Raw genomic sequence first — 57,671 nt, forward strand, 5'->3', positions numbered from 1 at the left:
TCGGGTTGTTTTTCTTTCTTCTACTTAGAACCTGAGCCACACGCTCAATTTCTTTTTCTCTCCCAATGATTGGATCGAGTTTATCTTCTTCAGCAAGTTTCGTCAAATCCCTTCCGAAATTATCAAGAACAGGAGTTCGTGATTTTTCATTTCCTTTTTCTTTGCCTGGTGTAGACCTACCGGAACCTCTTGGACTGGAGTACAACTCCTCTCCTTCATCATTTGGGTCATCTGTATCGGCTGATGACATTGGGTTTTCGGTTTGATATTCGAGCATCTCTTTTACCAAGTCGTAATTCACCTCAAATTTCTCGAGTATCTGAGTAGCAAGATTATCCTCGTCTCTTAATATTGAAAGCAACAAATGCTCAGTGCCGATAAGTGCACTTTTAAAGATTTTAGCCTCCAAATATGTGATCTTAAGTACTTTTTCGGATTGACGCGTAAGCGGAATGTTTGCCAGATTCTTCACATTACTGGTTGCTGTTCCTTTTGTAGCCTGCTCGATAGCAGAGCGTAGTTCCTTCATGGACAAGCCAAGTTTTTTCATTACGCTCACAGCCACACCTTCTCCTTCTCTGATCATTCCCAGTAAGAGATGTTCTGTGCCAATGTAGTCATGGCCCAATCGTAGCGCTTCTTCTCTACTAAGTGAGATGACTTCTTTGACTCTGTTTGAAAATTTTGCCTCTTTTGACATGCGTTTCGCCTTTCGCTTTTAAGTAAAAATATAGGATATACGAAGAAATATCCTTTAAAGTAGATGAAAAAACGTGAGCAGTTTCAGATTTGTTCATTATCTCATCGAAATACTTAAAGTACTTCTGTTTTGCCTCAGTTTGATCAATTTCTTACGTATGAGTTGCTCAAAATTTGTGCCGAGTTAGGGCCTTCGCATATGATCAAATCCACAATGCTCAGATTTGGGACAAAGGTATTACCAAAAAGCTGCGAATATGGTGATGGTTTGTATATTTTTCGATCAGAAAAAGGTTTCTTGGGATTGATCGTGTTCCTAAAATCATTCTCCTGCTTTTTTACAAATTCTGCTGTAAACGTAAGTTTAATGTTTACTTGAAGGATCTTAAAGCACATTTTTATGAGTTCTAGGTTTAGATCAATCAAGTGCTTTGGCTTTTTGTCCCAAATTGACTTGAAATCATCATTGAAATATTCAAAGAAAGGAGCTTTACCATAAGCTGAATAAAAAGCACCCCAATGATCTTTAATCCACCGCTGCGAATAATTTATTAGAACATCTTTAGTCTTTGTGCCATTTGAATATGTAACTGGTACAATTAAGGGTTGAATTTTATTGGACGTCAAAAAATAGGCTCGATTGCGATAAGTCTGTTTCGGGAATGAATCATGAATCTCAAGGCAGATTTCATCATATCGGGATAAAAGAGCAAAGTATTCAAGGCTGCCCAGGTAATGGGGTTCAATAACAATTCTACTCATTATAAAAAATTCACTTCACCCATGCCTTCTCTAATCACCACAGGAATATCACCTGTACAATCAATGACTGTACTTGGGTGGACTTGTCCAAATCCTCCATCAATTACTACGTCCACCAGGTTTTTGAAATCGTCATAAATAATCTCAGGGTCTGTGGCATGATCGTGAATTTCATCATCATGTATTGACGTGGTGATAATTGGATTGCCTAGTTCATTTACAATTTCGCGAGATATGTTGTTATCCGGTATTCGTATCCCGACAGTCTTCTTTTTTACGTTAAGAATTTTTGGGACTTTAGATGATGACTCTAATATGAAGGTATATGGGCCTGGAAGTGTCTTCTTCATCAACTTAAAAGTAGGTGTATCGAGATGCTTTGTATATTCTGAAATATGACTAAGATCATAGCAAATAAAAGATAGATTCAGATGTCTTCCTTTTATCCCTTTTATGAGCCTTATTCTTTCGATTGCTTTCTGATTGAAAATATCACAACCAAGACCATACACGGTATCCGTTGGATAAATGATAACCCCACCTTCTCTCAAAACCTTCACGATCTCAACAATTTTTCGTCGCTCAGGATTTTCGGGATACAGCTTTATAAACTCAGCAGTCATAAATATTTGATTCTCTAAGGGTTACAATTTACTAAAAGAGCCAAAAAAGGCGATTTCAAAATCAAATTATCAAAATGTTAAGCTTATCCAGTGTGGATTAATTTATTTTGCGGAAAATTTAAATGTCTTCTTTGGGGATATGCTTCCAATATTATGACATTAAGTTTTACAAGAACGACTTAATAAGAACAAACTGCAATGTCAGAAAATACTACGATCCAAAAGCCAAATGGCAAACTAGGAATTTTAACGCCAGGTATGGGAGCTGTTGCCACCACTTTTATGGCTGGTGTCCTAAGTATCCGAAAAGGACTTTCCGATCCGATCGGATCTCTTACCCAAATGGGCACAATAAGATTAGGGAAACGTACAGAAAAAAGAAATCCATTGATTAAAGATTTCGTGCCTTTAGCAGCCCTTGAGGATGTTGCTCTTGGTGGTTGGGATCTTTTTGAGGACAATGCATATGAAGCCGCTATGCATGCCAAGGTTTTAGATAAGGATCTCCTTAATGACCTGAAGGATGAGCTTGAACAAATCAAGCCTATGAAAGCTGTTTTCGACAAGAACTATGTGAAGAGGCTTGAAGGCAGCCATGTAAAAAAAGGCGCCAACAAAATGGAGTTAGCGAAGATGTTGATGGAAGACATCAAAAACTTCAAAGAACAAAACAATTGTGAGCGAGTAGTAATGGTATGGTGTGGATCCACTGAGATTTACATAGAAGAAAGTGAAGTTCACTCTACTATTGAGAAATTTGAGGAAGGTCTTAGAAATAACGACCCAAATATCCCTCCAAGCATGATTTATGCGTACGCAGCTATCAGTATGGGTGTCCCTTATGCGAATGGCGCTCCTAACCTTTCATGCGATGTAGATTGTCTGGTAGAATTAGCTAAACAAACAGGAGCTCCAATTGCCGGAAAAGATTTTAAAACTGGTCAGACGCTGATGAAAACAATTCTTGCTCCAGGTTTAAAAGCAAGATCATTAGGTATTGATGGTTGGTTCTCAACTAATATTCTTGGGAATAGAGATGGCGAAGTATTGGATGATCCAGATAACTTCAAAACGAAAGAAGTATCGAAATTAGGCGTACTTGAACAAGTGCTTGAACCAGAATTACACCCCAAACTTTATGGGAATCTATATCATAAGGTTAGAATCAACTACTATCCACCAAGAGGTGATGATAAAGAAGGTTGGGATAATATAGACATCAAAGGATGGTTGGGTTACAAGATGCAGATCAAGGTAGATTTTCTCTGCAAGGATTCAATTCTAGCTGCTCCACTTGTACTTGACTTGGCCCTATTCCTGGATTTAGCTAAGCGGTCTAATATGAAAGGAATTCAAGAATGGCTTTCTTTCTACCTTAAGTCGCCACAGGCATTAAAAGGATTGAAGCCACAGCATGACATCTTCGTGCAGTTAATGAAGCTTAAAAATACGCTTCGTCATCTTGCCGGTGAAGATTTAATCACAAATTTAGGATTGGATTATTACGATTGATCAGAGTCGATTTTCATCCATCAACTTAATGGTACTTTGAAGGTCATCTGGATTGTCTACATCATTCCAGGTGTACCCTTCTACCAGTACTGACTTAGCCTCACGACTGGCCATCAGCTTGGATACAGATTCTGAAATCGTGTATTCCTCACGATCAAACGATTGCTGAAATACTTCAAATACTTCTGATTTCAATCTAAAAAGGCCGGTATCATACCTGTTAAATTTTGGTATCATTTTTCCAATTGAATCAATAAAGCCTTGATCGTCAACCTGTACTTTGGTAACATCTTCGATATCTATGTGTTTATTCGATTCTCCAGGCATATCCACTGCTAATTGAAGGGTTGTTTCAAGGCCATCAGATTTTTTAATAAACTCTTCAACAAACTCCGGATCAAATACATGATCTCCCATCGTCAGGAAGAAATCACCCATATTATTCTCTTCCACCCATTCTTTGGCTCTGAAAACAGAAAAACCATTTTCAAGATCAAACCTCTCGTTATGTAAAATAGTTATATCCACATCGTGAGATTTCTCAAAGCCAGGTAACGCCGCCTGAAGTTTTTCCGCACCATAGCCGCTAATGATACAGAACTTTTCTACGCCATAACGTTTAAAAATTCTGATGTGGCGAGCCATTAAAGTTTCATCATTTAAAGTGACTAGACTTTTTGGGATGCCTGTATCTAATCTGGTATTTTTACCTGCAGCTAATATTACAAGATTCAAATTGCGAGCTTTTTATTATAAATATGTCAAAATTGACTTGGGATTCGATTCAAATCTCAATGTTACGAAAATGTTTCCAAGTGATATAACTAAATTTGCGGAATGGGGAAATTTTTGAGAGAACGATTTTCAAGTTTTAAGCTTGCGGAAGATGCAAAAAAGAACGGATATTATGCGTTTTTCCGAACGTTCCAGTCTAAGCAGGAGACTCAAGTAAAGGTCAACGGCAAAGAGGATGTCTTAATGTTTGGATCCAATAGTTATTTGGGACTAACTACACATCCAAAAGTGATCGAAGCTGCCCAAGCTGCAGTGCGTAAATATGGATCCAGCTGTTCAGGTTCCAGATTTTTGAATGGAACTACGGATATGCATGAGTTGCTTGAAAACAACCTTGCAAAGTTCCTCAATAAAGAAGAAGCACTTGTATTCAGCACAGGTTTTCAAGTGAACCTCGGAGTACTTCCTACTATCGCTAAGCAAGGAGATGTATTGCTTCTGGATCGACTAAATCACGCATCGCTGTATGAAGGTGCAAAGTTAAGCGATGCTTCTTCTGTTGTGTTTAGACACAACGATATGCAAGCACTTGAAAAAAAATTATCCCAACTTCAGGATGCCAATCATAGAATTATCGCAGTTGATGGCATCTTCAGCATGGAGGGAAACATTGCGAAGCTTCCGGAAATTGTGGAGCTCGCAAAAAAATATAATGCCTCGGTTATGAGTGATTGCGCACATGCGGTAGGTGTTCTTGGTGATCACGGAAGAGGCACGCCAGACCATTTTGGCATTTCAGACGATGTAGAGCTAATTGGAGGAACATTTAGTAAGTCATTAGCATCTCTTGGAGGATTCGTTGCCGGTGATAAAGAAACTATTCAATACATTAGACATGTGGCTCGTTCGCTGATATTTAGTGCTAGCATGACTCCTTCTTCTACTGCTGCTACCATTGCGGCATTGGAAATCATGCAATCAGATGACTCAAGAAGACTAAAACTTTGGGAGAATACAAACTATTCATTGAAGCGTCTAAAAGAGCTTGGCTTTGATACAGGACATGCAGAAACACCAATTATTCCGATTTATATCAGAGATAATGAAAAAGCATACAAGATGACCATGCGACTCTTTGAAGAGGGTGTGTTTGTGAATCCTGTGGTAGCTCCTGCAGTAGCTCCTGCCGACACCCTTATACGATTCTCATTGATGGCTACACACTCCATTGAGCAAATCGATATCGCCATTGACAAGATATTGAAGGTAGCTAATGAGCTTGATGTAAAACGTCAAACTGAAGTGGCTTAAGTTGAAAGCTGTAATCACTGGAGCCAATGGTTTTCTAGGATCCTATTTAGTAAAAGAATGCCTCCGTCAAAAAATGGAGGTTTGTGCTTTCATACGTGCCAACGCAAACACGACCCTACTTCCTGAAGATCCTAATTTGACATTGCATCATGTCAACTACAGCGAAAATCTATCTGAGCAATTCTCAAAGATTAAGGATAAAATAGGAGACATTGATTTCTTCATTCATAATGCCGGCATGACGGTCAGCCTGAAAAATGAAGAGTACTATGAAGTCAATGTTGGCATCACTACCTCAATAACCATTGCTCTTTTAAGCTCGAAACTCCTAAAATCGACAGGGAGATTTGTATACACTTCATCTTATGCCGCTCAAGGTCCGGCCACCATCAATCAGCCGGTATCTCATTACGGCAGAAGCAAACTACAAGCTGAGAAGGTCATTCAAGAAAAGATGGCCGATTATTTATTCGTTCGGCCAACAGCAATCTATGGCGCCGGAGATGAGGCTTTTCTACCTCTGTTTAAAGGAGCCAAAATGGGCATTTATCCCGTAACAGACAGCAAGCAGCGGATGAGTATGATACATGCCGGAGATCTGGCAAGAATGCTTGTGGAAGATATGCAAACGGCACCTGGGATACTCCATTACAATGATGGAAATACGTATTTACATAAAGACTTTATCAATATCTTTCAAGAGCTCTTTAAGAAGAAAGTAAGAAAATTTCCATTACCAAAATGGCTGGCCAAGCTATTCATGGGATCTTCAGATATTTGGCACAAGATCATCAATAAGCGCCCGGGAATAACACTAGAAAAATTCGATGAAATCTCACAGCATTGGGATCTTCACACAACAGATTTAAGACATTCAGCTGTTAAACCAGAGATATCATTGAAAGAAGGATTTAAAGATGCGCTGAAATATTATCAGGAAAATAACCTCATCTAATGTCACTTGAAATAAAGGAAGTAAATACCAAAAAGGAGCTTAAGAAATTCATCACGTTCCCTTTTAGACTTTATAAAGGGAATCCATACTATGTCACCCCGTTGGTTGAGTTCGAAATGAGTACGTTACTCAAAGAAAAAAACCCAGCCTTCGATCATGCTGAAGCTCAATATTGGATAGTCGAAAAAGATGGAAAAATTGTAGGAAGAATCGCAGCGATAGTTTTAGAGCCAGAGTTAAAAGAAAAGTCCCTTGCTCGCTTTGGCTGGGTCGACTTCATTGATGATAAAGAGGTTTCAAGCCTCCTATTTGAAACCGCTAAAAAGTGGTCTGAATCTAAAGGAGCCACAGCTATCCATGGCCCGATGGGCTTTACTGATTTAGACTTTGAAGGTGCTCTTGTACAAGGATTTGAAGAATTGGCCACTCAAGCTACTATCTATAATCATGCGTACTATATTGACCATTTCAAGGATTGGAATTTAGAGGTTGCCGCCACATGGGTAGAGCTTAGAGGCAAGGCCCCATCTAAAAATCCAGAAAAGGTAAACCGAGCTGTTCGTATTATTAAAGAACGCTTTAAAGTCAATGTTAAAGAATTCAAAAACACGAAAGAGATTCTTAAGTATGCCCCAGGAGTTTTTGAGGTATTAAATGAGGCATATTCAGATCTTTATGGATACATCCCCCTGACACAAAAACAGATTGACTACTACGTAGAACAATATTTTGGTTTTATCCGCAAAGAATTCGTCTGCATTATTGTCAACGAATCTGATGAGGTCGTTGGCTTTGCTTTGACATTACCATCACTATCAAAAGCATTTCAGAAAGCCAAAGGCTCTTTGTATCCTTTGGGATTCATTCATGTGCTGAAATCTTTCTATTTCAATGATCTCGCTGATCTGTTCCTTATTGGTGTAAAACCTGAATATCAAAAACTAGGTATTCATGCGTTGATCTATGATTACCTTCAAAAAATTTACGAGCAGAAAGGAATCAAATACATGGCGTCCGGACCCATGCTTGAAAGTAACAAGAATGTGTTAAACACCTGGAGTGAGTTTGATTTAGATGTTGGGAAAATAAAGCGAAGTTGTTTCATAAAGCATTTTTAGACTGAGTTTAGTAGTTTCACAACATGGAAATGAAAGGTAAGCATGCGCTGATAATTGGCGGCTCCAGCGGTATTGGTTTAGCTGCAGTGAAAAAGCTAGCATCTCATGGTTGCAACATCACGATTATCCATAGAGACAGAAAGCAAGGCGTGATAGCACTTGAAGAAATCGGGGCAGCTCTCAGTAAAGAATTTGATATTTCTATTTCCAATCACAACATTGATGCGACCAATCCTGAGAAAATTGAGGAATGTCTACAGTCAATAAAAGCATTAGGTATTTCTTCATTCAATACGGCACTACATGCAGTATCCAGAGGAAACCTGAAGCCATTCGTATCGGATGGTCCAAAACTTTCATCTCAGGATTTAGCTTTGACCATTGAGGCTATGGGTACAAATCTTAAGCTGTGGCTAGATGGATTACTAAGCCATGATCTTATTTCAAAAGGAAGTAAAATTTTAACGCTGACCTCAGAAGGGAACGATAAATTTTGGGAAGGCTATGGTGCCGTAGCGCTAGCTAAATCAACTTTAGAAACACTTTCAAAATACCTAGCTATTGAGCTAGCACCGAAAGGAATCACAGTCAATATTATTCAAGCTGGTGTCACAGATACGCCATCTTTGCGTCTTATCCCAGGATCGGACAAACTTATCGAGGAATCAAAACAACGTAATCCATACAAGCGATTGACTACTCCAGAAGACGTAGCAAATACTATTTTTCTATTGTCCCAACCAGAAGCTAATTGGATCAATGGAGCACTTATACACGTAGATGGGGGTGAACATTTGATATGAGTTCGCACAAAAACATACTACGTCTTCTCCCTTACAAACGGCCTTTTTTGTTCGTTGATGAGATAGAATCCCTGTCTGAAGAAGGTGCAATTGGAAGCTATACTATTCGCAAAGATGAATCCTTCCTTGAAGGACATTTTCCGGGAAATCCTATTGTACCCGGTGTTATTTTAACTGAAATCATGTGTCAAATCGGCTTGGTTACCCTGGCGTTGCATTTGATGCAACTTGACGAGCATTCGAAAGTATTACCTGCTTTTACCAGCGCCAATGTCGAGTTCCTTTCCAAGGTCATCCCAGAAGACAAACTCATTGTTGAATCAAAAAAAGTCTATTTTCGCTTCGGAAAATTAAAATGCACTGTTTCCTGCAAAAAAGAAGATGGAACTGTTGTGGCAAAAGGTGAGTTAGCAGGAATGGTGGTCAAATCGGAGACATAATTTTGGAAAAACATAGAGTAGTAATAACCGGATTGGGCGTAGTAGCTGCTAACGCTATTGGTGTTGATAATTACGAGAAAGCGTTACGAGAAGGTAAGTCGGGCATCAAACATTGGGAGGAGCTAGATAAAATTAATCTCAAGTGTCAAATAGGAGGAGCTCCAGATTTATCCTCTATCACTTTAGGCGATCACCTCCCGCGTCTACTCGCTGAAAAAATAACAAACAAGGGAATTTTGTATGCGATGCTCTCCGGAGTAGAAGCGTGGAAAGATGCCGGGCTAGCATTTAATACTGAAGAAAGAGATTTCAATACCGGAATGATTTTCGGTGCAGGTGACCTAAGCTTTGATAGCTTCATTAATCGTGAATTCCCTGCCTATCCCATTGATAATGGTGAAAGCCGCAGACTCGGGTCTCGAACCATTTCTGAGTGTATGAATAGCGGTGCAGCGGCATACCTCAACTCTATACTGGGTGTCGGCAATCGAGTTCAATCAAACTCGTCTGCCTGCATTACAGGATCTGAGGCTGTCCTGATGGGATACGAATACTTATCTCAAGGTAGAGCAGACCGAATGATCTGCGGAAGCACCGAAGGTGATGGACGTTACATCTGGGCAGCTTTCGATGCTATGAGGGTATTGTGTTCAAATTCCAATGACAACCCTGAATTTGGATCAAGACCAATGAGCGACTCTTCTTCAGGGTTTGTACCGTCTGGAGGTTCTGGTGCCCTGATATTGGAAACTTTGGAAAGTGCAAAGGCAAGAGGAGCAAAAATCTATGGCGAAATATTAGGAGGTCATGTGAATTCAGGTGGCCAAAGAAGTGGTGGAACGATGACCGCAGCAAATCCGGAAGCAGTAGTGGATTGTATCACTCGTGCAATGGATTCAGCTGGAATTTCATCCGATGAGATTGATCTGATCAATGGCCACCTCACTTCAACCAAAGGAGATCCAGCGGAAATACGAAATTGGGTAAAAGCACTTGGAAGATCTGGCGAAGATTTTCCGTACATCAATACTCCAAAGTCTATGATTGGCCATGCGGTAGCAGGAGCTGGTTCCGTGGAGCTGGTAGCTAGTGTTTTACAGCTACATAAAGACTTTGTTCATGCAAATTTGAATGTTGAAAACATTCATCCCGAAATTTTATCAGAAATTTTTGGGGGTTGTATTCCTACGAGTTGCCAAAGCAAGGAAGTAAACACTGTAATCAAGGCTAATTTTGGTTTTGGTGACTTAAATTGCGCGCTCGTTTTAAGGAAATACAAAGAAAGATGACAAGAGAAACTGTAAAAACCGACCTAATCAACATCATTAAGCCTTATTTGCCTGAAAACATCATGGAAAATGAAGTTTCAGAAGATAAGCACCTTATCAATGATTTGATGATCAACTCTGCACATATCGTAGATATAGTGTTGGATATTGAAGATAAATTCGACATCATGATAGATGATGACGTGATTGGTGAAATGAACACTGTTCAGGATTCAATCGACGTAGTTTTGCAAAAAACTGCCTAATTAATTGGTCAACTCCTTTAGCAATTTTTGATCGTATTTCTTCTGTACCTGAACCAGAGGCCAGTATCCTATTGTCCAAAAAAGGCTCAGAGCCAGAAATAGATCAAAGCGTCCAAATATTGCAAATAGTATAGCTGCATTACGGTGGGTATTACTGCCGCCAAGCCAGGCCCACCAAAACAGCAACTTATAATTCAACTTCGCGTACATCGGATCAAATGCCTCAGCTTTTATCGAAGCTAGTTCACGCATCGTTTTCCTTTCTTCTGGCGTCCGTGAGGTAAACCGTATTTGCTTTCCGGTATAATCTCGATTGATTCCATCGATGATCTTGTGATACCACTTGGCTCCTGTTGGCTTTATTTCATTAACAGAAAGTGGGATATAACCAGCCTGAGATTTTCCAACCAACAATAAATATTCTGATTTATAAAATTCGTAAAGAGCAGCTTTGTAACTGTGGGCATATCCTGTAGCAGCGGTGAGTCCAAAAATCCACCATCCGTATTCGGGAACAAAGTATAACGAACCTCCAATGTAGCATGCGATGAAAACCAAATTATCTATTAGTCCATCAATAACCCGCCCCATATCGGAAGACTGACCTGTCATTCGTGCTAGCTGTCCATCGGCACTATCTAATACACCAGCCCAAACAATCAATAATCCACCAAGAATTACTATTTCTATCCGATTTTGATAATATAGAAGAGAACCTCCTGTAACGCCAATAAACAAGCTAATTAACGAAACGTTGGTAGGAGTTAACTTCAGCCATCTCGCGATTTTCGCAAAATAAAGGCCATAAAACCGACTGAAATAAATATCGTAGCGTTCTTCGATATCGATTAGTTTGATGGTAGAAAGAACCTCATCGAGATGCTTCTGATACCTTCTCTTTAAGTATCCGAGCATTATTAGTTATCGCGCTTTACTCGTGAGAATAATGAAATCTTATTGTCGAACAGGAATTGCCAAATAACCTTGGCATAGCTCTTATGGGCATATAAGTCATCGTAGTACTCACCAGCTATTTTCTTAAGTTTAGGAAGTTTTGAGCCCGGTATGGTTGGAAAATCATGATGTTCATTGTGATAACCAACATTCCAAATAAGTTTGTTCCACCATCCATAATAAGAATAGGTTTCTTGTCCTTCCTTGTAGATAAAGTGCTCTGCTACAAAGTGACCGGAGATGGGATGCAAGCCAGTAGCTAAGGCTGTTGACAACCCTAAATATAATAGCCCAGACCATCCGGCGATATAATAGAATCCAACCATTCCTCCCACCTGAAATAATGCATTGATAATCTGCCATTTATCTGGAATTAATGGATGTACAAATATTGGCCTGACTGCATAAACGGGTATTTGGATAATGAGCCAAATGAATTTCCCTATTGGCCCCCTGAAGAACTTAGCTTCCCATCTCACTGCCAGATCTGTATCTACACCTTCTTTGCCCTGATGCCAGTGGTGTTTGGCGTGGTAGGCTTTAAAGGCCATAGCAAATGGAACAACAAGTGGTAGGTTAACAACAATGGCTAACCAATTATTCAATTCTTTCTTTTTAAACGCCAGATCATGTGTGATTTCATGAACCGCTAAGACAATGATATGCGTAAGAGTAGTACCAATAAGAATGACCAGCAAGGCAAATAGCCATGGATTTTCCGGCAAGAAAAAAATTGGAATCGAAAGCTGCAAAGCTGACACAATAATGGTCTTAAAAATAAGTGATGGATCATTTCCGAATAACTTCTTCACTTCCGGATGAGACTCCATGATCACTTTTCTTCTTTGAAAGTGGGGTTCCTTTTCTTCGCTCCAGGTAAAATCTTTTTGCTCCATATCTACTGCAAATTTAACTAATGGGGTCGTAAAAAAGTTCTTGATGCAAATCCACCAACTTTATTGAGAAGATTCATGATAGTAGATGCTTTTTTGGTTTGAAACCATGAGAATACTTCTGTATCTGAAACTTCGCTAACCTTTGTCATCACTTTCGAGATAAAATCTTTAATCAAGTGTTGATCTTCAGAAACAAAAACCACCTCCTGTTCGAAATAATAGCTCACCAAGTCGTAATTACTACTCCCAAAAATCAACTTGATATCATCTATCAAAATAGCTTTCATATGCGACATCCCAGGATACTCCTTTAGCTGGAAATATCCTTTTTGCTGCTCTGACAAAATGATATTTTTAAAAATTGACTTATTGTTTTCTTGTGGAGATACAATAGTAATCTCCACACCATTGGCAGCAACCGATCGCAATACCCCCAATAGAGGTTCAGAAATGTATGGAGAAATAATTTGCACGGATTTTTTAGCAGATTTTATGTGCTGAAATAAGTGCTGATAAATTGATTGGCTCTTAGCACCATTGAAAAGGTAAAGCATCCCTTCATTCGTTTCGACAGCAATTGATTGATTGACTCCCTTCCAGGTAAAATCAAAATCAGAAACAAGGTTGTTGCCCAGTTTTTCATCATAAAGCTCCACCATCATATCGTGCCACTCAAAATTGTGATCGCTAAAATTGATGCCTCCCAGGAAACTGATCTTACCATCCGCTATGACCATCTTTTTGTGGTTGCGCAGTGGATATTTCTGGCCGAATAGCCCGATTGGATTTGTAAACTTGACATCAATGCCTGCTGATTTCGCTTCATCGATGAGATTTGCAGTCTCTTTCACCTCGTTTCGAAAAGCAGCATCATTTAAGTACTTGAGAGATTTTACAAAGTGATCATTGATGACAACTTTTGAGTAGCTATCTACAAGTAGACGCTTATCTTTCGCGGGGCTGGCCTTCATGATATCAATCAACCACTTTCCGGCATCATCGCCTTCAAAAGTCATGGCTTGCGCAAGAAGCGATACTTTAGCCTCACCTGCGATCTTTTCCAACCTTTCCATAAAGGCTTTCGAACCCAGTAAAATTTTAGATTGTGTCAACGATTGATTTTTTACAAAATTAACGGGCTTATTCGTTAATCCATGTATTCTACCTTGTCCAAATCAAAAATGAATGAACCGACAGTCATGTCAATTTCCAAACGGAGTGGGAATCTGTTGATATCATCGCTCATGATTACCCGACCTGATTTTCCTGACTCGAAATACTCGCCCTCTGGAAAATCCAGTCCGAACTCTAATGCTCTTACCTTCCTTCCAGAATATTTATGAGTTGTGCTTTTCCCTGGGAGCATTCGAAATTCGTATAAGTCATTGGAAAAAAAGGTCCTTACCTCAACAGTATTGGTAAATTGTGATTTATCCCTACTTCTGAGCCACATATATGTGCTAAGTGCATCTCTTATCGGCACCTGACCGGCAGGGAATTTATGATATCTCCATTGATCCAAATCTTCTATATAGGCTTTTACAGAAACAGAGTCCGCGTAAGAGAAGTAATCGTGTCGTATATCAATCGAACCTTTGCCCTCCATGTCGCGATCAGACCTATGCGGCTGAAGTTTATCAACTTCTATCAAGGATTCCATGCATACACTTAATTTAGAAAAAACCCTAAACCAGCTTGCGGTAGTGACTGTAAACTGTACTTTGTAATGTGGTTTTTTACTATCGTTCGGGTACTGAAGGTCAGGATCTAACCAAAGAATTGCTTCACCGATGTTAAACCACCCAAACTTCATGTTATAGGTAAGTTTCTCTCCTGGTTTGAAAGGATATGATTTATTTTGAGCTTCGGATTGAATTGCTGTCAGCAGCAAAATAAACAGGATTGAAATCCTGAACCAACCTCGAAAGATTGAACTGAATGAAAATCGCTCTTGTATGTCCGTATGATTTTTCACGACCTGGTGGTGTTAAGTCTCATATTGTGAGTTTGTCCAAACATCTTGCAATGATAGGACATCAAGTCAAAATCATTGCACCCAATATTAATGCCAATTTGGTTGAAGAAAAAAATGTTCATTTTTTTGGACGTAATAGGTCTGTCAATATTGGAGGTACGAAGATTGACGTCAATATCGCTTTGGGCGATGAAAAAAAATCATTAAAATCATTTCTTAAAGAAGAGGCTTTCGACATCATCCACTACCATACCATATGGAATCCTTTGCTACCCTTTCAAGTACTCAAACACTCCAAAACCAAACAGATAGCTACTTTTCACGACACTCCTAAAAGTGAATTTGTTGGTGATTGGATCATGCCAACAGTGGCTCGAGGTATTTTCACGTTTTTAGATCAAATTATTTCTGTCTCGAAAAGTCAGTCCGGATATATCTCCAGATTCTCAAAAAGAAAAATTCACATCATTCCCAATGGGATTGACCTGGAGGAAATCGCATCCATTGCTCCAAAGAAGAATGATAGGGACGATGACTTCTTTCAACTATTCTTTATGGGAAGGCTGGAGCCTCGAAAGGGCGTAATGCATGCGCTTCAGGCCTTTAATCAGTTAAAAAAGCGATTTCCTAAAATGAAACTAGTCATCGTTGGTGATGGTGATGGAAGGACAGAAGTTGAGAAATACATTGCTGATCATTCGCTTACTGATGTGGAATTATTAGGATTTGTGGATGAGGCAACTAAATACAGGTTGCTTAAAGAATCAGAAATTTATGTTGCACCGGCGCTCTATGGAGAGAGTTTCGGTATTGTGCTCCTAGAATCAATGGCAGTAGGTACACCAATTGCTGGATATGCCAATTCTGGCTATAAAAATGTAATTACTGATCAAATGATGGAAGGATTTGCAGAACCTGGAAACTTAGACCAGCTCGTGTCCTGCATTGAAAAACTGATTCCTTCTGTCAAACGTGAATCCTTATCTAAGCATGGCTTACAGGAAGTGAAAAAATATGACTGGGCAGAGGTATCGAAGGAGGTTAATGAGGTTTACTCGAAGTGATTCTCTTCAAAAGTAAGTGTAAGATGGCCATGTCAAAGCACGCCATGACTTGATTATTGAAAATAAGCCCTCACCTTATCCATCACATAATCCATATCCTCCTCATACAATTCACCAATTACCGCTACCCGAAAGGTTTTGCTTTCTGGAATGACTCCAGGATATATCGTGATCCCATTTTCATATAAGTAATCATGAAAATCGTTAAAATTTAAACCAGGCCTGTCCAGATTTATTGCAAGCAAAATTTTAGACTGCTGCTCTTCTGGTAGGAAGAATGTGAATCCAAGATGTTTGAATCCGTCGTAAAGCTTCTGCCAGTTTGACTGATAGCGATTCCATCGGTTTTCTATTCCTTCTTCCTCGTGTTCTTTGATGGCCTCAAGAAAGGCATAGCTCGTTTGGACCGGTGGTGTGAAACGCAATTGATCTTTCTTTTGAAGGTTATCCCATTGCTTATACACATCAAAATAAAATCCAGTACCATTTGCTTTTAAGTCTTCTGTCCGATCCTTATGAAAGATTACAAAAGACAGACCGGCCATTCCATGAATGCACTTATTCGAACTGGAGAATAAATAATCTATATGAAGTGCCGCTAAATCAATTGGATAGGCCCCATAAGAGCTCATAGCATCCACGATAAACTTCACCCCGACTCCCTGACAGATTTGAGCAACCTCCTCTAGCGGGTCTAACATACCTGTAGAAGTCTCATGGTGAACCATTATCAGATGTGTGTATGCTCCCGAAGAAAGTGTTTCCTTGATTTTTGCTGGTTCTGGGTAATCTCCAAATTCAAACAAAGTAGAACTCTTCAAACCATATCCATCGCAAATAGACTTCATACGGATGCCATACGCACCATTTGTAATGATCAGCGCGTGATCCTCTTTACCTAAAGCGGAAACCAGGCATGCTTCCATTGCCCCCGTTCCACTGGCTCCAAACAGCGAGACTCTATGTGTTTCCTGTCCATTTCCCACCTTCAAGATGCCATCGCAGATGTCGTGCATTACTTGCCCAAATTCACCTTCTCGAGGACAAATATCTGATATTAGTTGAGCTTCTTTCACACGCTGTGAAGTGGTTGCTGGCCCTGGATTTAATAGGATTTTACGATCTAATTCTTTCTTATGTAGCATAAAAATCTTATTTATATCAATGGAGGTATGTTTGTTTTAGACTGACGGCTAAATAATTAGCGGTCATTACGGCTCAAATTTTTCATGAAAGCCTCCTTGTTTTGAACAGGAGTAGTCGTGGGTCTTCCCAAATCTGCTCTGGATGCCTCAGTCGTTCTTATTTCTATCAATACCGGCCCTTCCGTATTTTGAAACAGATCCCAGGCTTCAGGCAGCTCGTCCATGTTAGTAACTAACCAGGTTTGTTTGTAGCCGGACGCCTCAGCTATTTTTTGAAAATCAATAGCGAATCCGACGGTCGCTTGTCCACCTACCGATTCATGGCAGCCGTTGTTGATGAGAATATGTTTGTAATTCTTTGACGGCTGATTGCCAATGATAGCTCCAGCGCCCATATGCATGATCGTTGCTCCATCCCCATCCAGGCAATACACCGGACGGTTCTTTTTGCTCAATGCGATACCAAGAGCAATCTGAGATGCATGTCCCATTCCTCCCACGGTAAGAAAATCTTTACCATGGCCCATGTTGTGCTTCGCACGAATTTCAAATACCTCTCTCGAAGATTTACCTGTTGTAGAAACTACAACTGCCTCTTCCTCCATTTTTTGAAGCATCCAATCTATGACCTCCTCACGATTGATTGTATAGGGGTTTTCAACTTTTGTTTGAAGCTTATACTTGTCAAATATTCCTTTTTTAACCAATAGCGCATACGGGGCTTTCGATTGATTCATTGTTTCGAATGCGGATGCTAATTGATTCTGAGCCTCACTCTCATCATCTGAAAGTACTGCATAATTAATTTCCATCGTCTGAAGCAATTCTTCAGAAATCCTACCTTGCTTTACATGTTGAGGCTCATCTTTTACGCCAGGCTCTCCTCTCCATCCAATCATCAACAACATTGGGATTGAATACACATCACTATCAGCAAGAGAGGTAAGTGGGTTTACACAATTTCCAAAACCAGAATTTTGCATGTACACCAAAGGAATTTTACCAGTGGCCAAATGATGCCCCATGGCAAGTGCTATCGCTCCACCTTCATTGGCAGCGATGATGTCCGAACCTTCGTCGGTCATGACGGAGCAAAAATCCTTCAACAACGAATCAGGAACACCAGCAGTGAATTCCACTCCTTGATTGCGAATTGATTTTAAAAACTTCTGAGGATCTAGCATTACTGTGAAATTTTGATAGCAAGCTTGAAACAAGCAAGCCAATCATTTTTGTTTATGTCCCAAATATGTGTGCTATAAGGCACTAGTTCGGAAGAATAGTCAATATTTCTTTGATCGACATGCAGTATTTATCTGCTTCTAACGATCGTTTGTTTTCAAGAATGGTCTCTGCTGTTTTCTTCATAGCAGGGAATGCGGCTCTCAAAAGGTGGTTGGCATAAATAACTATGCTGAACCCAGCCTCATGTAATTCTTCCTCAGTAAACTGATTGTATGAAGATGGAACTGAAACAACCGGTACTTTATATTCAAAATCTTGATATCGTTTCATGAATTCCATAATCTCACTGCCATCTTTATGACGACTGTGAATCATGATGGCGTCCGCTCCTGCCTCAATGTATGCTTTGGCTCTGGTCAATGCGTCTTCCATGCCATGCTCAGCAATTAAGCTTTCGAGTCTGGCAATGATCATGAAGTCTTCAGTAACCTGGGATTTCTTTCCAGTATTAATTTTCTCACTGAAACCTTCAACTGTATCGAGCTCTTGCTTTACTTCAGTTCCGAAAAGTGAATTTCTTTTCAGTCCAACTTTATCTTCAATGATTACTGCTGAAACCCCCAAACGTTCAAGGTTTCTAACGAGCATGGCGAAGTGCTCCGTTACTCCACCTGTATCTCCATCTAAAATGATAGGCTTGGTTGTCACATCTAAAATATCATTGATCGTATTGAACCTTGACGTTCGATCTACATATTCTGTATCTGGCTTTCCTTTCGCTGTGGAATCTGTCAAAGAGCTTACCCACATGGCATCAAATTCACGAACCTCGTTCTCTGAAGTCACAGAAGTTTGCTCAACAATAAGCGCGGATATACCATTGTGAGCTTCCATTACACGAACAATATCTTTAGACTCCAACAGCCTTCTTAGCATTCTCCTCCGAATATCTGGAGTGGTCCCTACTTCCTTCATTGCCGCTCTCAAGCCGGTTGAAGAGATGCCTGAAGTGTATTCCGGCTCAACCAATTCTCCGCCCCACTCCTCCAATAGCTTTACCACCTTATCTCTTATATGCTTTTGAGGCCCGCTTTTCCAATCGCTACCATGCACCACATAGTCTGGCTTTAAGGCACGAAGGTTTTCTTCATAATCAAGCTCTTGTTGAGGGATAACTTCATGTACTCCTTTTAAATTTTCCATGATTTTTTTCCTTTCGTCATATGACAAAAAAGGTGTTCTGCTGTACTTACTTACTGCTTTATCAGACAATAAGCCCACAGTTACTTCGCCTAATTCTCGGGCAACTTCTATGATGTTGACATGACCATGGTGAATGAGGTCTGTGCCCATTCCTACGTATACTTTCTTCATTGCGATTTAGAATATTCTATCTTCGTGGCAAATTAAGCTTAAAGGAACGGAAACACCGTCGAAAATCTAAATAGATGACGCAAACGATTGAAACTGCCGTAATACTTGCTGCCGGAAGAGGCACTCGTTTACAGCCTTATACATTTGACATTCCGAAAGGATTTATGCCAGTAGGTGATGAGCGATTAATCGAACGATCTGTACGGGTTTTGAAGGAAAATGGCATTAAGAATATCATCATTGGAACCGGTCACTTGCATGAACATTACGAAAAGTTTGCTGAAGAAAATGGCCTAACTACTTTTTTGAGTCCAGACTTTGCAACTACCGGTAGTTTCCACACACTTATTTATGGTTCAGAGCTCATAAAGGGTGACTTCCTTTTATTAGAGTCAGACTTACTCTACCATTCTGACGCTATCAAAAGATTGCTGAGTGCTGAATCAAAAGATGTGATTCTGTGCAGTGGCTTTACTCAATCCAATGACGAGGTATATGTGGAAATTAAGGACGGCAACCTTTCCAACCTTTCTAAGAAAAAGGAGCAACTTAAATCCGTAGATGCAGAGTTGGTTGGCATATGGAAAATCTCCCTCGAGCTACTTGAAAAACTTAAAGCGCATCACTTAAAAGCTGAAGATGCTCGAAATAAAGATTATGAAGTAGCAGTTGCTCAACTTTCTATTGAGCATACCGTAAACGTCTTGAAAATTGATAATCTGGCGTGGTGCGAAATCGACAACCAAGCACATTTGGAGCGTGCTAAAAAAGACATTTTACCAAAACTGGACTAACTCGTACTAATGAAATCATACTTCAAACATTTCAAAATTTCCAATCAGATAAAGTCATTGATAAAAGGGACTAATATAGGTTCTCAATTGTACTGGCATGATCAAAAACTCAAAGACGTACTGGGTTGGAGCGGAATAAAAAAATTCGTCCGCTTTGCTTTGGCTGCAAAAAAGGAAGATGAAATAGCCGAAAACTACAGTGTTTCAAGGCTATACTTTGGCGATCCAATTAGCGACGGTCTGAAGGCTTCGGGCGCTACGGTCTGGAATTACACAAGACTCCAAAATCCACCTATCATCGAGAATGATGAAATATGCAAACTATTGGAACAGCATGCTGACGATATTATTAAAGAATATGAGGACAATATTGATAAAATCATCACTCATCCTGACAATAATAGTTTAGCTAAAGATGGAACATGGTCTGGTATATTTCTCTATGGTGTTGGAGGTAAGAAAGATGAGCGATATGAGGAATATTTCAAAAAGACCTATGAGCTTGTTGACCAGCTTCCAATCTCTAAAAATTTCGGTTTTGTATTGATCTCAAAATTATCTGCCGGAGTGAAGATTTTACCACATTGTGGATCAAGCAATCTTCGCTTTAGATACCATTTAGGGTTGGATGTACCTGAACCAGATAAAATAAAGATCAGGGTTGGTACTCAATGGCAACATTGGAAAACTGGCAAGGCCTTCGGTTTCGATGATTCATTTGAACATGAAGTTCTTCATGAAGGAGAGAAAGATCGTGTTGTATTGATTGTGGACGCATGGAACCCGGATCTAACTAAGGAAGAGATTGCCATTTTTGACAATCGACTGTTTCATGAGTTTGGAACAAGAGCTAGCTAGCAGGCGGGTGCCATAGCCCGGTTGTTTCATCTCGACTACCACCTGTTCCCAGATATCCATACATCTGCTCGAGATATCCTTTGGAATCATATGGAACAGAAACGGTTTCATTTAGGAATTGTATTTCCTTTAAAGGGAATACCAGTTTTTTAGCGATATGCTGTCTCTCGTTCGGATATTTTGCGTCTACAAACTGACGAATGGTTTCTCCTTCATCGTCATAAAAGAATATGTCAAAATCATATCCTTTGTACGAAAAATAGACTTTTGGGCCCGCATGATTTTTAGAGGTATCGTAAAACTTCAAGCCCTTTGGCATCTTGTATTTGAGCTGGGCTACTTTTTCATAAGAACTTTTCTTCATCGCAACGTCAATATCAATATCATGCGGAATAATGCTGTTTGATCGATATTGGCCAAGCAGGGTTCCGAAATCTAACCAGAAAGGTTCTCCGGTTTGCTGAAGCGCCTTTACAGATAGTTTATACATCTGTTTAAGTATTTGAAGCTTTCGCTCTCGGTATTGACCTGGCAAAGCGAATAAAACTAAATTTGCAACTCGCTGGATGTACTGGCTGATACGTAGCATTTTGCAAAAAAACATATAAAAACTGATTCGTCGTTGAAGGATTCAAACAAAGACTTACCTATTGACCTGGTTTACACCTGGGTTGATGGAGATGACCCTGAATATCTTAAGATTTATAATGAGTATGCTGAGACGCCAAAGGATATTAATCCAGAGCGAACAAGAGATACTTATGATATGCTTAAGTATAGTATTCGGTCCGCTGAAAAGCACTTACCCTGGATACGAACTATCTATATTGTTACAGCAAGACCACAAATTCCGGATTGGTTGCAACCCAATCATCCTAAAGTGAAAGTGATCCATCACGATCAGATCATTGAAGAACAATATTTGCCTACTTTCAACTACAATACCATTGAAAGTTATCTTTGTAAGATTCCCAACCTATCGGAATACTTCCTTTATAGCTGTGATGATTTTCTGTTCGGTTCTGACGTGCACCTTACAGATTTTATGGATGATGAGAAGAAAATAACGGTATTTGGAACATTGTTTGGTGAAAATCTGAAATTCAGAATCTATGAAAGAAAACTAGATCTTGTGAGTCTCGGTTTGGTAGAGCACAATCCAATTTTCTTCAAGAAATCATACATTGAAGAGCTACAAGAACATTACAAGGATCTATTTCATAAAACCCGACTTGCTAAGTTTCGGCGCGATGATAACGTCACCATGCAGAAGGTCTTCAAGCAATGGGTTCTGAGTAATCATCGGCAATTGGCGCAGCCAATCAAGGTCAACGAGCTGAAGAAAATCCATACGTTTCATAAAATTACAAATGACCTAAAGAAGCAGGAAAAGGCGATCCAGAAGCTTGAAAAAAAGGCTCCGAAGTTCTATTGCCTAAATGATGACCAAAGAGATAATCCAAACCCTCAGGTTGTAGAACTTATATTGGATTATCTAGATCGTAACTATCCTGATAAGTCCGATTTTGAGTTGTAATTTTGCAGACGTTTTAAAAATCTCCATTGAATCTCCTGAAAATCAAATTGATAAGGAGGAAAACAATCTGAAATGCGTGTCATAAGACTCCTGATAGGATCATCAAGAAAATTATTTCTCATTGCAGCTCTCACAAGTGTACTAACTGGACTTTTTTCCACATTAGTAATCAAGACCATTCATGAGTCCATTCAGGGCGATGAGTTTAGCCTAAGTGCATTTATACAAAAGTTTGCATTCTTCTGGCTTATGTATGGCGCACTCTCTGTCATTTCATCATACTCTATATCTAAGTTGACACAGAAGATCATTCACCAGTTGAGAATTAAACTATCAAACAGCTTTTTGAAAGCGAGTTTTGAGACAATGGAGCATAATCAGAAAAAGATGCTTCCGATCCTTACTGAGGATGTAAAAACCATTGCCTACTCGATAGACAGACTACCAAATGTGACAACAGGATTAGCTTCTGTCATTGGCATTCTAGCCTATATGGTATGGTACTCGCCATTTCTGTCAGGAGCTACAGTGGTGATCTTTGTCATGGTATTCCTTTTCACAAAAGTTTTGCTGCCATACGTTCGTAAATATGCTGATCAGGCACGTTCACACCTCACTAATTTATTCGATCATTTTCATGGCCTTGTTTTCGGAATTAAAGAATTGGTGTTGAATAAAGAATCGCAAAAGCGATTTCTTAAGGATTTTATTATCCCAACCAGCGACAAGCAAAATCATGCATATCTGAAAGAAAGCGTGGTTTCATCCATTATGAATCGATCCACTGATATGATTCTATTGTTAGGAATGGCACTTTTGATTATCGCGGTTTATAAACTTCAGTTTGTTACGCTCGAATTCTTTGGTCACTATTTAACACTTGTTCTTTTTACCCTTGCTCCTCTTTCCACAGCTGCAGGTTTTTTTAGTGGCTTGAAAAGATTAGAGGTATCACTTGAGCAAATTGATGCCGTTGGATTAGAGCTGAAACCTGACGATGAATTTAATGAGGGAATGCAAGCACTCGAGGAGCCTGCAGACAATAAAAATGTGATTTCATTAGACAAAATGAGACACAGCTATTACCACACGGACGTGGATCAGCACTTTGCCATGGGACCTATTGAGCTTTCCATCAAGCAAGGAGAGATGCTATTCATTGTGGGAGGTAATGGAAGTGGCAAAACCACTTTGGCTAAACTTCTTTTGGGACTGTACACACCGCTCTCAGGTAATGTGATGTATCGTGGACAGGAAATTACAGAAGATAATATTTCATCTTATCGTTCCAAGTTTTCAGCTGTTTTCGTTGATTCTTATTTGTTTGAAGATTTTCTTAACGTAGATAAGGAATACCTGGCTGAACATGGTGAGAAGCTTTTGAGAATGTTTAAGCTTGAAAATAAGGTGAAAATAAAAGGTCATAAGTTCTCTACTAAGAATTTATCGGAAGGACAAAAGAAGCGGCTTGCACTAATTATTTCCATTCTTGAAAACAAAGATATTTACCTGTTTGATGAATGGGCAGCTAATCAAGATCCGCTATTCAAAGAAGTATTCTATACCGAGATTCTTCCTTTCCTTCAGTCTTTGGGCAAAACACAGATCGTCATTACGCATGATGATAAATATTTTGACCTTGCAGATAGGGTTCTTAAGCTAAGAGATGGACAGATTACCAATCAGTAAGCTCATTCATGTCCGAAGTGAACAACTATATCGTAACTGCAGCAAATAATACCTACTTCAAGAACTTCTGCCAACTCATGTATAGCTTCATGAGAAACCGGGAGTTTGAGAACAGCACGGTCATATTCTATGATTTAGGCCTTGATGATGATCAAGCGGATGAGTTGAAGTCAAAATCAAACAGACTGTTCAAATATGTAGCGTATCGGAAATTTGATTTTGATTCATATCCCGAATTTGTAAAACCTAAATACAGCACCTATTCGTGGAAACCCTTGATCATTCATGAGGTTTTTAATGAAAAGAAAGGGAACATTTTTTGGAAAGATAGCGCTAATCAAATCCTGAAAAACATGAAACCTGTCTGGGATGAAATGAACAGGACAGGCACCTACATACCTTATAGTGGCTCAGGCACATTGAAAGAGTGGACCATTCAAGCCACCATGGATTATCTGAATGTCCCAGACAAATATTACGCTGCACGAAATAGAGCTGGCAATACTTGTGGCTTTTCTTATGCAAATGAAAACGTTCGGAAACTTATTCAAGAATGGAAAGATTTGGCCTTGGTAAGGGAATGCATACGGCCGGAAGGTGCCAATCGCTCCAATCACCGCGATGATCAATCATTGCTCACAATTTTGTTATTGATCAGAGACTATGGTCACGCACTGGATACCACCGACGATGAAGTGGATATCAGTTCTTCTAGCCCTACTCCCTATCTAAGTGTAAGAAATCGTTTTCCAAGCACTATCAATTTAGAAGTAGGTGCAATTGCCTATCACTACTTCAACTTTCTTAGATTTATAGATATCATTTCAAATAAAATTCAACGGAATTGATTTTAACATTTATCATACTTGGACTCATCCTTTTCCTGATATTGGGATACAATTACCTATCTGGAAAGGCATTACTTAGGGATTTCATCCTTCACCTTCGCCTAAAAAATACCAGCCTGAAGTCATTAGACGAAAAGTGGGAGAAGGCCACGGAAAAATCTGATGTAATTGTTTCATTCACAACGATCCCAGAAAGAATAGAAAATATAGCAGGAACAATAAAAAGCTTGTTGATCCAGACGCAACTACCGAAGCGAATCAATATTTACCTTCCCTACAAATCATTTCGGAACGGCAAAGAATATGTGATTCCAGCATGGCTTCAAGACCTAAAATCAGTTGATCTGGTTAGAATAGAAACTGATTACGGTCCCGCAACTAAATTCATCCCAGCCATACTTACTCAGGATCCAGATCAGAAAATATTGGTGACAGACGATGATAATATTTATCCATCAAGGTACCTCACAGAGCTTAGAGAAGCGTCTGAGAAACATCCTGACAAAGTGGTTGCAGCAAGTGGCTGGAGAGTTCCGGGTGATCTTATTGACAGACCAACAACCTTGTGGAGTAACCTGCTTAAAAAGGCGCCAACTCCTGTTCCAGGAACTAGAATAACCAAACCTTATACCATAGATATTCTCCAGGGCTATTCGGCTTTTCTATTTAAACCCAAGTTTTTTGATGGAGACGAAGTGACCAATTATGAGGGCGTTCCGAACAACATTCGATTCGTAGATGATGTGTGGGTGAGTGTCCATTGCAAGGTGGAAAAAATTGTTGTGCCTATGAGTCGGTTTTGCTTCACACCATTCTTTGAGCATGACTTTTTCAAATCTTCCAGCCTCGCCAAAATCAACAACTGGGGGAAGGAAGATTACTCTCAAAGGAACAATTCAATCGCCATCAAATTCTTCGAAGAAAAATGGAAGTAAACAAACCTTTCAAGCTTCTAACAGCAATTATCAATCACAATCACAATAAAGAAGGTATTGCTTTAAAAAAGGCCTTCGCCCCATTGACAGATACAATTCTGATTGATAGTGGATCCACCTTCGAAGATGATGAAAAGGAACATTTCGATTTTACGCTTCCTAACGTCTACTACAATGGACTGATCAACCAAGCCTTCGAAGCTCTCAAGTCTGAGCATACCCATATGCTTTTGGTCACCTCTGATGTGATGATAGAAGATTTTGAGGTACTCTTAAATCGGATGAAGGAGGTCTACAATCAACATGAAAAAGTGACCGTATACGCGCCATCTGCCATTCATTCCACACACCATCACATGAATAACCTAAAAAGTGATGATATCCGAAAAGTAACATTCACTGAAGGTTTTTGCTTCGTGATGCCCAAGGAATACCTCAATGATATATGCCCAATCGATTTGAGTGTGAATAAAATAGGGCATGGAATAGACATGTATATGGGCTATCTCTCTATGAAAAATGATCGGTGGGCAGTTGTAGATGACCGAATCACAGTAGATCATCCACATGGAAGTGGCTATAGCGATAAACAAGCCCGGATTGAGAGAGATCAATGGTATGCTACAAAGAGTAAAGCAGCTCAGGCCTATCACTATTGGATCTCTAAGGATATCCTCAAGAATAAGTTTGGATATTTCGTTCTCAAATTCATCATGAAGTTTTACACGCTGAATTGAAGCGTATCCTCCTTTCTATCCAATCATAGTAAAAAGTGCACGGAATTTGATTAGTGACTACTAAATCTAAATCCATGAAAAAGGTCAATTCAATATTTATCCTCCTAATCCTCCTTTCTTTTGCTTGCACTAAAAGAGAAAAACGTACGTATTCTACAAAGCTACCCCAACAGCAACAGGTTAAAGCTGGTCCGACCTACATGCAGTATTACACCGCAGATTCAGTTGAATTGGAGAATATTCAAATAAAAGGCAAGATTGATCAGTCTATAGCGGTGAAATTAATCGCCAATTCGTGCAATGAGATTAAGGCAGACTACTTGAATTATCTCATGGACACCTACAAAACAGCTGCACCGTCCGAATCCAGAATGGAGCCCATGTTTGATGCAGAACATCTCGCCAAGTTTATTGTTTGGCAATATGTAAATGAGGAAACTGAGAGTTTTCCAGAGATATTCTCAGCTATCGCTCAGGTATTTAGGAAAGGGGATGCTGATGCTAGATTCTTAGCAAGATATGGCATTTGTCAAATGATGATATTCGAATCGCGAGAATACGATGTAAATTATAATAGTGCTTTTAATCCATGGTTAGCAAACACGTTTAAGGGCACATGGTTTCTTCTTATTGACGAAATGGAAAGCGGCAGATCATAAAATCTAGTCCTACAGTTACATTTCGCTAACTTTGCATCGAAAATTCAGTTAGATAAAAAACTCAATCTTTAAATAAACATGAAAAACTTATTCATACTATTCACATTAGTGATTTTTAGTTGTGGAGGACCAACCAAAAAAGAAGAACTGAAAGACCAGAAAAAAGAAGCTGAGGCTAAGAAAGAAGCAAAAAAAGAGCGTGTTTCTTCTTCTGATTATCTCTTAGCCATCAACAAAATAGATAATAATGTTTTTGTATATGTAGACGATTCCCTCATTTATACAAGTGGAACCATTCACAAGAGCCCGGAAGTTGATTTTCAAGTTGATTTCAGTCAGTTTATCACAGACGGATCAGAAACATTGAAAGTTGTTTTGTTCAATGGATTAGAACCATATAACGAGCAGGTAGATGCTCGCTGGGAAATAAGCTACGACCTGATACTTAATGGAGAGATCGTTGATTTCGTTCATGAGTACGACGATGATAATACCATCGGTCACGCATACGAAATGAGCTATGTAATAAATGATTGGAAGCCAAAGTCATAACATGTTAGGTATAGACATAGTAGATATTAAAGACCCTTCGTTCAAAGAACGCAACGAAAGAACGCTGGATTTAATAAACAACAGTGAGGATGTTCAAATAGAACATCCTCACTTATTTTGGATTCTGTGGTCCGCCAAAGAGGCCATCTTTAAGTGCCGCCGAGAGCCTATCAACTTTGCACCTACAAAAATACCCGTACAGCTCAGCAATGAAGGTGGTGAAATAACTTTCGCCTCTGGAGATTTAAAAGGAAAAGTGACGATCAAAGATGAATACATCTTGGCTACTTGCGGAGATCTAGATTCACTTCAAATACATGTTTTTGAGAAAAAAGACAATAATTGGAGTGAAGGTATCAGGTTTATGATCATTGAATATTTCCGAGATTTAGGGCATGATTATCACATCGGATCAGATGATTTAAATCTTCCAATCATTGAGCCTTCCAAGCAGGAGATATCTATTTCACACCATGGCCGTTATGGTGCAGTAGCATTCAAAAAAAGCCTGCTTTAGTTAAATCACCCTATTATTCAATACTCGCATGCGTAAGAAATATTTCCTTGCCGTTTTTCTCGTGGTTTTCACCATGATGTTGTCTTCGTTCGCCTTCTATACCTATCAAATCATATATACTCCTAATGTTCTGATAGAAGAAGAAGATCGCTATTTCGCAATTCCTAAAGGCACTACTTTCAAGCAACTTCAGAATATGCTTTCAGAGCAGCGAATCGTTAACGATCTGGTTTCATTCAGCTTTCTAGCTAAGCTAAAAGACCTGGACATCAACGTAAAGAACGGTATGTACCTGATCAAAGGTGACATGACCAACGTTGAACTTATCAATCTGCTTAGGTCTGGAGCTCAAACGCCAGTAAAACTAACCTTCTCGCACGCGCGCTTATTGCAACAGCTCCCGAAAGTGCTGACTTATAATTTGGAAATCGATTCAGCCGATCTGGCCCCTCTTCTTTTACACGACACCACAGCCACGTACTACGGTTTTACCAAGGAGACCTTCATTAGCATGTTTATTCCAAATACGTATGAGGTATACTGGACACTGACACCACGTGGCTTGCTTGATCGAATGAAACAGGAATACGATCGATTCTGGACTGAGGAAAGAAAGCAAAAAGCGAAGCAATTAGGGATGTCTCAAGTGGAAGTATCAACCTTAGCATCGATTGTACAAGGTGAAACCAACAAGATGGATGAAGCACCAACCATCGCTGGTGTTTACATCAACCGTCTTAAAAGAAGAATACCGCTGCAAGCAGACCCGACACTTGTTTTCGCCATTGGGGATTTTAGCATTAGACGTATTTTGAACAAAGACAAAGCGTTTGATTCTCCCTATAATACCTACAAATACTACGGGCTCCCACCTGGACCGATCAATATGCCTGGCGTACCAGCATTAAATGCTGTCTTGAACTACGAAGAGCATAATTACTTATATTTCTGTGCGAAAGCTGATTTCTCAGGCTATCATGCTTTTGCGCGTACCTTGAGAGAGCATAATGTAAATGCAAGACAATTTCAGCGAGCGCTTAATCTGGAAAGAATCTATCGATAATGTATACACACGAAACAGAAATAAGAGTACGATACGCTGATACGGATAAGATGGGCTTTGCCTATTACGGCAACTATCCAAAGTATTATGAAATCGCTCGTGTTGAAGGTTTTCGTGCCTTGGGGTTCCCTTACAAAGAGATGGAAGAAGGGGGCGTAGGTATGCCGGTGTTGTCAATGAACGTCAAATATCACGCTCCAGCCAAATATGATGACATACTTAAAGTCAAGCTCATCATTCCTGAGATGCCACGGGCGCGTATGACATTCCTTTATGAAATAAGAAACGAGGAAGACAAGTTGATAAACACTGGAGAAACCATTTTAGCATTCATGAATATGGAGACCGGCAGGCCGGTAAAAATGCCTGAACGGATGAAAGAATCAATTTCCCCATTTTTCGAGTGAATAGAGTTTGTCTCTTTGCTGAAAACTACTACTTTTGCGAACCGATTTTCGCAGCTTCCAGCTAAGGAAATCAAATGAGCAACAAGCAGCTCACAAAATATTGCAGAGACCCAGAGGCGTGGCAGAGTGTCCTGGCCGGACGCGTACGAATGCGGCGGACCCGCCTCGAAGAAGACATAAAGAGTAGGAAGCTACTCGAAAGATATTGCAGAGACCCAGAGGCGTGGCAGAGTGGTCGAATGCGGCGGTCTTGAAAACCGTTGTACCGCGAGGTACCGGGGGTTCGAATCCCTCCGCCTCTGCAACACAAGCCCTGATGGAAACATCAGGGTTTTTTTGTTTTAGAACGAATCAAGCTTGCTTGAATGAGTGAGGAAATAAAAATCACTCTTCGAATGAAATGAGAAGGGCTTGGGTTGCACCAGATCCCCAAAAGGGGATCATGTAATAATCCCTCCGCCTCTGCAAGTAATTACCAGCACAATGTGCTGGCATTTTTCATTTTCTGGACGCCTGCAATTAATCAAAAATTCGGAAAAAGAGTCATGCATGGCCCCTTATACACTAGCTTTATGCTTCACCCCTTAAAGCTTCGCTATATAATATGAGATAATGTATAGGTCGCCGCAGCATTAATCAATTTATTATTTTGTTCCTTTAGAGATTAAAGAAAACGCTTCCTTGATGAGACATACTTATGATTACGGCGTAATTGGAAACTGTGCATTCACTGCACATATACACAAGAATTCAAATATTGCCTGGATGTGTTGGCCAAGATTTGACAGCAGTTTCATTTTCGGAGACATGTTAGACACAGAAAAAGGTGGTGAATTTTCAATCAACCCTATTGATGGGACTAAGCATTCCAATCAATATTACATTGAAAATACTAACGTGCTCTGCACAGAAATTACCAGCGATTCAGGAGTATATAAAATTACGGATTTCGCACCTCGATTTTTTCAAATGGATCGGTACTTTAAGCCGTTGATGCTGATTCGTAAAATCGAACGCATTTCTGGAACCCCACGAATCTCTGTCACCTGCACGCCTAAAGGCGAGTACGGTAATTTGACACCTGAGCCAAGTCTGGGTAGCAATCACATTCGATTTTTAGGGCTTGATGCTTCAGTCCGTCTCACGACGAATATCTCATTAAGCAACATACTAACCACCCAAAGTTTTGTACTCAATGAAACTAAGTACATGGTGATGACCTGGGGACCACCTCTGGAAGCAGCTTTGGAGGAAACTTGCGAGAGTTTTCTTTCTAAAACTATCCGATACTGGCAAGGGTGGATAAAGTCCGCCAATATTGTCAATTTCTATCAAAGCCAGGCGATACGCTCAGCTCTTATTCTCAAAATCCATCAATATGAAGATACAGGTGCGATTGTAGCTGCAACCACCACTAGTCTCCCTGAAAGTCCGGGGAGTACAAGAAATTGGGACTATAGGTTCTGTTGGATGCGGGACACCTATTACACACTGAATGCTTTCAATAACATTGGGCACTTTGAAGAATCAGAGAAGTACTTCCATTACATATTAAACACAACCATTGAGGAACAAGAAAGATATCAGCCCCTCTATGGTATTGATGGAACGAAAGAGCTGGTTGAACAAGAATTGGATCTAACTGGATATCAAGGTAATCAGCCTGTTAGAATTGGAAATGATGCATACACGCATATTCAAAACGATGTGTACGGACAGGTGCTGGTATCATTACTCCCACTTTTTAATGACTTGCGCATCATTCTTGACGATAGGTTCAATACTCCTGAGCTTATTTTCAAAACATTAAAGATGATAGAAAAAACCTTTGATGAAAAGGATGCCGGACTTTGGGAATTTAGAAATTTGGCTCAACACCATTGCTATACTTATCTATTCCATTGGGCAGGAAGTAGTGCCGCTATAAAAATCGCTAAAGCATTGAAAGATGATAACATTGGTGAGTTAGCAACTAAGCTAAAAGCCAGAGCGAAAGAAATGATTGAGAAATGCTATGTAAAGAATAAAAAGGGATATGCTCAAGCGGTTGGTGTGGATCGGATGGATGCGAGTAATCTCCAACTGATTTTAATGAATTACTTGCCAGGAGATACTGAAAGAGCCAAGGATCATTTGATGGCCATGGAGAAAGAGTTGCATGCTGGTGAAGGACTATTCTACAGATACTTGCATACTGATGATTTCGGCAAACCGGAATCTACCTTCTTAATTTGTGCTTTTTGGTATGTTGAAGCACTTGCATGTGTTGGAAGGCTGGACGAAGCTCTCGCTCACTTTGAAAAACTTAATAGTTATAGCAATCACTTAGGCTTATTAAGTGAGGACGTTAATGCCTCAGATGGCAGTATGTGGGGGAATTTTCCGCAGGCATACAGTCACGTCGGATTACTTAATGCGACAAGTAGGATTTCAAGAAAGCTTGATTTGCCAGACTTTTATTGATTAATTAAATCCCTTAACAGTTCTCTTATCTCCTGAAAGCTTTCTACTCGAAATTTGGCTGCAGAGGAAGTCATTCCTACTTTAATTGTATGCGCATGTAATGGCATCACTTTAAATGTATCTTCATCTGTCCAGTCATCTCCACAGGCAAAATGATAATCATAATTACCCTTCTTCAGCCATGAAGCCGCGGCAATTCCTTTATTAACACTTGAATTTTTGATTTCAATCACCATGTCTCCTTCTTGAATCTGAATATCTCTCTCTGCAGAGAGATATTTTAAATGACTGGTCAATTCCCTCGATCTTAACTCCCCAAGGCCGGTCTCTACTTTGCGATAGTGCCAGACAAGCGAATAGTCTTTCTTCTCAATGAATGAACCAGGCGTCCTATCTACGTACATCTCAAGTACTTTTTTGAATTCCTCCTGCCAGCTATTATCTAACTCCACAAAGCATTCCCAATCTTTCCCAATTTCTTTATGCCAAACTCCATGTTCGGCAATAAACCCTACTTTATACTTTGACAGCCATTGATCGAGGTTATGTCTTCCTCTTCCGCTTATAATTATCACATGGTTTGAAGGATCTGCTGTCAATTCACTTAGGATTTTCTCTAATTCTTTATCGGGTTTACTATCTCCAGGATCGGTATAAAAGCCAACCAAGGTACCGTCATAATCTAGAAATATTATTCGATCCTTAGCCTTACCATATTCTTTGATAATTTGTTTTCGCACATCAAAGGACAAAGGTTTTGTACGAAGGTTTTCTTGTTCCTCTTTGATGTGTTTTAACCGCTTCATAAACAGTTTTACCCACGCATGAATATTGTATCTTTTCAAAGACTCTTGCATAATTTCCATGCGTGCCTTCTGCTCATCTAGCGGCATTGTAAGTGCTTCCTTCAATGCGTTGACCAACTGGTCTAAATCATTGGGGTTGATAAGGATAGCGTCAGAAAGTTCTTTTGATGAGCCTGCCATTTCGCTTAAAATCAATACCCCTTTCTTATCCAGCTTGCTGGCAATATATTCTTTACAGACTAGATTCATACCGTCTCTCATTGGTGTAACCAATGCCACATGCGAAATCCGATAAAAAGCGCTTAAAGCGTTAAGGGGGAAGCTTCTATAGAAATAATGAATAGGTGCCCAGTTAATCCTACCAAACCTCCCATTTACTCTTCCTACCAATAGCTCAATTTCAGACTTGAGATTTGCATACATTGGCACCTGATCTCGAGAAGGTACAACTACCATTAATAGTGAGACATTACCAATAAACTCTTCGTTTTCGGCCAGGAAAATTTCAAAAGCTTTTAAGCGCTCTGGAATTCCTTTTGAATAGTCGAGCCGATCAATAGACAGCACCAACTTCACATCACCTAGTGATGTTCTGTACCTGACCTCACGATCTAATGTGTCAGGCAATGCTGCTGCTTTGGCGTATCTTTCATAATCAATTCCCATTGGAAGCGCATCAGCCTGAACTAAGCGATTCCCAACGTTCATTTGACCATTGGTATTCCCAATCCCTGCTAGTCTATTAACAGATGACAAGAAATGCCTCATATCATCATAAGTATGAAATCCAATAAAATCTGATCCTAGCATTCCCATCAACAATTCGCGTCTCCATGGAAGCAACCTAAAAGATTCAAAGGATGGGAATGGAATATGAAGAAAAAAACCAATGCTACTATTGGGATGATTTTCACGAACTAATTCTGGCAATAAAAGCAACTGATAATCATGAATCCAAATGCTATCTCCATCTTCTATGATTTCATTTAGCTCTTTAGCGAATTTCTTATTTACCCGCTTATAGGCATCCCAGAAATCATCATTATATACGATATGCTGGTTGAAATAGTGAAAATTTGGCCATAGTGTTTCATTACTAAAGCCCTCATAGTATTCCTCAATTTCCGATTTTGTGAGAAAGACAGGACGCATATTTGATGATGCCAATTCACTGCATATCTCTTCCCTATCCTCGGCTTTATTCACAGCCAGACCTGGCCAACCAAGCCAAATATTATTGCCCTCTTTATAAATAGAGCCCAGGCCGGTAGCCAGCCCTCCTTCGCTGGTATTATATTTAAAATTACCATCTTCGCCATGAGCGATTTTAATTGGCAATCTATTAGAAACAATGATTGTCTTTGACATCTTATTTTTTAAGTCCGAGTTCAAGAAAAGATAGTCAAATTCCTGCTCTTTGATTTATGAGATTGTTGATATAGGCAGAGATTTACTCCGCCCCCGCCATCAGTCCACCACCTTCAAAGCTTTGCTTCATCAGGGCCAGCTGCTCGGCAGAGCATAGGTTGGTTTCCGCTAGAAAGTGAAAGATGTATTGACCAAACATCGGATTAACCTGCATCTGAGACACTTCGGAAAGGTCATTGACAATCTTGTCTACATCCTCTTCCAAATGCCCACTCATTCCTAAAAAAGAAGGTAGGTTGTATTCGATAGCTAATCGTAAAAAGCGTATCTCAATATTCTGAGAATCTTCCTCCACTGCGGCAGCCATCTGCTTGTCATATTTCACCACTTGCTTGAGCTTCGAAAATGGATTCCAAACCACTTGTGCAAGAAGCGCTTCTGATACTGCCTGATAGGCTTTAACCGTAGATGATGGGTTCTCAATATCTTTAAGGTAATTGTGAAAGTCTTTGGATTCGTTGGGATTCAAGACGACTGCATGGAACTCCGAGCGTATCTCACTAATACTTTGAGCAGTAAGATTGAAGGCCAGTAAGGCACTAAAAATGGTAATTGTTGCTTTCACAAGTATTAAAACTTATGAATCATCCAAAGTGTTTTACGAAATCATTCGAAGGTCTTCAGCTGGACGTTTCAGCCAAAGTCAAAATCATCTGCATCTGATTGGAATGGGAAGTTCTCCCGGTAGGTCTGCATGTCTGTTGCCGAAAGTGATACAGTAAGAATTTTTTCTTCGCCTTCTGAAAAGGCCAATGCTTCACCTTTTGGCGAATACGCACCCGAATGACCATTGTAGCCTTTAGAGGCCTCATCCTTCCCGATGCGGTTTACGCCAGCACAGAAGGAGAGGTTCTCGATTGCTCTCGCTTGAAGTAATGCGTCCCAGGCGTTAATCCGCGTGTCTGGCCAATTAGCGACAAAAAGTACTAGATCGTATTCGTAAAGAGCCTCATCTGTTTTTCTTGACCTGGCCCAAACAGGAAATCTCAGATCATAACAAATCAGTGGATGAATCTTCCAGCCTTTATATTCAAGTATCAGCCGCTCTTGTCCCGGTGTAAATGTCTCACCTTCTTCGGCCAGATTAAACAGATGTTTTTTATCGTATATCTGCGATGTACCGTCTGGATAGACAAAATACAGTCGATTATAATATTGGCCGCCTTCCTTGACGATGTAGCTTCCTGTAACCGCCACCTTACATTGAGCAGCCATCTGCCTCAGCCACTTAAATGTTTTGCCTCCGGGTGGTTCCGCTAACTTTTCAGCATTCATCGTGAAGCCAGTGGTAAACATTTCAGGAAGTACAATGAGGTCAGTTCTTTCGATGGACCAGATCATCTCTTCAAACATGGCAAGATTGGCATCTATTTCTTCCCAATGAAGATCTGCTTGAATGAGTGAAATGGTTAAATCTTGCATTAGCGAGGTATTTTCACCCGATATTCAGCATCCGTTTTGCCTTTGCTGATATTCGCCAACTTTCCCTTTATCAATCGTTTTTTGAACGGTGTGAGATAATCGGTGAAGAGTTTTCCTTCAATGTGATCATATTCATGTTGAATCACACGAGCCTTCATACCATCGAAGGTCTCCTCATGAAGCTCCCAGTTTTCATCAAAATATTCGATTTTGATTTGTGGCTTCCGGTTAACATCTGCACGCACACCCGGAATACTTAAACAGCCTTCTTCAAACGCCCATTCCTCACCTATCTCTTCAATCATAATTGGGTTGATAAAGGCTTGTTTTATGCCATTCTCTTCATCCTCTTCCATTGGAGTGGTATCTACCACGAATACGCGAAGAGATTCTCCAACCTGTGGTGCAGCTAATCCCACACCTTGAGCGGCGTACATGGTTTCATACATGCTCTCAACAAATTCCGTAACAGATTCATCGCCTTCTGTAACTTCTTTGGCTTTCTTTTTCAACACCGGATCTCCGTATAGTACGATAGGGAAAATCATGAAATACTTTCTAAATATGATTGTAAAATAATGGTCGCGCTCACTTTGTCCACGTTGCCCTTGTTTCTTCTATCCTTCTTCTTCATACCTCCAGCAATCATGGCATCCATCGCCATCTTAGAAGTGAAGCGTTCGTCGTGCAAAATTAATTCCATTGACGGGAATACCTTTCTGAATCGATTGATAAATGCCTGAACAAGTGGCGTCGCATTAGTCGCACTTCCATCCGTGTTTTTAGGCATCCCGATTATAACTTTACTAACCACTTCTTTTTGGAAATAATTCTTCAAAAAGTTCTCTAAGGTATGTGTAGGGACAAAATCCAAGGGTGTTGCAATGATTTCCATTGGATCAGTTACCGCCAATCCCGTCCGTTTAGCACCAAAGTCTATCGCCAATATTCTTGGCATTAATTAAGTGTTGAAAGTAGTTTGATCTTTTTATTCACAGAAGATTCAAGCTCAATTGCCTTAGGAAAAAAGATGTTGTTTTCGATTTCGGCATGATATATCATTTCCCGATCAAAAGCTTGCACTTCATGAATCAGCACTCGATCATGAAGATTATTAGGATCAATGGAAGACATCAATGAGCGTATTGCTCCGAATTCATCTTCATTCCGATGCTCTTCAAATTCTTCCTGAAGTGAATAACCCTGGTAATCCATCAATAAACTGAAAGGTGCATTGATCGAACCTTTTTTGATTGCACACAAAACTTCGATGTATTGGAATGTGGTGTCCTCTTCCTCGTAGATATGCTTGATGAAATCTTCTACAAACTCGGGTAGTAAGTTCTTGAGTCCCTCTGCTCGATCCCACTTTTTGACTAAGTGAACGATGTACGGCAATTTTTCTTTGATGAAAATATGGTGAGCATGTTTAAGGTACTCAGTAAGAAGCTCAATGGGATAACTTTTTAGTTCTTCAAAGCTGAATCGATTGCAAGAATCAAATGCATAGAAAGCTTTGATTACCTGCCGGCGCTCTAATCCACGCTCTCTGCAGATCTCCTTCAGCTTTATGTTAGGAGATTCAAAAAAGTCAATACCTAAGTAATGTAAAGCTCTCGCATATACATAGTTTTCATTGACTACCTGACTTATGGTTTTTTCGAAGACCATACACAAAAATAACCTCTTCATCGACGCAAGCCAACAGTTTGCTACATAATGCGTTCATTCCCTGAAATAACCCTTATTTTTGAACAATATCGTTGAATTATGAGCACACACAAGAATTCAAACCGCGCAGTAAGACTCCCTTTGTATATAGCGCTCACACTTTGCGTAGGTGTTTTTATCGGTGCAAACATGGCCGGATCGTCAGCTTCGCCTACTTCAGACTTCATGCAGAGTCTCAGTAAGTTCAGGCAAGTACTGACACATATTGAAAATGACTATGTGGATGAAGTGGACAGCGATGAGTTGGTTGAAAGTGCAATCACCAATATGCTGGAGGATCTTGATCCACATACATCATACATCCCAGCCAAAGACTTAGAGCTCATTCAATCGAGACTTCAAGGAAATTATGAAGGAATTGGCGTTGAATTCAATATTTTCAAAGATACGATCCATGTGGTCAGCCCGCTGAGTGGTGGACCTTCAGAAAAACTTGGAATTAAGGCCGGGGACAAAATCATTAAGGTAGATGGAGAAAATGTGGCTGGAATCGGAATGACCAATCAAAAGGTAGTGGAAATGCTCCGTGGACCCGGTGGCTCAGAAGTTATAGTCAGCATTAAGCGCAAGGGAGAAGATGAATTAATTGATTTTGCTATTGAACGAGATGTCATTCCACAATATTCTGTTGATGTTTCCTACATGGTTAACGATGAGATCGGCTACATCAAGGTTGCTAGATTTGCCAACTCTACTTACTTAGAATTTAAGGAAGCACTCCTCAAGCTTCAGGAGGAGGGAATGAAAAAACTGGTTATTGATCTGACCGGAAATCCTGGTGGATATTTAAATCGTGCCGTAGAGATAGCAGATGAAGTTTTGGGAGGAAGGCAAATGATTGTCTATACCGATGGAAAAGAAAAAAGATATGTCGAGGAGCACTTCTCAGGAAACCAAGGTGATTTTGAGAACGGCTCATTGGTAGTTATGGTTGATGAGGGATCTGCCTCAGCGTCTGAAATTGTAGCTGGCGCCGTTCAAGACCATGACCGTGGACTCATTGTTGGGAGAAGATCATTTGGCAAAGGACTGGTTCAATTGCCGATTGATCTAAATGATGGCTCGGAACTCAGACTTACCATCTCCAGGTATTACACTCCTAGTGGCAGGAGTATCCAAAAAACTTATTCAGGCGGTAATCTTGATGATTACTACATGGAAGCGTATCAGCGTTATGAAAACGGAGAACTTTACTCATCAGATAGTATCAAATTCAACGACTCTTTAGCTTATCAAACCGACAAAGGAAGAATTGTTTACGGCGGAGGAGGCATCACTCCAGATTTCTTTGTACCCTTGGATACCAGTCAAAATACCAGGTACATGAATCGCTTATTCAGTACTAATTCTTTGCAGGAGTATACAGTGAAGTATGCTCAGGAAAATAGCGATGCACTTAATAGTCTTGGATTTGAAAACTACAAGTCTTCATTTGTTGTCACTGATCAAATGCTGCAAGATCTAATTGCAACAGCAGAGGGCAACAAGCTCAAGTTTAATGAAAGAGAATTCATTCGGTCCAAAGGATTGATACAGCTTTTGACCAAGGCTTATATTGCAAGGGGAATTTGGGACAATGAAGGATTTTATCCCATTTTCAATGAACAAGACGAAATTTTTCTCAAAGCGATCCAGTTAATGGATGAAGCAGATAAAATAGCACAGCGATAATATGACTTACTATCATCGACTAGGTGAAATACCACCCAAAAGGCACACCCAATTCAGACAACCTGATGGAAGCCTCTATGCGGAAGAATTGGTTTCTTCACGCGGTTTTTCAGGGATTTATTCAAACTTATATCACATCAATCCGCCAACTCGGGTAGAAAAAGTTGGCGCATCTAACGTGTGGAAAGAAGAGATCGCTAAAGATTATACGCTTAAACAAACACACCTAAACACATCTAACGTAGAGACAACGGGCGATGACTTTCTGGAAGCCCGAAAGATCTTATTCAAGAATAAAGATGTGAATATGGCTATCTGTCATCCAACCTCCAGGAAGATGGATTATTACTATAAAAATGGGCAGGCAGATGAAGTACTATTTATCCACGATGGAAATGGATACCTCTACTCGCAGTTTGGAAAGCTAAGAATTAAACAAGGTGACTATGTGGTGATTCCTCGAACGACCATTTATCGTCTGGAATGGGATGAAGGACCACTAAAGCTGTTGATTATTGAATCCACCAATCCGGTAGAAACGGTGAAAAGATACCGCAATGAATTGGGTCAGTTGCTGGAGCACTCTCCATATTGTGAGCGAGACATTCGTCCACCTTCTGAATTGGTCACGGAATCTGAAAAAGGAGAATATCTTGTGAAAATCAAGCATGATGATATGCTTCATGATTATTACTATGCTCATTCTCCATTTGATTTGATCGGCTGGGACGGATATTTATATCCTTACGCCCTTTCCATTCATGATTTTGAGCCTATTACAGGCAGAATACATCAGCCGCCTCCTGTTCATCAAACATTTCAGGCATACGGTTATGTGATTTGTTCATTTGTACCAAGACTGTTTGATTATCATCCTCAGGCTATCCCAGCCCCATATAATCACTCCAATATTGACTCAGATGAAATTCTTTATTACGTGGAAGGAAACTTTATGAGCAGAAAGGGAATTGATCGTGGATCCTTCACCTTACACCCTGGCGGACTCCCACATGGGCCTCACCCCGGAACAGTTGAAGCGAGCATTGGGGCAAAGGAAACGGAAGAGTTGGCGGTAATGCTAGATACCTTCGGTCCGATCTATGTGACAGAAACAGGCCTTCAGTACGTAGATGACAATTATCCGATGAGCTGGAAATAGTTAATAAGTCCTTGTAACTTCTTCTACTATCCAAAGTACTTTCTGTACAATTCGGGTAGTTAAATGCGCCATATAACATTTATTAACTGCATTTAACAACTGGATTCGTAAAATTTGAGGAAATGTGCAACTTTTTCATGGTGTTGCTCATCCTTATTACAAGGTTAGGTTTTCAAACAAGAAGTTTTAGACGCTCATTTAGAAACAAGGACTAATAATGAAACCCAAGCTCAATAAACTCATAACGCTGCTGCTGCTACTCAGCACTTTTGCTTTCTTGATGGAAGCCGAAGAAAGAGTCTCAACAGTGGCACAAAAAGAGCTTTCTAAGTGGGCGTCTTTACTTCCTGTTAATCCAGAAAGCCATGATTTAGACTCAATAGGTCAATATTCAAAAAGAGTCTCAATGCTTCATAGTATCTTATCAGACGACCCAAAAAAAGTTAATTCCGCAGACAATTAGGGAAGCAAAATTTCGTACTGTTTTTATAAAAGTGTGCCGGTTTTTCAAATCGGCTTATTTTTGTTACAAACTTGTCACCCTATGAATAATGATTTATACCTCGATTTTCTTGCCAAGTGGCAGCAGATCGTCTACATCCTAGTCTTTATCACTCTTGGTATTGGCGTACTCAATTATCTCTTTTATAAGATTTCCTTCATGTCAAAGGCCACTTTTAAAGAGAAGTTTGACTTAGCAAGCGAAAAAGAATCTAAGAAATTACTTTCAGGACATATTTTTGTTGCTATCGCTCTCTTCTTATTCTGCAATACGTTGGAATATGAAACAATGCAGCTCGACCCTTTGTGGTTTTTCATCCGTCTTTTTGTTTCGCTTTGTATTGGCGTATTGTATGGATACATCGCACAATTGATCATTAAGTTTTACTATCCGGGCGTACTGGAGAAAAAACTAAAGAAGCTTAGATACACCCCGCGAATCAATCCGGAAAATGGAAATAAAATGAAGCTTCTTAGTGAATCTGAAGAAGATGCTTATTTGGATGAGGGTATGCAAGCAGAAGAAAATGTATTCTCTGTAGATTATGATGTTTGGATAGATGAAGCATCCGGATATACCAAAATTGAAAAATACAAAGGCCATCTAAGTGCTCTTGAGTGTGACCGATGTGGATTTCAGACCTTAAGACTTCAGAAAGAAGAAATCATTAAAGAAGCAACCGATACGGAAGATGGTGAACTTCAAAAAGAATTTAAATGCTCTTATTGCAATCGTATCAAGCGTAAGAATGTGATTCTGACGCATAAAATTAAAGAAAGCTCTACAACAGGTACGTTAATAGACAATCCACTTGATCATGACAATAGAATTTCCGTTGTTAAAATCGAAATTCATGGTTCAAATGGGGAGTTGAAAGAATACGATTTCCAAAACCTTGATCAGGCCAAAAATTTCTTAAATGAATTTGATTTTGAGAAATTACGGGAAGAGTCAATCTAACCTTCCTGTATGATTAGAAGAAAAATTGGGCTCGCAATCGGGCCCATTTTATTTTGTGCTGTTTTTTTTGGCGAGCCATTCGATGGTTTGAACGTTGAAGCTAATGCCGTGCTCGCTTCAACCCTTTGGATTGCAACCTGGTGGCTCTCAGAAGCCTTACCAATCGCGGCAACAGCGTTGTTACCTATCGCACTACTTCCTCTTTCAGGTGGGGCACCTATTGTACAAACCACAGCAGCCTATGGCGATAAAATGCTCTTCCTATTCGTGGGCGGATTTATTATTGCGATTGCCATGCAGCGATGGAATCTGCATCGAAGAATTGCTCTGGAAATTATTGCTGCAATCGGAACGAATGCTCGATTCATAGTATTAGGTTTCATGCTGGCTACAGGCCTGCTCTCAATGTGGATTTCCAACACGGCAACAACCCTGATGATGGTGACTATAGGTACTGCCCTAATAGCGGAAATGAAAGAGTTGACCGGAGAGTCGGGCAAAATGTTCTTTAAAGCCCTTCTACTTGGAATCGCATTCTCTGCTTCTATTGGTGGCGTAGCAACACTTGTTGGTACCCCGACCAATCCCATTTTTGTATCTATTGCCAATCAACTATATGATGAGGAAATAAGCTTTGCTGCATGGATGGCATTTGCATTACCATTTTCATTGATCATGCTTGCTTTATGCTGGACCGTATTGACCCGACTTGTATTTCCATTGCATAAAGTTGCCATGCCAATTGGCCGGGAGATGATCTTAAAAGAAAAGGAAGTGCTAGGCAAAATCAGTCAGGAAGAAAAAGCTGTAGCCATTGTATTTCTTACAACCGCATTTCTTTGGATTACACGCTCATTCCTCCTTTCTAAATTTATTCCTGGTATTAATGACACTGTCATAGCTATTGCTGCAGCTCTTACCATGTTCATCATTCCATCTAAGGAAAAAAAGGGGCTTCCATTACTTACATGGGAGGAAGCAGAAAAGCTTCCCTGGGGGGTGATCATACTTTTTGGAGGAGGTTTATCACTGGCAGCTGCTTTTCAAAGCTCTAATCTTGCTGAGTGGCTTGGCTTGCAACTTACAGGTCTTTCAGAGCTACCGCTGTTTTTCATTATCCTTATAGTTGCTCTTTTTGTGAACTTCTTAACTGAGGTCACTTCTAATGTAGCTACTGCTTCCATTATGCTTCCTGTTTTGGCCTCTTTAGCAGAGGCTATTGGCGTTCATCCATTTTTACTAATGATCCCTGCAACGATGGCTGCCTCTTGCGCATTTATGCTGCCAATAGCAACGGGACCGAATGCCATCGTATTTAGCTCTGGTGAATTGCAGATGAACGATATGGTGCGTGCAGGAGTGTGGCTTAATATTGCTTCAAGCTTGCTCATAAGCTTGCTTGTCTACTTCGTATTGCCTGCGTTTTTATGATTCTTGTTTGTGTTGGCTATGTATACACCTACACCAACAGCAGCCATGCCTAGATAATGTAATAGATAGAGTTTTTCGCCATCAATTACACCCCATATGACAGCAAAAACTGGAATGATGTAAGTAACCGAGGAAGCAAATAGGGCATCTTTCATTTGCAATACCTTATTGAAGATGATCAATGCTATTGCGGTACCTAAAACTCCCAATAGGCAGATGTAAAAAGTTGCGATTCCGGTTCCTTCTACGCTCATAAGTTTTGGCCAAAAATCAGTGAAGCCAAAAAGATAGACTGTAGCTAACGGACCAACCAATAGTAGAGAAACACTTGTGACTGTGACAGCATGCACATCGTTCAATTTTTGTTTGATGAGGTTAAGATTTGACGCATAGCAAATGGTCGCTAATACAACCAAAAAGGCATATGAATTTACCCCACTAAATGAACTCCCTTTACCAGCAGTAATTAGAATAGCGGTACCAACAAAGCCAACGATTACACCTAAATAAACAGCTCTTGCTTGCTTTTGCCTAAAAACAAAGAGTGCGATCAAAATAGTGAATATAGGCACCAGACCATTGAGCACTCCTGTAATAGCACTTCCCAAACGTGTTTGTGCAATAGCAAAAAGAAACGCCGGCACAAGGCTACCCAACAAACCCACCGAAGTGTAATAATGTAGTTTTTTTCTGTCTATAGTTTTGAACCTCTTAATCGCAGATGGTAACAAAAAAAGCGAAGCTGCAACGATTCTCAACGAACCAACTTCCTCTGGCTCCAAACCAATTAATCCTTTCTTAATTAAAATGAATGAACTGCCCCAAATAAATGCCAAAATAAGAAGTAGACCCCAAGCTAGGAGAGGAGATTTTTGCATGAACGTAAGTTAAGATCGCGACTTATTAAATTGCAACTTCTGCAAAAAGTTCAGGAATACTCAGCAGCGTTTCCTTTACCTCTTGAGCGGATTCTGATTCAACCAGCGTAGTGCGAATAGGCTTAAAATTTGGTATCCCTCTGAAATAATTGGTGTAATGTCTTCGCATTTCAAATAGTCCCTGGCGATCTCCTTTCCACTCAAGTGAAAAATCAAGATGTTGTACAGCGACCTGTACTCTTTCATCTAATGTTGGCAAAGCAAGGCGTTCTCCTGTTTTCATGAAATGTTTAATTTCATTAAATATCCAAGGGTAGCCTATGGCTGCTCTTCCGATCATGATGCCATCTACACCGTATTTATTTCGATATTCGAGCGCTTTTTCCGGTGAGTCTATGTCACCATTTCCAAAAATTGGAATATGAATGCCTGGATCATTTTTAACCTTAGCGATAGGACCCCAATCGGCTTCACCTTTGTACATCTGCTTTCGAGTACGTCCATGGATACTTAATGCCTGAATCCCAACGTCCTGCAGGCGATGTGCTACTTCATTGATCTTGATAGTAGAATCGTCCCATCCCAATCGCGTTTTCACAGTGACAGGCTTATTCACTCGTTTTACAATTTCTGCAGTCATCTCCTGCATCTTGGGTAGATCCAGCAAAATCCCTGCTCCAGCTCCCTTGCACGCCACCTTCTTCACAGGGCATCCATAGTTTATGTCAATGATTTCTGGATTTGCCTCCTCGGCAATGGAAGCAGCCTCCCTCATTGATTCAATTTTGTCTCCAAAAATCTGAATTCCTATCGGTCGTTCGTAATCATAAATGTCCAGTTTCTGCACGCTTTTCTCGGCATGCCTGATCAAACCCTCTGAGGAGATAAATTCCGTATACATCAAATCTGCTCCATTTTGCTTGCAGACAGCTCTAAATGGCGGATCACTCACATCCTCCATGGGTGCTAGCAATAATGGAAACTCTCCTATTTCTATGTCACTGATTTTAACCATTTCGAACGGTTATATTTGCCCGCAAAGTTAGTTATATGCAGGACATTCTAAGAAATTATGCAGAAGATAAGCAGCAAGCCCGAGCATGGGCTTTTGGCTTAGGACTGACGGCTTATATTTCAATTGTAATGATGCTTGGAAGTGGAGGTGATGATGTTGACACCAGCATGATTTTAGGAATGGATCCGATTTTTCTACTGGCAGCTCAAGGAGTAGTAGCCACGTTGATGTTTATTGGCGTCCCTGCGTTATTCAATGGAATAGCCTTAAAAATTCCATTTAGTGAATACTTTTCTAACGTTTCCTTGATCACTGTTGGAATGACCGTCCTTATTTCAATCAGCTTTATGGTTGTAAATAGTGCCATTGGCGAATGGAACATGAACCTTGACTTTGGCAGTTCTGATTTTGCTGAGTGGGCCAAACAATCCGAAGAGCAACTAAAAGTATTAACCGAACATCTCACCAATTTCACTGGCACAACTCATTTTATGATGGCCTTTGTAGTTGTAGCAATCATCCCAGCCATTGGCGAAGAACTGCTTTTCAGAGGACTCATTCAGAATATGTTTTCAAAAGCATTTGGAAATCATCATGTAGCAATATGGGTGACAGGATTCATTTTTGCCGCAATTCATATGCAGTTTTTTGGAGTAATGCCACGAATGCTACTGGGTGTTCTTTTCGGATACTTGTATCATTGGTCAGGAAAGTTGAGCGTTGCTATGATTGGCCATTTAGTGAATAATGGACTTGCACTCATTGCACTGTATCTGACACAACAAGATGTGGTAAAGGTTAGTCCTGAACAAATGGAAGAGGCAGCACCATGGCCAGTGGTGCTACTTTTTACGGTAATTTCGTTCGTGCTCATCCGAACTTTCTACAAAAAATTTCAGCATGCGTGATTGGCAAGTAATATATTCAGACGATCAGGAGCATCGTGTAGACATTGTGAAGGCTGTGTTGGATGACAAAGGATTGTCGCCAGTGAAAATCAATAAGCAGGTTTCTCAGCATGGTTTCGGAAATTTCGAAATATTTGTGTCTCCAGACCATGTGATCCGGGCCATCAGAATCATTAAAGAAGAGATAAAGTTTTGAGTAGATATCCGGACCTTGCACCACGATTTTTCTCTGCCGTCATTGGTGGAATGATCATTATACTATCCCTCATTTGGAGTAAATGGGGGTTTTTCGCCATATTCCTTTCTATATCCTGCCTAACCATTTGGGAGTTTTATAGACTCATGCGATTGCAAAGCTACCTTCCTATACGATTTCTTGGAGTAACGATAGGTGCGCTTCTATTTACCATCACCTTCTTCATTGAGACAGATTACTTGTCGCACCAGAATTATGTAATGCTTTTTCCGTTGGCCTCATTTGTATTTCTGATAAAGCTCTATAAGAAAAGCGATGTTCATCCTTTCATTAACATAGCTCTTTTCTATCTAGGCATCATATATGTTGCCGTCCCATTTGCATTGACAAATCTTCTTGTGTTTCACAGCGGTGAATACTCCTATGAGATCATACTGGGCCTGCTATTCCTGACCTGGGCCAACGATGTAGGCGCATACTTTACAGGCATTCTCTTTGGACGAACCAAACTGTTTGAACGAATTTCTCCAAAAAAATCATGGGAAGGAAGTATTGGTGGTGCCGCCACAGCTGTTCTCGTAGCAATAGTTATCGGCTTTTACTTTGAAGGGCTTAATGAAATTGAATGGATCAGCGTAGCAATTATTGTAGTCATAGCTGGCACATATGGTGACCTGGTTGAATCGCATTTTAAGCGCTCCATTCAGATAAAAGATTCGGGCACTATCATCCCTGGCCATGGAGGATTTTTGGATCGATTTGATAGCTTATTGATTGCGGTTCCTTTTGTTGTAGTTTTCTTGAAATTATTCTAAAGAGAAGCAGAAATCCAGTTAGCTTTGCGGGGCAAAATAAACAACAGACCCCATTTTACTTTTTTCCTATGGCATATATAGAACCTGCGCCAATAAAGGACAGAGATAATCCATTTGAGTCCATGATGTCACGCTTTCAGATTGCGGCCGAGCACCTCGGTTTGGATCAAGAAGTGTATGATGTTTTGAAGACGCCTGCTAAACAAGTAATTGTTTCATTGCCAGTAACCATGGACAATGGCTCGATAAAAGTCTTTGAAGGATACCGAGTAATACACTCCACCATCCTTGGACCATCCAAAGGTGGTGTACGCTACGATATGGATGTAAATATCGATGAGGTGAAGGCACTAGCAGCATGGATGACATGGAAATGTGCAGTTGTAGATATTCCATACGGTGGCGCCAAAGGTGGTATCAAATGTAATCCGCGGGAGATGTCTGCAGGAGAAGTTGAAAGACTTACCAGAGCTTTTACACAGGCCATGCACGATGTATTTGGTAAGGATCGGGATATTCCTGCGCCCGATATGGGAACAGGGCCAAGAGAGATGGCATGGATGATGGATCAATACTCACGTAATCATGGCATGACGGTAAACTCCGTAGTAACGGGGAAACCATTGGTACTGGGGGGATCTTTGGGAAGAACGGAGGCAACAGGTCGAGGTGTAATGATATCGGCACTTGCTGCTATGGAAAAGCAAAAAATCAACCCCTTTAAAGCGACTTGTGCTATTCAAGGGTTCGGGAATGTAGGCTCTTGGGCAGCCCAGCTTCTTGAGGAGAGAGGTGTAAATATTGTTGCTATCAGCGATCTGTCAGGAGCGTACTATAACAAAGAAGGTATCAACATCAAAAAAGCCATGGAGTACCGCGATGGTAACAATGGTAGCTTGGAAGGATATGGTGGAGTCGAAAAAATTGATCCTGAAGAATTATTGCTACTTGAAGTAGACGTACTTGTGCCAGCTGCAATTGAAGACGTTATCACTAAAGCCAATGCAGACAAGATCAAAGCGAAAATGATTGTAGAGGGAGCTAATGGACCAACTTCCGCCAAAGCAGATGCTATCTTAAATGAAAAAGGGATTCTAGCTGTACCGGATATTCTTGCTAATGCAGGTGGTGTAACCGTCTCATACTTTGAGTGGGTTCAAAACCGATTGGGTTATGGCTGGACTCGTGAGCGTGTGAGCAGACGTTCAGACCGAATCATGAAGACAGCTTTTGATAAAGTTTATGCAACATCTGAAGAGTATGGTGTAAGCATGCGTATTGCTGCTTACATTGTGGCTATTGATAAGGTAGCCAAGACTTACAAATATCGTGGCGGCTTCTAGGTTGCTACGCGACTAGAAAATATTTGAGCAAACTGGATATTCTATAGAATCTCCAAGGAGCAAACCGACAAAATGAGATTACATAAAGAAGGCTTAAAGATGATACCAGTAATGGCTGTGCTTACAGGCGGACTGTATGCATTGCTTTATTGGTTGATTCCAATTTTCATCATCCAGGTGATTACAGCTGCTGCTGCCATCATCTTTATGATACTTGTGGTTCGTTTCTTCCGTGATCCTCAGGTGATCACTCCGCCCAAAGATGGCGCGGTGTACGCACCGGCTGAAGGCAAAGTCGTTGTGATTGAACGAGTGTATGAGGGTGAATATCATAAAGATGATCGCATTCAGGTTTCCATCTTCATGTCACCTTTAAATGTGCATGTAAACAGGAGCCCGGTGAAAGGAAAGGTGGATTTCTTCCAATATCATCCGGGAAAATTTTTGGTGGCCTGGCATCCAAAGTCAAGCACCGCCAACGAGCGTACTTCAGTAGGTTTCAAAACTGAAAGTGGTATTAATATTCTAATGCGCCAGATAGCTGGTGCAGTGGCCCGTAGAATCGCATTCTACCCTAAAGTTGGAGATGTCGTGGCTCAGGGGACCTCTGTAGGTTTTATCCGATTTGGCAGTCGTGTGGATCTATTCCTTCCGCTAGATGCTGAAATCAAGGTTAAGATCGGTGATCTGACGAAGGGTGGAGAGACTGAGGTGGCAGAGTTGAAATGACGGATTCTTTTAAGAAAAAGATTGTAAGAGTCTGTAATGAAAAGATTGCAGCCAAAGGTGAAAACGTAGGGCTTTCTTTTTATGCCTTCTTCGCCAACAAAAATGATAACCCAAAACTGCTAATGGAAGTAGCCGAATGGTGGATCTTAAAGAATAAACTAGACCATTTTGAAAAGGCTGTGAAAATCAGAAAAATTATTGAGGATATGTAAGTTGAGATACTTAGTAAAAAGCAAACAAAAAAAGAGTAGAAACTACTCTTTTACCAATTCTGATTCTCATCAATTAACTCACTTCCTGCTATAATTCGGGGCTTCCCTGGTAATGTGAATATCGTGTGGGTGACTCTCTGCATACCCTGCGGCCGATATTTTTACAAACTTCGCTTTATGTAGATCTTCTATTGCTGCGGCACCACAATATCCCATACCCGCTTTCAATCCTCCTACCATCTGGTAAAGAACTTCTTGAACAGAGCCTTTGAAAGGTACCCTTCCGACGATTCCCTCAGGCACAAGCTTCTTGATGTCATCTTCAGCATCCTGGAAGTAACGATCTTTCGATCCCTCTTCCATAGCCTCCACTGAACCCATGCCTCGATAAGACTTGAATTTTCTACCTTCATATAAAATCACCTCTCCTGGTGCCTCTTCAGTTCCAGCCAGCAATGATCCTATCATAACTGTATTTCCTCCTCCAGCAAGAGCTTTCACTACATCACCTGAGAATCTTATTCCCCCATCTGCGACAACTGGAACTCCAGATCCTTTAATTGCTTGCGATGACTCATATACAGCAGAAAGTTGCGGAACGCCAACACCGGCAATGACACGGGTTGTGCAGATACTTCCAGGACCAACCCCCACTTTCACTCCATCGGCACCGGCATCCACCAAAGCTTTCGCTGCTTCTGCAGTAGCAATGTTGCCTACTATTGTCTCTAAATCAGGAAAGGCCATTTTAATTCTTTTCGCCATTTCTATCACTCCTTTGGAGTGGCCATGTGCTGTGTCTATGGACACCAAGTCTACACCTGCTTTTACCAATGCAGCAATACGATCTTCGATATCAGGTGTAACACCGACAGCTGCACCTACTCTCAATCTGCCGTATTCGTCCTTACATGCGTTTGGACGATCTCTGTTTTTCAAAATATCTTTATAAGTAATCAGTCCAGTGAGTTTTCCTTCTTTGTCTACAATCGGAAGCTTCTCAATCTTATGCTTTTGAAGTATAGCTTCTGCCTCATTTAAACCTACCTCTGCAGTAGCTGTAATGAGGTTTTCTTTGGTCATGATATCTTTTACCGGCTTCCTCGGCTTCTTTTCGAACCGAAGATCACGATTGGTGACGATACCTATGAGTTTATTCTCTTTGTCTACGACAGGAATTCCTCCGATTTTGTTTTCTTTCATAATGGCCTCCGCATCACTTACGGTTGCATCTACATGCAGGGTAATCGGATCAAGAATCATCCCACTCTGAGATCGCTTGACTTTGCGAACCTGAACCGCTTGCTGATCAATGGTCATGTTCTTGTGAATGATTCCAATACCGCCTTCCAAAGCCATAGCAATGGCAAGTTTGGCTTCTGTCACAGTATCCATCGCAGCAGAAACTAATGGAATATTTAGTCGGATATTTCTCGTAATCTGAGCAGAAGTGTCCGTATCACGCGGAAGTATTTCTGAATAACCAGGGAGGAGAAGCACATCGTCATAGGTAAGTGCTTCGAAGAGGAATTTGTCGTTTATCGTCATGGCAAATAATACTGAACTATTATGATTATTTGCCGTGCAAAATTATGTCGGTTTCATAGAATAAGTACTATCGCAAGACATATTTTTACCAAATGGAAATATGGAGTTCACTTTACGAGCAGCTTCTTGAGACCTCATGGCTGGAATTTATCGCCGTGATATGTGGTATTCTGAGTGTTTGGTTCAGCAAGCAAGAAAGCATCTTAGTCTACCCTTTTGGGATTGTCAGTGTGGTCATCTTTGTTTACTTGACTAACAAATATGGCTTGTATGCTGAAACGGGTATTAATGTATACTATTTCTTGATGAGCATATACGGTTGGTGGAACTGGAAGAATACCAAAGATATTGCTGCAAGTCAGATTCCGATTACAAGAAGCTCCACGGGTGGTCATTTTGTAAATGTGGGCACATTCCTACTTGCTACTATATTCATTTACATCATGCTAATAAAATTCACGGATAGCACCGTCCCTTTGATTGATTCGATCACTACTGGGCTCGCTATTACAGGAATGTACCTCATGGCACTAAAGAAGATTGAGCATTGGCTGTTTTGGATTGCTTGTGATTTGATTTCAATTCCCTTGTACATCTATAAAGGACTGCCATTCACAAGTTTGCAGTTTCTTGTTTTCACGGCACTGGCTATCATGGGATGGATGTCCTGGAAAAGAAAATTGATAATGAGTGAAAGCTAAGCGAATTGTTGTATTAGGACCTGAATCGACAGGTAAAAGTGAATTGTGTCAGCACCTGGCTATGCACTATCAAACAGAATGGGTTCCGGAGTATGCCCGTTTTTACCTCGATCGACTAGATGGAGAATACCAACAAAACGATCTAAAGTCGATTGCTGAAGGGCAATTATCCTGGGAGGATGAGAAGGCAGAATATGCCAATGATTATCTAATCTGTGATACCAATTTAGTAGTGATCAAAATTTGGAGCGACCACAAATATGAAAACACCGATAGCTGGATCGAGGAGCAAATAGTGGCAAGGAGCTACGATTTCTACTTGCTTAACAACATTGACATTCCATGGATGCCTGACCCGCAACGTGAACATCCAAAGCTTAGAAAGCATTTTTTTGAGGTGTATAAAGCCTATTTAGATGAACGGAAGCTTCCTTATGCCATTGTTTCTGGAATTGAAGGGGAACGAAAGAAATGTGCAGTAGATGCGATTGAAGAGTATTTCAATGAAAAAGATGCCGGATCAAAGTCCGGCATGACATCTTAATTGGATTTAAGGAAATCTTTAAATTTCTTCGCCACCTTTTCAATTTTCGGACGGGAAACATTCACTATGTATCCATTGTTCGGGTGCTTTTCTTCGTAATCCTGATGGTAGTCCTCTGCAAGGTAAAAAGCATCAAGTTTACTTAATCGTGTGACTATAGGTCTGGAAAAATCTGGTTCCAATTCTTTCATCTTCGCCTCCGCCAGTTGCTTTTGCGATTCATTGTGGTAGAAGATCTCTGAGCGATACTGTGCCCCAACATCAGGTCCTTGTCGGTTAAGTTGAGTAGGATCGTGAGCGGTAAAAAATATTTCAAGTAATGTTTCGTAATCGATGATGGCAGGATCATAATAGACCTGCACAGCCTCAGCATGCGTGGTGCTGCCAGAACTTACCATTCGGTAATCTGCAGTTGACTTATTACCACCTGAATACCCAGAAACAGCTTCAACTACACCTCTAATCTGCTCAAAGGATGCCTCCACACACCAAAAACACCCGCCTGCAAAGGTTGCAGTATCCAGTTTTTGATAATCAATCTCAGCCACTTCTGATTTACTCTTGGCCAAATCTGCTGTTCTATTACTTTCATTGCCTTGCGTTTGGCAACTAAAAAGGAAAAAACCTGCTACTAATGCTAAAATTTTCATGGTCAAATTTTTTATGAATTTACGATAACCTTCCAATAATGGTTTGTCTATTACTGACAATGTAAACCTGCTTACAATTGGTATGTTTAAAATTCAATACGGTAGCTCAGATTTGGGAAGAAGCTGATTTGACTGTCTGACTCTACTCTACGGCGCCCAACATTGTAATATCTAAAGAATTCATTCTCTCGCTGAGTCACGTTTTGAATATCCAGCGAAATCACCGAGGTTATCTTCTTACGGTTTTTTCTATAACTAATTCCAAGATCCATTCTAAAGTAGCCGTTGAGTTTGAGCTCATAGTTATCTTGAAAGCTATAAACAGTTCTCCCTTCATTTAAAGATTCAGTTATGTTAATTGGTGCTTGCCTTTTGCCGCCCGCAAAAATGAATTTTCCATTGAAGCTGAGTGTATTATTTCCGCTTTTACCCACTTTAAACTCCTTACCCGTGAGGAAATTGTAGATGTAGCCACCATCAAACTGAGTGCTTCTTTCAACGCCATCTGAGCCTGAATACTTAGACTTATACAGTGAGGCAGTCGAAAGCATATAAAAGCCATTGGAAAGAAATTTTTCCAGCGTAAGCTCCAAGCCGTAATTCTTGCCAGTTCCATCATTGGCAAGCTCATCTGAGGTGTACCCGTCAAACGTATTTAGAGTAGAAAAGGTAAGCAAACTGTAGTCTGAAGTTGTATCATTCGGCCACACAGGAACATCGAAAAGATACTGATAATAAACCTCCACTTTGAATCTAAGTTTGGGTTTCAACATTTTCTCAAAGCCTAAAGCCGAATGAACTGCCTGAGTGAAGCCAAGTTCTTTATTGTTTTGAACAAAACTTCCATCATTGCTATACTGCCGAGCAGTATAAAGCGCTATGGTCTCCATTCGGCTATGTAAACCTAAACCTCCTGAAATAATATGCGAATCTCTATCCCACTTGAAACCAAGGCGTGGTTCGATATAGCTTTTGCCGCTTAAAGCGAAATGAGAAAAATGTATCCCCGTATTTATAGTAAACTGATCGCTAGGCCTGAACTGCCAATTGCCAAATAGTTGGTAAAATCCTGCGTCATCTTCCTCATCCAAAGGTGTGATATAACTTCTCTCATTTCTGTTCCAAAAGGTGTTGGTCAAGTCATAGCCGAGTCTGCTCAAAATAGTCCCCACTCGAAGGGTATGCTTTGCAGAAAATTTATGATTGAAATAGGTTGAAAACCTGAGTTGAGACTCTATAAAGTCACTAGTCTCTAATAGCCTGACTTCTAGCGAATCATAATCATTTGAAAGTTTGTTATAAGATCCAGAAATGATTGTTTCGAAGTACGAATCATCACTGACGTAATAAACATTAGTGATTCCGGCTACACCAGTATTCTGTTCTTCAGTGTCGTTTTCCCAATCTCCGTTTGATTCGTTGGGTAAAAATCGATAGGTATTTCTTCCACCTAGTCCCCATAGTGAAAATGAACCAAAATTCTTTGTGGGAATTCTCATCTTAAATGAAAGGTCCTGAAACGCTATATCTTCTTGCTCACCCAAAATGTCTAATCCAAGTTCGGTTAACATGGCAAGTGTGGAGTATCTATAGTTAACCAGATAAGAGGATCTACCATTTTTCGAAATTGGTCCCTCTGAGGCAGCTGCGATTCCCAAGAGACCTGCCTGAACTGCATGTTCGTGATTTTCAAAGTTCCCTTGTCTCAGTTGAAGATCAAAAATCCCTGATGTGGCATTGCCATATTGTGCAGGGAAGGCTCCTGTGAAAAAATCAGAATTGGCAAGCATATTATTGCTCAGCATGCTGATACCGCCTGCAGAAGATCCAATGGATGTAAAATGATTTGGGTTGGGAATTTCTACGCCTTCTAGCCTCCATAAAATTCCTTTTGGGGAGTTCCCTCGAATTACTATTTCATTCAATAGGTCATCGCCGCCAGTTTGAACGCCTGCATAAGTAAGAGCTGCGCGTGCAGGATCATTGAATGTTGCAGGGAATCTGCTGATTTCATCCATGCCAAGCGATATAGCTGAGACTGTTGCAAGTTCATTCCTTGGCTGTCCTTCTTTTTCATTTCCGGCGGTGACTACCACTTCATCTAGCTGCTCCAATGATTCAATAAGTCTGGCATTCACTACTACCTCTTTTCCAGCACCCACCAAAATATTCGGCATTGTGATGGATTCATATCCAAGATATGATATTCCTAGTGTCTGTCTTCCGATAGGAACCTTCTCGATTTTGAAGAAACCATACACATCCGTTATGCCTCCCATGGGTGGATTTGTTTCTAGAATTGCGACAGTAGCTCCAATGATTGGAGCGCCAGACTGTTCGTCTGTAACCTGCCCTTTGATTGTTTGTGTGAGTGATTGTGAATAAGTGGTAATAGAAAAGAATAGTAAGACTATTCCCAGAGTAGTCGTTTTCATTTATTGCGTTTTGCGTGATTAGTTGATGGTAGAGACAGCCAAAGCATGGAATGGCTTCAAATCATCTGCATAAATTTTAATTTTGAAAAGGTTACACTAAGGTTACGGGGTAGTTGCTCGAACGTTTTTATATTTTTGAGCAATGCTTAAATCGCACTTCCAAAAGGAAAAAATAGAGGCCGGATGCGATGAGGCCGGCAGGGGGTGCCTCGCCGGGCCAGTTGTTGCAGCCGCAGTGATCTTGCCCAAGAAATACAAACATAAGGATCTGAATGACTCAAAACAGCTGTCTGAAAAACAGCGTGTTGCTATCAAGAAGGATATCGTAAAAGATGCCATTGCTTGGGGTGTTGGAGTTGCATCTCCTGGTGAGATTGATAATATCAATATTTTAAATGCCAGCTACTTAGCCATGGATCGAGCCGTGGAGAAATTAAAAATCACTCCCGAGTTGCTACTTATCGATGGAAATCGATTTAAAACATCCGGTGAAATTCCTTTTGAATGTATCGTGAAAGGAGATGGGAAATTTTTATCAATTGCGGCCGCTTCTATACTAGCCAAAACCTATCGCGATGATCTCATGCGCCAACTAGCAATCGATTTTCCAGGATATGGGTGGGAAACCAATGTAGGTTATCCAACACGTGCCCATAGGTTTGGATTGAAAGAAATGGGTTCAACTCCTCACCACCGAATGAGCTTTCAGCTATTACCTAGTCAATTGGAATTGTTTCCAGATTAGCCTCTCAAGGTGGCTGAGATTTTATCTCTATCCAATGGCTTCTCAAGCATTGAAGTGACTAATGGGTTTTCATCTGCTTTACGCTGATCGGAAGGGTCTATTGAAGAAGTCAATACATAAACCTGCTTCCCCCAGTTTTCAATTTGAGGGAGTACCTCCAAAAACTCCCATCCGTTCATTACTGGCATATTTAAATCCAGAAATATGATATCTACGCTTTGATTTTTCAGAAAAGATATGGCTTCTTCACCATTCATTGCTTTGAAGATCTCGACTTGATTACGCTCCTTTTTTATCGCCAACTCAGCTAATGTGAGGAATATAGGATCATCATCGACGAGCAATATTTTATTTAAATCATGCATTAAAATACACCTTAAACTTAGTCCCTTTGTTTATTTCGCTTTCTACTTCAATGCGACCATTTATTGCCTCGACTTGCTGTTTAGTCATGTAAAGTCCCATGCCATGCCCACTCTCTTCATCAGCATGAAACCTTGACCCAAGTTGAAACATTTTATTTCCATATCTCTCCAGATCTATTCCTCTACCTTGGTCTGCCACTGTTAAAAGTACTTCTTTTGATTGTTTTATAGCGCAAATTTTTATTTTTCGTCGATCTTCAGTGACCCCATACTTCATTGCATTAGTAATCAGGTTATGCAAAATGCTTTGCAGATAGGCGGGTAAAATTCTGAGTGTGAGGTCATCAGGGATATCTACCTCTAATTCAATCTTTTTCTCTGTTGCTGATTTTCGATTAAGAAGCATTATGTCGTTTATCACTTCCCTGAGATTAATCTCTTCTTTCTCCAACATTGAAATATCTTTCTCAAAATTGAGCAAGTCATTGATTGCATCAATGGCCAGGTTCAGTTTTAACGCTGTAGCCTTCAACATGTCAAAGTACTCTTTATTGCCTGGATCGTCTTCGATAATAGTGAGTAAGCCGACAAGATTTGCTACAGATGACCGGAAGTTGTGCGAGGTGATATAAGAAAAATCTTTGAGTCGTTGATTCTGTTCAATCGTCTTACTGAAAAGCTTATGCAGTTCTTTTTCGTTTTGGGTTCGAATCCTGATATTGACAAGCATTTCTGAAAAAAGCTCCAATAGAATGACTTCTTTTTCCGTTGCTTTGTGAAGCTTTTTTACCCAATCGAATCCTACAAATCCCACACACTCTTTTCCGTGTATCATGGGCATCGTCATTAAACTCTGTATGCTCTGATCTTTTAGTAACTGCTTAAAATCTTCTTTTTGCACTTTTTCAACATCATCCACAATCAAAGGGCGACCTTTTAAATGAGCATTTACCAACTCTGGCATAATATCCAATGGAAGATTCTGATTGTTTTGAATTTCAGGTTTTATGTTTTTTCCACACCATTCATAGGTATTGCTACATATACCTTTCTCGGTATTGAAATCAAATACATACGAACGATCTGCTCCAACGAACTCTCCTAATTCTTTCAATGAATCGTTGATCGCTTGCTCTACTTCAGCCAGGGGTAGGTCAATGTACTTGGTAGATAAATTGATCAGAATTCGCTGCATTTCAGCATGTCGTATCAGGGCTTGTTCGGCTTCCTTCTCTTTGCTGATGTTCCTTATAGCACCATCAAAGTAAACCTTGCCATCAATTCCTTCTACCTTGATGGAATTTAAGTATCCCCAGAAAGTGCTTCCATCTTT

The 57,671-nt window shown here is 40.3% G+C and carries 61 protein-coding genes and 1 tRNA gene (2 of these 62 only partly in view); 37 read left to right on the top strand and 25 right to left on the bottom strand.

The genetic code is table 11. The annotated features are described in order from the left end of the window. The 3 genes from ABJG98_RS17770 to ABJG98_RS17780 form a co-directional block, all read right to left on the bottom strand. On the bottom strand, positions 1-700 hold the 5' end (the start) of the coding sequence (locus ABJG98_RS17770) for an ATP-dependent Clp protease ATP-binding subunit (RefSeq protein WP_348280897.1). 1,859 nt of this gene lie to the left of the window's left edge; the window shows 700 of its 2,559 coding nt (coding positions 1-700); its start codon is at positions 698-700; its stop codon lies beyond the left edge, outside the window. A gap of 143 nt (positions 701-843) precedes the next feature. Next, the gene (locus ABJG98_RS17775) at positions 844-1,461 is read right to left on the bottom strand and encodes a WbqC family protein (RefSeq protein ID WP_348280898.1); all 618 of its coding nucleotides are present in this window, start codon (positions 1,459-1,461) and stop codon (positions 844-846) included. Continuing rightward, complete coding sequence (locus ABJG98_RS17780) at positions 1,461-2,084, bottom strand: L-threonylcarbamoyladenylate synthase (RefSeq protein ID WP_348280899.1); 624 nt, start codon at positions 2,082-2,084, stop codon at positions 1,461-1,463. The genes ABJG98_RS17775 and ABJG98_RS17780 overlap by 1 nt, the downstream gene beginning before the upstream one ends. Positions 2,085-2,282: 198 nt before the next feature. On the opposite strand from ABJG98_RS17780, the gene ABJG98_RS17785 reads away from it, so the two are divergent. Then, positions 2,283-3,596, top strand: a complete 1,314-nt coding sequence (locus ABJG98_RS17785; RefSeq protein ID WP_348280900.1) for an inositol-3-phosphate synthase — start codon at positions 2,283-2,285, stop codon at positions 3,594-3,596. On the opposite strand, the gene ABJG98_RS17790 is transcribed toward ABJG98_RS17785, so the two are convergent. Beyond that, positions 3,597-4,331 (bottom strand): NTP transferase domain-containing protein, encoded by a 735-nt coding sequence (locus ABJG98_RS17790; RefSeq protein WP_348280901.1) that lies wholly within the window; start codon positions 4,329-4,331, stop codon positions 3,597-3,599. A gap of 102 nt (positions 4,332-4,433) precedes the next feature. On the opposite strand from ABJG98_RS17790, the gene ABJG98_RS17795 reads away from it, so the two are divergent. Genes ABJG98_RS17795 through ABJG98_RS17825 form a run of 7 tightly spaced genes read left to right on the top strand, consistent with a single transcriptional unit; the run spans position 4,434 to position 10,492 of the window. Beyond that, positions 4,434-5,642, top strand: coding sequence for an aminotransferase class I/II-fold pyridoxal phosphate-dependent enzyme (locus tag ABJG98_RS17795; RefSeq protein WP_348280902.1), 1,209 nt, complete (start codon positions 4,434-4,436; stop codon positions 5,640-5,642). A 1-nt stretch (position 5,643) separates the two neighbouring features. Next, positions 5,644-6,597 carry an NAD(P)-dependent oxidoreductase gene (locus ABJG98_RS17800; RefSeq protein WP_348280903.1) on the top strand — a complete coding sequence of 318 codons (954 nt, stop codon included), beginning with the start codon at positions 5,644-5,646 and terminating at the stop codon, positions 6,595-6,597. Beyond that, on the top strand, positions 6,597-7,715 hold the full coding sequence (locus ABJG98_RS17805) for a hypothetical protein (RefSeq protein WP_348280904.1): 1,119 nt from the start codon (positions 6,597-6,599) through the stop codon (positions 7,713-7,715). The genes ABJG98_RS17800 and ABJG98_RS17805 overlap by 1 nt, the downstream gene beginning before the upstream one ends. A gap of 29 nt (positions 7,716-7,744) precedes the next feature. After that, entirely contained in the window at positions 7,745-8,518 is a 774-nt protein-coding gene (locus ABJG98_RS17810) for an SDR family oxidoreductase (protein ID WP_348280905.1), read from the top strand. Then, positions 8,515-8,958: a 3-hydroxyacyl-ACP dehydratase FabZ family protein gene (locus ABJG98_RS17815; protein WP_348280906.1), complete on the top strand. Its 444-nt coding sequence runs from the start codon at positions 8,515-8,517 to the stop codon at positions 8,956-8,958. The genes ABJG98_RS17810 and ABJG98_RS17815 overlap by 4 nt, the downstream gene beginning before the upstream one ends. A gap of 2 nt (positions 8,959-8,960) precedes the next feature. After that, positions 8,961-10,247: a beta-ketoacyl-[acyl-carrier-protein] synthase family protein gene (locus ABJG98_RS17820; protein WP_348280907.1), complete on the top strand. Its 1,287-nt coding sequence runs from the start codon at positions 8,961-8,963 to the stop codon at positions 10,245-10,247. Continuing rightward, complete coding sequence (locus ABJG98_RS17825) at positions 10,244-10,492, top strand: acyl carrier protein (RefSeq protein ID WP_348280908.1); 249 nt, start codon at positions 10,244-10,246, stop codon at positions 10,490-10,492. Before ABJG98_RS17820 ends, ABJG98_RS17825 begins: the two co-directional genes overlap by 4 nt. Here the strand turns inward: ABJG98_RS17825 and ABJG98_RS17830 are convergent, their stop codons facing one another. From ABJG98_RS17830 to ABJG98_RS17845, 4 genes are all read right to left on the bottom strand, one after another. Continuing rightward, positions 10,493-11,407 (bottom strand): CDP-alcohol phosphatidyltransferase family protein, encoded by a 915-nt coding sequence (locus ABJG98_RS17830; RefSeq protein WP_348280909.1) that lies wholly within the window; start codon positions 11,405-11,407, stop codon positions 10,493-10,495. A 2-nt stretch (positions 11,408-11,409) separates the two neighbouring features. Continuing rightward, complete coding sequence (locus ABJG98_RS17835) at positions 11,410-12,342, bottom strand: fatty acid desaturase (protein ID WP_348280910.1); 933 nt, start codon at positions 12,340-12,342, stop codon at positions 11,410-11,412. 17 nt (positions 12,343-12,359) lie between these two features. Further along, positions 12,360-13,415 (bottom strand): phosphatidylserine/phosphatidylglycerophosphate/cardiolipin synthase family protein, encoded by a 1,056-nt coding sequence (locus ABJG98_RS17840; protein ID WP_348280911.1) that lies wholly within the window; start codon positions 13,413-13,415, stop codon positions 12,360-12,362. Positions 13,416-13,489: 74 nt separating this feature from the next. Next, positions 13,490-14,317, bottom strand: coding sequence for a DUF3108 domain-containing protein (locus ABJG98_RS17845; RefSeq protein WP_348280912.1), 828 nt, complete (start codon positions 14,315-14,317; stop codon positions 13,490-13,492). Between ABJG98_RS17845 and ABJG98_RS17850 the strand changes: the two genes are divergently transcribed. Continuing rightward, the gene (locus ABJG98_RS17850; protein ID WP_348280913.1) at positions 14,281-15,381 is read left to right on the top strand and encodes a glycosyltransferase family 4 protein; all 1,101 of its coding nucleotides are present in this window, start codon (positions 14,281-14,283) and stop codon (positions 15,379-15,381) included. The genes ABJG98_RS17845 and ABJG98_RS17850 overlap by 37 nt on opposite strands. Before the next feature lie 53 nt (positions 15,382-15,434). Here the strand turns inward: ABJG98_RS17850 and ABJG98_RS17855 are convergent, their stop codons facing one another. From ABJG98_RS17855 to aepX, 3 genes are all read right to left on the bottom strand, one after another. Further along, positions 15,435-16,526: a 2-aminoethylphosphonate aminotransferase gene (locus tag ABJG98_RS17855; protein WP_348280914.1), complete on the bottom strand. Its 1,092-nt coding sequence runs from the start codon at positions 16,524-16,526 to the stop codon at positions 15,435-15,437. A gap of 56 nt (positions 16,527-16,582) precedes the next feature. Further along, on the bottom strand, positions 16,583-17,710 hold the full coding sequence (gene aepY, locus ABJG98_RS17860) for a phosphonopyruvate decarboxylase (RefSeq protein ID WP_348280915.1): 1,128 nt from the start codon (positions 17,708-17,710) through the stop codon (positions 16,583-16,585). Positions 17,711-17,792: 82 nt separating this feature from the next. Next, entirely contained in the window at positions 17,793-19,085 is a 1,293-nt protein-coding gene (gene aepX, locus ABJG98_RS17865) for a phosphoenolpyruvate mutase (RefSeq protein ID WP_348280916.1), read from the bottom strand. A 74-nt stretch (positions 19,086-19,159) separates the two neighbouring features. Between aepX and ABJG98_RS17870 the strand changes: the two genes are divergently transcribed. Both ABJG98_RS17870 and ABJG98_RS17875 read left to right on the top strand, forming a co-directional pair. Beyond that, entirely contained in the window at positions 19,160-19,879 is a 720-nt protein-coding gene (locus ABJG98_RS17870; protein ID WP_348280917.1) for a phosphocholine cytidylyltransferase family protein, read from the top strand. 9 nt (positions 19,880-19,888) lie between these two features. Next, entirely contained in the window at positions 19,889-20,737 is an 849-nt protein-coding gene (locus tag ABJG98_RS17875) for an aspartyl/asparaginyl beta-hydroxylase domain-containing protein (RefSeq protein WP_348280918.1), read from the top strand. Here ABJG98_RS17875 and ABJG98_RS17880 read toward each other — a convergent pair. Then, entirely contained in the window at positions 20,730-21,326 is a 597-nt protein-coding gene (locus ABJG98_RS17880; protein ID WP_348280919.1) for a LicD family protein, read from the bottom strand. The two genes, ABJG98_RS17875 and ABJG98_RS17880, sit on opposite strands and share 8 nt — an antisense overlap. 33 nt (positions 21,327-21,359) lie before the next feature. Between ABJG98_RS17880 and ABJG98_RS17885 the strand changes: the two genes are divergently transcribed. The 12 genes from ABJG98_RS17885 (at position 21,360) to ABJG98_RS17940 (ending at position 32,144) form a co-directional block, all read left to right on the top strand. After that, positions 21,360-22,274, top strand: a complete 915-nt coding sequence (locus tag ABJG98_RS17885) for a Stealth CR1 domain-containing protein (protein ID WP_348280920.1) — start codon at positions 21,360-21,362, stop codon at positions 22,272-22,274. A 72-nt stretch (positions 22,275-22,346) separates the two neighbouring features. Beyond that, a complete protein-coding gene (locus tag ABJG98_RS17890) occupies positions 22,347-23,963 on the top strand; it encodes a cyclic peptide export ABC transporter (protein ID WP_348280921.1) in 1,617 nt (538 codons plus the stop codon). Positions 23,964-23,971: 8 nt separating this feature from the next. Next, the gene (locus ABJG98_RS17895) at positions 23,972-24,811 is read left to right on the top strand and encodes a DUF1647 domain-containing protein (protein ID WP_348280922.1); all 840 of its coding nucleotides are present in this window, start codon (positions 23,972-23,974) and stop codon (positions 24,809-24,811) included. Further along, complete coding sequence (locus tag ABJG98_RS17900; RefSeq protein WP_348280923.1) at positions 24,808-25,746, top strand: hypothetical protein; 939 nt, start codon at positions 24,808-24,810, stop codon at positions 25,744-25,746. Before ABJG98_RS17895 ends, ABJG98_RS17900 begins: the two co-directional genes overlap by 4 nt. Next, positions 25,737-26,483 (top strand): hypothetical protein, encoded by a 747-nt coding sequence (locus ABJG98_RS17905; protein ID WP_348280924.1) that lies wholly within the window; start codon positions 25,737-25,739, stop codon positions 26,481-26,483. The genes ABJG98_RS17900 and ABJG98_RS17905 overlap by 10 nt, the downstream gene beginning before the upstream one ends. Positions 26,484-26,557: 74 nt before the next feature. Further along, entirely contained in the window at positions 26,558-27,142 is a 585-nt protein-coding gene (locus ABJG98_RS17910) for a hypothetical protein (RefSeq protein ID WP_348280925.1), read from the top strand. 78 nt (positions 27,143-27,220) lie between these two features. After that, positions 27,221-27,694: a hypothetical protein gene (locus ABJG98_RS17915; RefSeq protein WP_348280926.1), complete on the top strand. Its 474-nt coding sequence runs from the start codon at positions 27,221-27,223 to the stop codon at positions 27,692-27,694. Continuing rightward, entirely contained in the window at positions 27,672-28,211 is a 540-nt protein-coding gene (locus ABJG98_RS17920) for a 4'-phosphopantetheinyl transferase superfamily protein (protein WP_348280927.1), read from the top strand. Before ABJG98_RS17915 ends, ABJG98_RS17920 begins: the two co-directional genes overlap by 23 nt. 28 nt (positions 28,212-28,239) lie before the next feature. Then, complete coding sequence (gene mltG / locus ABJG98_RS17925; RefSeq protein ID WP_348280928.1) at positions 28,240-29,274, top strand: endolytic transglycosylase MltG; 1,035 nt, start codon at positions 28,240-28,242, stop codon at positions 29,272-29,274. Next, the gene (locus tag ABJG98_RS17930; protein ID WP_348280929.1) at positions 29,274-29,681 is read left to right on the top strand and encodes a thioesterase family protein; all 408 of its coding nucleotides are present in this window, start codon (positions 29,274-29,276) and stop codon (positions 29,679-29,681) included. The genes mltG and ABJG98_RS17930 overlap by 1 nt, the downstream gene beginning before the upstream one ends. Before the next feature lie 217 nt (positions 29,682-29,898). Then, a tRNA-Ser gene (locus ABJG98_RS17935) sits at positions 29,899-29,983 on the top strand. 382 nt (positions 29,984-30,365) lie between these two features. Next, complete coding sequence (locus tag ABJG98_RS17940) at positions 30,366-32,144, top strand: glycoside hydrolase family 15 protein (protein WP_348280930.1); 1,779 nt, start codon at positions 30,366-30,368, stop codon at positions 32,142-32,144. On the opposite strand, the gene ABJG98_RS17945 is transcribed toward ABJG98_RS17940, so the two are convergent. The 6 genes from ABJG98_RS17945 to ABJG98_RS17970 form a co-directional block, all read right to left on the bottom strand. Next, a complete protein-coding gene (locus tag ABJG98_RS17945) occupies positions 32,138-34,318 on the bottom strand; it encodes a bifunctional alpha,alpha-trehalose-phosphate synthase (UDP-forming)/trehalose-phosphatase (RefSeq protein WP_348280931.1) in 2,181 nt (726 codons plus the stop codon). The two genes, ABJG98_RS17940 and ABJG98_RS17945, sit on opposite strands and share 7 nt — an antisense overlap. A gap of 82 nt (positions 34,319-34,400) precedes the next feature. Next, entirely contained in the window at positions 34,401-34,943 is a 543-nt protein-coding gene (locus ABJG98_RS17950) for a hypothetical protein (RefSeq protein ID WP_348280932.1), read from the bottom strand. Positions 34,944-35,011: 68 nt separating this feature from the next. Further along, the gene (locus tag ABJG98_RS17955; RefSeq protein ID WP_348280933.1) at positions 35,012-35,800 is read right to left on the bottom strand and encodes an amidohydrolase; all 789 of its coding nucleotides are present in this window, start codon (positions 35,798-35,800) and stop codon (positions 35,012-35,014) included. Then, entirely contained in the window at positions 35,800-36,348 is a 549-nt protein-coding gene (def, locus tag ABJG98_RS17960) for a peptide deformylase (RefSeq protein WP_348280934.1), read from the bottom strand. The genes ABJG98_RS17955 and def overlap by 1 nt, the downstream gene beginning before the upstream one ends. After that, positions 36,345-36,758 (bottom strand): Holliday junction resolvase RuvX, encoded by a 414-nt coding sequence (gene ruvX / locus ABJG98_RS17965; protein ID WP_348280935.1) that lies wholly within the window; start codon positions 36,756-36,758, stop codon positions 36,345-36,347. Before ruvX ends, def begins: the two co-directional genes overlap by 4 nt. Continuing rightward, positions 36,758-37,492, bottom strand: coding sequence for a hypothetical protein (locus tag ABJG98_RS17970; RefSeq protein WP_348280936.1), 735 nt, complete (start codon positions 37,490-37,492; stop codon positions 36,758-36,760). The genes ruvX and ABJG98_RS17970 overlap by 1 nt, the downstream gene beginning before the upstream one ends. Positions 37,493-37,570: 78 nt before the next feature. Here ABJG98_RS17970 and ABJG98_RS17975 point away from each other — a divergent pair, with 78 nt between their 5' ends. The 5 genes from ABJG98_RS17975 to ABJG98_RS17995 all read left to right on the top strand — a co-directional run bounded on the left by ABJG98_RS17975 (position 37,571) and on the right by ABJG98_RS17995 (position 43,254). Next, entirely contained in the window at positions 37,571-39,202 is a 1,632-nt protein-coding gene (locus ABJG98_RS17975; protein WP_348280937.1) for a S41 family peptidase, read from the top strand. A gap of 1 nt (position 39,203) precedes the next feature. Further along, positions 39,204-40,361: a homogentisate 1,2-dioxygenase gene (locus ABJG98_RS17980; protein WP_348280938.1), complete on the top strand. Its 1,158-nt coding sequence runs from the start codon at positions 39,204-39,206 to the stop codon at positions 40,359-40,361. A gap of 217 nt (positions 40,362-40,578) precedes the next feature. Further along, entirely contained in the window at positions 40,579-40,824 is a 246-nt protein-coding gene (locus ABJG98_RS17985; protein WP_348280939.1) for a hypothetical protein, read from the top strand. An 81-nt stretch (positions 40,825-40,905) separates the two neighbouring features. Further along, positions 40,906-41,823: a hypothetical protein gene (locus tag ABJG98_RS17990; RefSeq protein WP_348280940.1), complete on the top strand. Its 918-nt coding sequence runs from the start codon at positions 40,906-40,908 to the stop codon at positions 41,821-41,823. Positions 41,824-41,832: 9 nt separating this feature from the next. Further along, positions 41,833-43,254 (top strand): DASS family sodium-coupled anion symporter, encoded by a 1,422-nt coding sequence (locus ABJG98_RS17995; protein ID WP_348280941.1) that lies wholly within the window; start codon positions 41,833-41,835, stop codon positions 43,252-43,254. Here ABJG98_RS17995 and ABJG98_RS18000 read toward each other — a convergent pair. Further along, positions 43,227-44,132, bottom strand: a complete 906-nt coding sequence (locus tag ABJG98_RS18000) for a DMT family transporter (protein WP_348280942.1) — start codon at positions 44,130-44,132, stop codon at positions 43,227-43,229. The genes ABJG98_RS17995 and ABJG98_RS18000 overlap by 28 nt on opposite strands. A gap of 25 nt (positions 44,133-44,157) precedes the next feature. Continuing rightward, positions 44,158-45,147 (bottom strand): tRNA dihydrouridine synthase DusB, encoded by a 990-nt coding sequence (dusB, locus tag ABJG98_RS18005; protein WP_348280943.1) that lies wholly within the window; start codon positions 45,145-45,147, stop codon positions 44,158-44,160. A gap of 35 nt (positions 45,148-45,182) precedes the next feature. Here dusB and ABJG98_RS18010 point away from each other — a divergent pair, with 35 nt between their 5' ends. The 6 genes from ABJG98_RS18010 (at position 45,183) to ABJG98_RS18035 (ending at position 49,350) form a co-directional block, all read left to right on the top strand. After that, on the top strand, positions 45,183-46,055 hold the full coding sequence (locus ABJG98_RS18010) for a CPBP family intramembrane glutamic endopeptidase (RefSeq protein ID WP_348280944.1): 873 nt from the start codon (positions 45,183-45,185) through the stop codon (positions 46,053-46,055). Then, positions 46,048-46,251, top strand: a complete 204-nt coding sequence (locus ABJG98_RS18015) for a hypothetical protein (protein WP_348280945.1) — start codon at positions 46,048-46,050, stop codon at positions 46,249-46,251. The genes ABJG98_RS18010 and ABJG98_RS18015 overlap by 8 nt, the downstream gene beginning before the upstream one ends. Continuing rightward, positions 46,248-47,066, top strand: a complete 819-nt coding sequence (locus ABJG98_RS18020) for a phosphatidate cytidylyltransferase (RefSeq protein ID WP_348280946.1) — start codon at positions 46,248-46,250, stop codon at positions 47,064-47,066. The genes ABJG98_RS18015 and ABJG98_RS18020 overlap by 4 nt, the downstream gene beginning before the upstream one ends. 68 nt (positions 47,067-47,134) lie before the next feature. Beyond that, positions 47,135-48,409: a Glu/Leu/Phe/Val dehydrogenase gene (locus ABJG98_RS18025; RefSeq protein WP_348280947.1), complete on the top strand. Its 1,275-nt coding sequence runs from the start codon at positions 47,135-47,137 to the stop codon at positions 48,407-48,409. A gap of 72 nt (positions 48,410-48,481) precedes the next feature. Continuing rightward, entirely contained in the window at positions 48,482-49,138 is a 657-nt protein-coding gene (locus ABJG98_RS18030; RefSeq protein WP_348280948.1) for a phosphatidylserine decarboxylase family protein, read from the top strand. Further along, positions 49,135-49,350, top strand: a complete 216-nt coding sequence (locus tag ABJG98_RS18035; RefSeq protein ID WP_348280949.1) for a DUF6500 family protein — start codon at positions 49,135-49,137, stop codon at positions 49,348-49,350. The genes ABJG98_RS18030 and ABJG98_RS18035 overlap by 4 nt, the downstream gene beginning before the upstream one ends. A 78-nt stretch (positions 49,351-49,428) precedes the next feature. On the opposite strand, the gene guaB is transcribed toward ABJG98_RS18035, so the two are convergent. Then, positions 49,429-50,898 carry an IMP dehydrogenase gene (gene guaB / locus ABJG98_RS18040; RefSeq protein WP_348280950.1) on the bottom strand — a complete coding sequence of 490 codons (1,470 nt, stop codon included), beginning with the start codon at positions 50,896-50,898 and terminating at the stop codon, positions 49,429-49,431. 92 nt (positions 50,899-50,990) lie between these two features. Here guaB and pnuC point away from each other — a divergent pair, with 92 nt between their 5' ends. After that, entirely contained in the window at positions 50,991-51,599 is a 609-nt protein-coding gene (gene pnuC / locus ABJG98_RS18045) for a nicotinamide riboside transporter PnuC (RefSeq protein WP_348280951.1), read from the top strand. After that, positions 51,589-52,143, top strand: a complete 555-nt coding sequence (locus tag ABJG98_RS18050) for an ATP-binding protein (RefSeq protein ID WP_348280952.1) — start codon at positions 51,589-51,591, stop codon at positions 52,141-52,143. The genes pnuC and ABJG98_RS18050 overlap by 11 nt, the downstream gene beginning before the upstream one ends. On the opposite strand, the gene msrA is transcribed toward ABJG98_RS18050, so the two are convergent. Both msrA and ABJG98_RS18060 read right to left on the bottom strand, forming a co-directional pair. Next, entirely contained in the window at positions 52,140-52,793 is a 654-nt protein-coding gene (gene msrA / locus ABJG98_RS18055; RefSeq protein WP_348280953.1) for a peptide-methionine (S)-S-oxide reductase MsrA, read from the bottom strand. The two genes, ABJG98_RS18050 and msrA, sit on opposite strands and share 4 nt — an antisense overlap. Before the next feature lie 86 nt (positions 52,794-52,879). After that, the gene (locus ABJG98_RS18060) at positions 52,880-55,228 is read right to left on the bottom strand and encodes a TonB-dependent receptor (RefSeq protein ID WP_348280954.1); all 2,349 of its coding nucleotides are present in this window, start codon (positions 55,226-55,228) and stop codon (positions 52,880-52,882) included. Between the two features lie 142 nt (positions 55,229-55,370). Between ABJG98_RS18060 and ABJG98_RS18065 the strand changes: the two genes are divergently transcribed. Next, positions 55,371-55,973 (top strand): ribonuclease HII, encoded by a 603-nt coding sequence (locus ABJG98_RS18065; protein WP_348280955.1) that lies wholly within the window; start codon positions 55,371-55,373, stop codon positions 55,971-55,973. Here ABJG98_RS18065 and ABJG98_RS18070 read toward each other — a convergent pair. Both ABJG98_RS18070 and ABJG98_RS18075 read right to left on the bottom strand, forming a co-directional pair. Then, positions 55,970-56,338 carry a response regulator gene (locus ABJG98_RS18070; RefSeq protein WP_348280956.1) on the bottom strand — a complete coding sequence of 123 codons (369 nt, stop codon included), beginning with the start codon at positions 56,336-56,338 and terminating at the stop codon, positions 55,970-55,972. The two genes, ABJG98_RS18065 and ABJG98_RS18070, sit on opposite strands and share 4 nt — an antisense overlap. Continuing rightward, positions 56,331-57,671 carry the 3' portion of a PAS domain-containing protein gene (locus ABJG98_RS18075; RefSeq protein ID WP_348280957.1) on the bottom strand. 618 nt of this gene lie beyond the right edge of the window, so the window shows 1,341 of its 1,959 coding nt (coding positions 619-1,959); its start codon lies beyond the right edge, outside the window; its stop codon occupies positions 56,331-56,333. The genes ABJG98_RS18070 and ABJG98_RS18075 overlap by 8 nt, the downstream gene beginning before the upstream one ends.

This window comes from Ekhidna sp. (assembly GCF_039960695.1).
In the GTDB taxonomy this organism is placed as follows: domain Bacteria; phylum Bacteroidota; class Bacteroidia; order Cytophagales; family Cyclobacteriaceae; genus Ekhidna.

Coding starts and splice junctions, on each gene's coding strand:
- ABJG98_RS17775 (WP_348280898.1), bottom strand. CDS start 1,461: ATGAGTAGAATTGTTATTGAACCCCATTACCTGGGCAGCCTTGAATAC.
- ABJG98_RS17780 (WP_348280899.1), bottom strand. CDS start 2,084: ATGACTGCTGAGTTTATAAAGCTGTATCCCGAAAATCCTGAGCGACGA.
- ABJG98_RS17785 (WP_348280900.1), top strand. CDS start 2,283: ATGTCAGAAAATACTACGATCCAAAAGCCAAATGGCAAACTAGGAATT.
- ABJG98_RS17795 (WP_348280902.1), top strand. CDS start 4,434: ATGGGGAAATTTTTGAGAGAACGATTTTCAAGTTTTAAGCTTGCGGAA.
- ABJG98_RS17805 (WP_348280904.1), top strand. CDS start 6,597: ATGTCACTTGAAATAAAGGAAGTAAATACCAAAAAGGAGCTTAAGAAA.
- ABJG98_RS17810 (WP_348280905.1), top strand. CDS start 7,745: ATGAAAGGTAAGCATGCGCTGATAATTGGCGGCTCCAGCGGTATTGGT.
- ABJG98_RS17815 (WP_348280906.1), top strand. CDS start 8,515: ATGAGTTCGCACAAAAACATACTACGTCTTCTCCCTTACAAACGGCCT.
- ABJG98_RS17825 (WP_348280908.1), top strand. CDS start 10,244: ATGACAAGAGAAACTGTAAAAACCGACCTAATCAACATCATTAAGCCT.
- ABJG98_RS17830 (WP_348280909.1), bottom strand. CDS start 11,407: ATGCTCGGATACTTAAAGAGAAGGTATCAGAAGCATCTCGATGAGGTT.
- ABJG98_RS17835 (WP_348280910.1), bottom strand. CDS start 12,342: ATGGAGCAAAAAGATTTTACCTGGAGCGAAGAAAAGGAACCCCACTTT.
- ABJG98_RS17840 (WP_348280911.1), bottom strand. CDS start 13,415: ATGGAAAGGTTGGAAAAGATCGCAGGTGAGGCTAAAGTATCGCTTCTT.
- ABJG98_RS17850 (WP_348280913.1), top strand. CDS start 14,281: ATGAAAATCGCTCTTGTATGTCCGTATGATTTTTCACGACCTGGTGGT.
- ABJG98_RS17855 (WP_348280914.1), bottom strand. CDS start 16,526: ATGCTACATAAGAAAGAATTAGATCGTAAAATCCTATTAAATCCAGGG.
- aepY (WP_348280915.1), bottom strand. CDS start 17,710: ATGCTAGATCCTCAGAAGTTTTTAAAATCAATTCGCAATCAAGGAGTG.
- aepX (WP_348280916.1), bottom strand. CDS start 19,085: ATGAAGAAAGTATACGTAGGAATGGGCACAGACCTCATTCACCATGGT.
- ABJG98_RS17870 (WP_348280917.1), top strand. CDS start 19,160: ATGACGCAAACGATTGAAACTGCCGTAATACTTGCTGCCGGAAGAGGC.
- ABJG98_RS17875 (WP_348280918.1), top strand. CDS start 19,889: ATGAAATCATACTTCAAACATTTCAAAATTTCCAATCAGATAAAGTCA.
- ABJG98_RS17880 (WP_348280919.1), bottom strand. CDS start 21,326: ATGCTACGTATCAGCCAGTACATCCAGCGAGTTGCAAATTTAGTTTTA.
- ABJG98_RS17890 (WP_348280921.1), top strand. CDS start 22,347: ATGCGTGTCATAAGACTCCTGATAGGATCATCAAGAAAATTATTTCTC.
- ABJG98_RS17895 (WP_348280922.1), top strand. CDS start 23,972: ATGTCCGAAGTGAACAACTATATCGTAACTGCAGCAAATAATACCTAC.
- ABJG98_RS17905 (WP_348280924.1), top strand. CDS start 25,737: ATGGAAGTAAACAAACCTTTCAAGCTTCTAACAGCAATTATCAATCAC.
- ABJG98_RS17910 (WP_348280925.1), top strand. CDS start 26,558: ATGAAAAAGGTCAATTCAATATTTATCCTCCTAATCCTCCTTTCTTTT.
- ABJG98_RS17915 (WP_348280926.1), top strand. CDS start 27,221: ATGAAAAACTTATTCATACTATTCACATTAGTGATTTTTAGTTGTGGA.
- ABJG98_RS17920 (WP_348280927.1), top strand. CDS start 27,672: ATGATTGGAAGCCAAAGTCATAACATGTTAGGTATAGACATAGTAGAT.
- mltG (WP_348280928.1), top strand. CDS start 28,240: ATGCGTAAGAAATATTTCCTTGCCGTTTTTCTCGTGGTTTTCACCATG.
- ABJG98_RS17930 (WP_348280929.1), top strand. CDS start 29,274: ATGTATACACACGAAACAGAAATAAGAGTACGATACGCTGATACGGAT.
- ABJG98_RS17940 (WP_348280930.1), top strand. CDS start 30,366: ATGAGACATACTTATGATTACGGCGTAATTGGAAACTGTGCATTCACT.
- ABJG98_RS17945 (WP_348280931.1), bottom strand. CDS start 34,318: ATGTCAAAGACAATCATTGTTTCTAATAGATTGCCAATTAAAATCGCT.
- ABJG98_RS17955 (WP_348280933.1), bottom strand. CDS start 35,800: ATGCAAGATTTAACCATTTCACTCATTCAAGCAGATCTTCATTGGGAA.
- def (WP_348280934.1), bottom strand. CDS start 36,348: ATGATTTTCCCTATCGTACTATACGGAGATCCGGTGTTGAAAAAGAAA.
- ruvX (WP_348280935.1), bottom strand. CDS start 36,758: ATGCCAAGAATATTGGCGATAGACTTTGGTGCTAAACGGACGGGATTG.
- ABJG98_RS17970 (WP_348280936.1), bottom strand. CDS start 37,492: ATGAAGAGGTTATTTTTGTGTATGGTCTTCGAAAAAACCATAAGTCAG.
- ABJG98_RS17975 (WP_348280937.1), top strand. CDS start 37,571: ATGAGCACACACAAGAATTCAAACCGCGCAGTAAGACTCCCTTTGTAT.
- ABJG98_RS17980 (WP_348280938.1), top strand. CDS start 39,204: ATGACTTACTATCATCGACTAGGTGAAATACCACCCAAAAGGCACACC.
- ABJG98_RS17985 (WP_348280939.1), top strand. CDS start 40,579: ATGAAACCCAAGCTCAATAAACTCATAACGCTGCTGCTGCTACTCAGC.
- ABJG98_RS17990 (WP_348280940.1), top strand. CDS start 40,906: ATGAATAATGATTTATACCTCGATTTTCTTGCCAAGTGGCAGCAGATC.
- ABJG98_RS17995 (WP_348280941.1), top strand. CDS start 41,833: ATGATTAGAAGAAAAATTGGGCTCGCAATCGGGCCCATTTTATTTTGT.
- ABJG98_RS18000 (WP_348280942.1), bottom strand. CDS start 44,132: ATGCAAAAATCTCCTCTCCTAGCTTGGGGTCTACTTCTTATTTTGGCA.
- dusB (WP_348280943.1), bottom strand. CDS start 45,147: ATGGTTAAAATCAGTGACATAGAAATAGGAGAGTTTCCATTATTGCTA.
- ABJG98_RS18010 (WP_348280944.1), top strand. CDS start 45,183: ATGCAGGACATTCTAAGAAATTATGCAGAAGATAAGCAGCAAGCCCGA.
- ABJG98_RS18015 (WP_348280945.1), top strand. CDS start 46,048: ATGCGTGATTGGCAAGTAATATATTCAGACGATCAGGAGCATCGTGTA.
- ABJG98_RS18025 (WP_348280947.1), top strand. CDS start 47,135: ATGGCATATATAGAACCTGCGCCAATAAAGGACAGAGATAATCCATTT.
- ABJG98_RS18030 (WP_348280948.1), top strand. CDS start 48,482: ATGAGATTACATAAAGAAGGCTTAAAGATGATACCAGTAATGGCTGTG.
- ABJG98_RS18035 (WP_348280949.1), top strand. CDS start 49,135: ATGACGGATTCTTTTAAGAAAAAGATTGTAAGAGTCTGTAATGAAAAG.
- guaB (WP_348280950.1), bottom strand. CDS start 50,898: ATGACGATAAACGACAAATTCCTCTTCGAAGCACTTACCTATGACGAT.
- pnuC (WP_348280951.1), top strand. CDS start 50,991: ATGGAAATATGGAGTTCACTTTACGAGCAGCTTCTTGAGACCTCATGG.
- msrA (WP_348280953.1), bottom strand. CDS start 52,793: ATGAAAATTTTAGCATTAGTAGCAGGTTTTTTCCTTTTTAGTTGCCAA.
- ABJG98_RS18060 (WP_348280954.1), bottom strand. CDS start 55,228: ATGAAAACGACTACTCTGGGAATAGTCTTACTATTCTTTTCTATTACC.
- ABJG98_RS18065 (WP_348280955.1), top strand. CDS start 55,371: ATGCTTAAATCGCACTTCCAAAAGGAAAAAATAGAGGCCGGATGCGAT.
- ABJG98_RS18070 (WP_348280956.1), bottom strand. CDS start 56,338: ATGCATGATTTAAATAAAATATTGCTCGTCGATGATGATCCTATATTC.